This is a genomic window from Mycobacterium sp. IS-1556, from assembly GCF_001499985.1.
Lineage (GTDB): Bacteria > Actinomycetota > Actinomycetes > Mycobacteriales > Mycobacteriaceae > Mycobacterium.
Genome location: NZ_LQIM01000023.1, coordinates 57,672 through 114,265, shown reverse-complemented (window position 1 = coordinate 114,265; position 56,594 = coordinate 57,672). Strand labels below are relative to the sequence as shown.

Annotated in this window: 55 protein-coding genes, 1 tRNA gene and 1 pseudogene (2 of these 57 cut by a window edge); 30 read left to right on the top strand and 27 right to left on the bottom strand. The window is 65.6% G+C overall.

The window, feature by feature from the left end; all coding sequences use genetic code 11:
- Positions 1-136 carry the 3' portion of a hypothetical protein gene (locus tag AU187_RS25680; RefSeq protein WP_156425492.1) on the top strand. 11 nt of this gene lie to the left of the window's left edge, so 136 of the gene's 147 nt are visible here — the last part of the coding sequence; its start codon lies off the left edge, out of view; it ends in the stop codon at positions 134-136.
- Complete coding sequence (locus AU187_RS14185; protein WP_502687761.1) at positions 129-881, top strand: STAS domain-containing protein; 753 nt, start codon at positions 129-131, stop codon at positions 879-881. The genes AU187_RS25680 and AU187_RS14185 overlap by 8 nt, the downstream gene beginning before the upstream one ends.
- A 73-nt stretch (positions 882-954) precedes the next feature.
- On the opposite strand, the gene AU187_RS14180 is transcribed toward AU187_RS14185, so the two are convergent.
- On the bottom strand, positions 955-1,950 hold the full coding sequence (locus tag AU187_RS14180; RefSeq protein WP_059098140.1) for a helix-turn-helix transcriptional regulator: 996 nt from the start codon (positions 1,948-1,950) through the stop codon (positions 955-957).
- 91 nt (positions 1,951-2,041) lie between these two features.
- Positions 2,042-4,318, bottom strand: coding sequence for an ATP-dependent DNA ligase (locus AU187_RS14175; protein ID WP_059098141.1), 2,277 nt, complete (start codon positions 4,316-4,318; stop codon positions 2,042-2,044).
- A gap of 34 nt (positions 4,319-4,352) precedes the next feature.
- Here AU187_RS14175 and AU187_RS14170 point away from each other — a divergent pair, with 34 nt between their 5' ends.
- The 12 genes from AU187_RS14170 to AU187_RS14115 all read left to right on the top strand — a co-directional run bounded on the left by AU187_RS14170 (position 4,353) and on the right by AU187_RS14115 (position 13,593).
- The gene (locus AU187_RS14170) at positions 4,353-4,574 is read left to right on the top strand and encodes a hypothetical protein (RefSeq protein WP_059098142.1); all 222 of its coding nucleotides are present in this window, start codon (positions 4,353-4,355) and stop codon (positions 4,572-4,574) included.
- A 102-nt stretch (positions 4,575-4,676) separates the two neighbouring features.
- Positions 4,677-5,630, top strand: coding sequence for a carbohydrate kinase family protein (locus tag AU187_RS14165; protein ID WP_059098143.1), 954 nt, complete (start codon positions 4,677-4,679; stop codon positions 5,628-5,630).
- Positions 5,630-6,565, top strand: a complete 936-nt coding sequence (gene ku / locus AU187_RS14160; RefSeq protein ID WP_059098144.1) for a non-homologous end joining protein Ku — start codon at positions 5,630-5,632, stop codon at positions 6,563-6,565. The genes AU187_RS14165 and ku overlap by 1 nt, the downstream gene beginning before the upstream one ends.
- 126 nt (positions 6,566-6,691) lie before the next feature.
- A complete protein-coding gene (locus AU187_RS14155; protein WP_059098145.1) occupies positions 6,692-7,483 on the top strand; it encodes an SDR family oxidoreductase in 792 nt (263 codons plus the stop codon).
- A 10-nt stretch (positions 7,484-7,493) separates the two neighbouring features.
- Positions 7,494-8,582: an NAD(P)H-dependent amine dehydrogenase family protein gene (locus AU187_RS14150; RefSeq protein ID WP_059098146.1), complete on the top strand. Its 1,089-nt coding sequence runs from the start codon at positions 7,494-7,496 to the stop codon at positions 8,580-8,582.
- A 20-nt stretch (positions 8,583-8,602) separates the two neighbouring features.
- Positions 8,603-8,869: a hypothetical protein gene (locus tag AU187_RS14145; protein WP_059098147.1), complete on the top strand. Its 267-nt coding sequence runs from the start codon at positions 8,603-8,605 to the stop codon at positions 8,867-8,869.
- A 79-nt stretch (positions 8,870-8,948) separates the two neighbouring features.
- Positions 8,949-9,128, top strand: coding sequence for a hypothetical protein (locus tag AU187_RS14140; RefSeq protein ID WP_059098438.1), 180 nt, complete (start codon positions 8,949-8,951; stop codon positions 9,126-9,128).
- 76 nt (positions 9,129-9,204) lie between these two features.
- Positions 9,205-10,428: an Nramp family divalent metal transporter gene (locus AU187_RS14135; protein ID WP_059098439.1), complete on the top strand. Its 1,224-nt coding sequence runs from the start codon at positions 9,205-9,207 to the stop codon at positions 10,426-10,428.
- Positions 10,428-11,480: a poly-gamma-glutamate hydrolase family protein gene (locus AU187_RS14130; RefSeq protein WP_059098148.1), complete on the top strand. Its 1,053-nt coding sequence runs from the start codon at positions 10,428-10,430 to the stop codon at positions 11,478-11,480. The genes AU187_RS14135 and AU187_RS14130 overlap by 1 nt, the downstream gene beginning before the upstream one ends.
- A 48-nt stretch (positions 11,481-11,528) precedes the next feature.
- Entirely contained in the window at positions 11,529-12,296 is a 768-nt protein-coding gene (locus AU187_RS14125) for a DUF1365 domain-containing protein (RefSeq protein ID WP_231740229.1), read from the top strand.
- 2 nt (positions 12,297-12,298) lie between these two features.
- Positions 12,299-12,880 (top strand): sigma-70 family RNA polymerase sigma factor, encoded by a 582-nt coding sequence (locus tag AU187_RS14120; protein ID WP_059098150.1) that lies wholly within the window; start codon positions 12,299-12,301, stop codon positions 12,878-12,880.
- The gene (locus AU187_RS14115; protein WP_059098151.1) at positions 12,877-13,593 is read left to right on the top strand and encodes an anti-sigma factor; all 717 of its coding nucleotides are present in this window, start codon (positions 12,877-12,879) and stop codon (positions 13,591-13,593) included. The genes AU187_RS14120 and AU187_RS14115 overlap by 4 nt, the downstream gene beginning before the upstream one ends.
- A gap of 8 nt (positions 13,594-13,601) precedes the next feature.
- On the opposite strand, the gene AU187_RS14110 is transcribed toward AU187_RS14115, so the two are convergent.
- Positions 13,602-14,702 (bottom strand): glutamate--cysteine ligase 2, encoded by a 1,101-nt coding sequence (locus AU187_RS14110; RefSeq protein ID WP_059098152.1) that lies wholly within the window; start codon positions 14,700-14,702, stop codon positions 13,602-13,604.
- Between the two features lie 180 nt (positions 14,703-14,882).
- On the opposite strand from AU187_RS14110, the gene AU187_RS14105 reads away from it, so the two are divergent.
- A complete protein-coding gene (locus AU187_RS14105; protein ID WP_059098153.1) occupies positions 14,883-15,701 on the top strand; it encodes an LLM class F420-dependent oxidoreductase in 819 nt (272 codons plus the stop codon).
- Here the strand turns inward: AU187_RS14105 and AU187_RS14100 are convergent.
- Positions 15,698-17,656: a flavin-containing monooxygenase gene (locus tag AU187_RS14100; protein ID WP_059098154.1), complete on the bottom strand. Its 1,959-nt coding sequence runs from the start codon at positions 17,654-17,656 to the stop codon at positions 15,698-15,700. The two genes, AU187_RS14105 and AU187_RS14100, sit on opposite strands and share 4 nt — an antisense overlap.
- A gap of 136 nt (positions 17,657-17,792) precedes the next feature.
- Between AU187_RS14100 and AU187_RS14095 the strand changes: the two genes are divergently transcribed.
- Together AU187_RS14095 and AU187_RS25460 are read left to right on the top strand one after the other, a co-directional pair.
- A tRNA-Arg gene (locus tag AU187_RS14095) sits at positions 17,793-17,865 on the top strand.
- Between the two features lie 257 nt (positions 17,866-18,122).
- Entirely contained in the window at positions 18,123-19,151 is a 1,029-nt protein-coding gene (locus AU187_RS25460) for a DUF6414 family protein (RefSeq protein ID WP_502687760.1), read from the top strand.
- A 1,073-nt stretch (positions 19,152-20,224) separates the two neighbouring features.
- Here the strand turns inward: AU187_RS25460 and AU187_RS25455 are convergent.
- The 5 genes from AU187_RS25455 to AU187_RS14080 all read right to left on the bottom strand — a co-directional run bounded on the left by AU187_RS25455 (position 20,225) and on the right by AU187_RS14080 (position 26,054).
- Positions 20,225-20,854 (bottom strand): hypothetical protein, encoded by a 630-nt coding sequence (locus tag AU187_RS25455; protein WP_156425494.1) that lies wholly within the window; start codon positions 20,852-20,854, stop codon positions 20,225-20,227.
- Between the two features lie 107 nt (positions 20,855-20,961).
- Positions 20,962-22,281, bottom strand: coding sequence for a hypothetical protein (locus AU187_RS25450; protein WP_156442356.1), 1,320 nt, complete (start codon positions 22,279-22,281; stop codon positions 20,962-20,964).
- 799 nt (positions 22,282-23,080) lie between these two features.
- Entirely contained in the window at positions 23,081-23,404 is a 324-nt protein-coding gene (locus AU187_RS25085) for a helix-turn-helix domain-containing protein (RefSeq protein WP_082683856.1), read from the bottom strand.
- A 124-nt stretch (positions 23,405-23,528) separates the two neighbouring features.
- Entirely contained in the window at positions 23,529-24,638 is a 1,110-nt protein-coding gene (locus AU187_RS14085; RefSeq protein ID WP_059098156.1) for a tyrosine-type recombinase/integrase, read from the bottom strand.
- A 222-nt stretch (positions 24,639-24,860) separates the two neighbouring features.
- Positions 24,861-26,054, bottom strand: a complete 1,194-nt coding sequence (locus tag AU187_RS14080; protein ID WP_059098157.1) for an IS481 family transposase — start codon at positions 26,052-26,054, stop codon at positions 24,861-24,863.
- A gap of 200 nt (positions 26,055-26,254) precedes the next feature.
- Between AU187_RS14080 and AU187_RS25080 the strand changes: the two are divergent.
- Positions 26,255-26,416: pseudogene (locus tag AU187_RS25080) on the top strand (helix-turn-helix domain-containing protein); the annotation flags it as partial.
- A 4-nt stretch (positions 26,417-26,420) separates the two neighbouring features.
- Here AU187_RS25080 and AU187_RS25675 read toward each other — a convergent pair.
- Positions 26,421-26,738 (bottom strand): hypothetical protein, encoded by a 318-nt coding sequence (locus tag AU187_RS25675; protein WP_172800255.1) that lies wholly within the window; start codon positions 26,736-26,738, stop codon positions 26,421-26,423.
- Between the two features lie 242 nt (positions 26,739-26,980).
- Complete coding sequence (locus AU187_RS26215) at positions 26,981-27,541, bottom strand: Rv2240c family protein (RefSeq protein WP_502687765.1); 561 nt, start codon at positions 27,539-27,541, stop codon at positions 26,981-26,983.
- 368 nt (positions 27,542-27,909) lie between these two features.
- On the opposite strand from AU187_RS26215, the gene AU187_RS14065 reads away from it, so the two are divergent.
- The 3 genes from AU187_RS14065 to AU187_RS14055 all read left to right on the top strand — a co-directional run bounded on the left by AU187_RS14065 (position 27,910) and on the right by AU187_RS14055 (position 30,161).
- Complete coding sequence (locus tag AU187_RS14065) at positions 27,910-28,584, top strand: MspA family porin (RefSeq protein WP_059098159.1); 675 nt, start codon at positions 27,910-27,912, stop codon at positions 28,582-28,584.
- Between the two features lie 185 nt (positions 28,585-28,769).
- Positions 28,770-29,453, top strand: coding sequence for an MspA family porin (locus AU187_RS14060; RefSeq protein WP_059098160.1), 684 nt, complete (start codon positions 28,770-28,772; stop codon positions 29,451-29,453).
- Between the two features lie 81 nt (positions 29,454-29,534).
- A complete protein-coding gene (locus tag AU187_RS14055; RefSeq protein ID WP_059098161.1) occupies positions 29,535-30,161 on the top strand; it encodes a hypothetical protein in 627 nt (208 codons plus the stop codon).
- Positions 30,162-30,177: 16 nt separating this feature from the next.
- On the opposite strand, the gene AU187_RS14050 is transcribed toward AU187_RS14055, so the two are convergent.
- Positions 30,178-30,873: a GAF and ANTAR domain-containing protein gene (locus tag AU187_RS14050; RefSeq protein WP_059166874.1), complete on the bottom strand. Its 696-nt coding sequence runs from the start codon at positions 30,871-30,873 to the stop codon at positions 30,178-30,180.
- A gap of 446 nt (positions 30,874-31,319) precedes the next feature.
- On the opposite strand from AU187_RS14050, the gene AU187_RS14045 reads away from it, so the two are divergent.
- Positions 31,320-31,769: an Hsp20/alpha crystallin family protein gene (locus AU187_RS14045; RefSeq protein ID WP_059098163.1), complete on the top strand. Its 450-nt coding sequence runs from the start codon at positions 31,320-31,322 to the stop codon at positions 31,767-31,769.
- Between the two features lie 76 nt (positions 31,770-31,845).
- Here the strand turns inward: AU187_RS14045 and AU187_RS14040 are convergent, their stop codons facing one another.
- Positions 31,846-32,271 carry a hypothetical protein gene (locus AU187_RS14040; RefSeq protein ID WP_059098164.1) on the bottom strand — a complete coding sequence of 142 codons (426 nt, stop codon included), beginning with the start codon at positions 32,269-32,271 and terminating at the stop codon, positions 31,846-31,848.
- Between the two features lie 80 nt (positions 32,272-32,351).
- On the opposite strand from AU187_RS14040, the gene AU187_RS14035 reads away from it, so the two are divergent.
- A complete protein-coding gene (locus AU187_RS14035) occupies positions 32,352-32,798 on the top strand; it encodes a cupin domain-containing protein (RefSeq protein ID WP_059098165.1) in 447 nt (148 codons plus the stop codon).
- A gap of 106 nt (positions 32,799-32,904) precedes the next feature.
- Positions 32,905-33,483 (top strand): SDR family oxidoreductase, encoded by a 579-nt coding sequence (locus AU187_RS14030; RefSeq protein WP_059098166.1) that lies wholly within the window; start codon positions 32,905-32,907, stop codon positions 33,481-33,483.
- 3 nt (positions 33,484-33,486) lie between these two features.
- Here the strand turns inward: AU187_RS14030 and AU187_RS14025 are convergent, their stop codons facing one another.
- Both AU187_RS14025 and AU187_RS14020 read right to left on the bottom strand, forming a co-directional pair.
- A complete protein-coding gene (locus tag AU187_RS14025; protein WP_059098167.1) occupies positions 33,487-34,266 on the bottom strand; it encodes a VOC family protein in 780 nt (259 codons plus the stop codon).
- Positions 34,267-34,402: 136 nt separating this feature from the next.
- Positions 34,403-35,305: an amidohydrolase family protein gene (locus AU187_RS14020; RefSeq protein ID WP_059166873.1), complete on the bottom strand. Its 903-nt coding sequence runs from the start codon at positions 35,303-35,305 to the stop codon at positions 34,403-34,405.
- A 4-nt stretch (positions 35,306-35,309) separates the two neighbouring features.
- On the opposite strand from AU187_RS14020, the gene AU187_RS14015 reads away from it, so the two are divergent.
- A complete protein-coding gene (locus AU187_RS14015) occupies positions 35,310-35,630 on the top strand; it encodes a DUF1330 domain-containing protein (protein WP_172800260.1) in 321 nt (106 codons plus the stop codon).
- Between the two features lie 77 nt (positions 35,631-35,707).
- On the opposite strand, the gene AU187_RS14010 is transcribed toward AU187_RS14015, so the two are convergent.
- The 12 genes from AU187_RS14010 to AU187_RS13955 form a co-directional block, all read right to left on the bottom strand.
- Positions 35,708-37,144, bottom strand: a complete 1,437-nt coding sequence (locus AU187_RS14010; RefSeq protein ID WP_059098169.1) for an aldehyde dehydrogenase family protein — start codon at positions 37,142-37,144, stop codon at positions 35,708-35,710.
- Positions 37,145-37,170: 26 nt separating this feature from the next.
- Positions 37,171-38,883, bottom strand: a complete 1,713-nt coding sequence (locus AU187_RS14005) for a thiamine pyrophosphate-binding protein (protein ID WP_059098170.1) — start codon at positions 38,881-38,883, stop codon at positions 37,171-37,173.
- A gap of 19 nt (positions 38,884-38,902) precedes the next feature.
- Complete coding sequence (locus AU187_RS14000) at positions 38,903-39,859, bottom strand: acyl-CoA dehydrogenase family protein (RefSeq protein WP_059098171.1); 957 nt, start codon at positions 39,857-39,859, stop codon at positions 38,903-38,905.
- Entirely contained in the window at positions 39,859-41,088 is a 1,230-nt protein-coding gene (locus AU187_RS13995; RefSeq protein ID WP_059098172.1) for an acyl-CoA dehydrogenase family protein, read from the bottom strand. Before AU187_RS13995 ends, AU187_RS14000 begins: the two co-directional genes overlap by 1 nt.
- Before the next feature lie 20 nt (positions 41,089-41,108).
- Positions 41,109-42,029 (bottom strand): Gfo/Idh/MocA family protein, encoded by a 921-nt coding sequence (locus AU187_RS13990; RefSeq protein WP_059098173.1) that lies wholly within the window; start codon positions 42,027-42,029, stop codon positions 41,109-41,111.
- Complete coding sequence (locus AU187_RS13985) at positions 42,026-42,943, bottom strand: acyl-CoA dehydrogenase family protein (protein WP_059098442.1); 918 nt, start codon at positions 42,941-42,943, stop codon at positions 42,026-42,028. The genes AU187_RS13990 and AU187_RS13985 overlap by 4 nt, the downstream gene beginning before the upstream one ends.
- A gap of 5 nt (positions 42,944-42,948) precedes the next feature.
- Positions 42,949-44,115: an acyl-CoA dehydrogenase family protein gene (locus tag AU187_RS13980; RefSeq protein WP_059098174.1), complete on the bottom strand. Its 1,167-nt coding sequence runs from the start codon at positions 44,113-44,115 to the stop codon at positions 42,949-42,951.
- A 3-nt stretch (positions 44,116-44,118) separates the two neighbouring features.
- Positions 44,119-45,276, bottom strand: a complete 1,158-nt coding sequence (locus AU187_RS13975) for a CaiB/BaiF CoA transferase family protein (RefSeq protein ID WP_059098175.1) — start codon at positions 45,274-45,276, stop codon at positions 44,119-44,121.
- Positions 45,269-46,192, bottom strand: coding sequence for an SDR family NAD(P)-dependent oxidoreductase (locus AU187_RS13970; RefSeq protein ID WP_059098176.1), 924 nt, complete (start codon positions 46,190-46,192; stop codon positions 45,269-45,271). Before AU187_RS13970 ends, AU187_RS13975 begins: the two co-directional genes overlap by 8 nt.
- A gap of 75 nt (positions 46,193-46,267) precedes the next feature.
- Positions 46,268-48,112, bottom strand: a complete 1,845-nt coding sequence (locus AU187_RS13965) for a flavin-containing monooxygenase (RefSeq protein WP_059098177.1) — start codon at positions 48,110-48,112, stop codon at positions 46,268-46,270.
- 3 nt (positions 48,113-48,115) lie between these two features.
- Positions 48,116-49,432, bottom strand: coding sequence for an aromatic ring-hydroxylating oxygenase subunit alpha (locus AU187_RS13960; RefSeq protein ID WP_156425510.1), 1,317 nt, complete (start codon positions 49,430-49,432; stop codon positions 48,116-48,118).
- A gap of 76 nt (positions 49,433-49,508) precedes the next feature.
- Positions 49,509-50,354, bottom strand: coding sequence for an SDR family NAD(P)-dependent oxidoreductase (locus AU187_RS13955; protein WP_059098179.1), 846 nt, complete (start codon positions 50,352-50,354; stop codon positions 49,509-49,511).
- 138 nt (positions 50,355-50,492) lie between these two features.
- Here AU187_RS13955 and AU187_RS13950 point away from each other — a divergent pair, with 138 nt between their 5' ends.
- The 5 genes in view from AU187_RS13950 to AU187_RS13930 are tightly spaced (at most 20 nt apart) and all read left to right on the top strand, a layout consistent with a single transcriptional unit that may run on beyond the window.
- The gene (locus tag AU187_RS13950) at positions 50,493-52,100 is read left to right on the top strand and encodes a Vgb family protein (protein ID WP_059098180.1); all 1,608 of its coding nucleotides are present in this window, start codon (positions 50,493-50,495) and stop codon (positions 52,098-52,100) included.
- Positions 52,097-52,831 carry a GntR family transcriptional regulator gene (locus AU187_RS13945; RefSeq protein WP_059098181.1) on the top strand — a complete coding sequence of 245 codons (735 nt, stop codon included), beginning with the start codon at positions 52,097-52,099 and terminating at the stop codon, positions 52,829-52,831. The genes AU187_RS13950 and AU187_RS13945 overlap by 4 nt, the downstream gene beginning before the upstream one ends.
- A gap of 9 nt (positions 52,832-52,840) precedes the next feature.
- Complete coding sequence (locus tag AU187_RS13940) at positions 52,841-54,385, top strand: AMP-binding protein (protein ID WP_059098182.1); 1,545 nt, start codon at positions 52,841-52,843, stop codon at positions 54,383-54,385.
- Between the two features lie 20 nt (positions 54,386-54,405).
- Positions 54,406-55,182, top strand: coding sequence for an SDR family NAD(P)-dependent oxidoreductase (locus tag AU187_RS13935; protein WP_059098443.1), 777 nt, complete (start codon positions 54,406-54,408; stop codon positions 55,180-55,182).
- Positions 55,179-56,594 carry the 5' portion of an acyl-CoA synthetase gene (locus tag AU187_RS13930; protein ID WP_059098444.1) on the top strand. It continues 60 nt past the right edge of the window, so 1,416 of the gene's 1,476 nt are visible here — the first part of the coding sequence; its start codon is at positions 55,179-55,181; its stop codon lies beyond the right edge, outside the window. Before AU187_RS13935 ends, AU187_RS13930 begins: the two co-directional genes overlap by 4 nt.

Sequence of the window (56,594 nt, the reverse complement as noted above, 5' to 3'; positions counted from 1 at the left end):
GGGGGCGCTGCGAGGCGTCGTGGCGGTGGGCGCCTCCGCAGGAGGCGTGGAGGCACTCACACATTTCGCGTCGGGACGACCGCTGGGCAAGCGACCGTCGGAGGCGACTGCAGAGGAAGATGAGCGCGGTGCCTGACGACATCTGCGCGCTGTCCTCCGACGTCGATGGAATTCGCGGTACGACGGTGCTCACTCCCGACGGCGTGCTCGACAGCAGGACGTACCGTCCGCTTCGCGACGTGATCATCAAGGCCGCCCTTGACGAGCCGCGGGCGGTCATCGTCGATATCACCAAACTCGAGGTGCCTGCCGAGTCGGCATTGGCGGTGTTCACCAGTGCGCGCTGGCACGTCGACCGGTGGCCGGAGGTACCGATCATCCTCGTCTGTGAGCACGCCGACGGCCGGTCGGCGATCGTCCGCAATGGCATCAACCGCTGGGTCCCCGTCTATCCCACGATCCACGACGCGGTCGAGGCGCTCGGTCAACCCCCGCCGCTCAAGAGCCGACGTCGTGCCCGTGCGTATCTGCCGGGCGGTATGGCAAGTCTGCGGCGGACGCGGGAACTTGTGGACGAGTGGCTCACCGCATGGACACAGCCGGAGTTGATCCCGGTGGCAAAGGTCATCGCTACCGCCTTCGTGGAAAACGCTGTGGCACACGCGGCCAGCGACCCCAACCTGCGGCTGGAGAGCGATGGCTCAGCGGTGACGATTGCGGTGGAGGACGCCAGTCGCCTGCCCGCGGGCATCCGGGAATCCGGCGGCGGCCCGCCGACGGGACTGCGCATCGTGACGGCGCTGTGCCGCGCGTGGGGCAACGCGCCTACCCCGTCGGGCAAAACGGTGTGGGCGGTGGTCGGTCCGGAGAACCGGCTGTGATTGCGAGTATGTGTAGCTCTTCTGCCCGCTCGGCACGGTGGTCAGACAGGTAGCCGGGGTAACGGCATGGCCGTCATTCCCGCAGAGTCATATGCGGGGTGCACCCGTATGTCTCGCGGTAGGCCTCGGCGAACCGGCCGGTATGTGCGAAACCCCACCGGGCGGCGACGTCAGTCACCGTGGTGCGGGTCCGATCGGCGGCCTGCAGCTCCTGGTGGGCGTAGTGCAGCCGAAGTCGGCGTAGGTACTGCAGCGGGGTCGTCTCGAGGTGGCGACGAAACATGTACTGCACCGCGCGGGGCGTGACGTGGACGGCCTCGGCGACGTCGTCGAGCGCGATGTCGTTGGCGACATTGGATTCCATGAATTCCATCGCGCGACGAAGCAGCACGGGTTGGTGGTCGGTTCGGTCGTGGGTCGTGGGCGCCGCGGCGAGCGAGTTCGGGAACGTCGACATCGTGACGGCCGCAAGGAGTCGCGCCGCGTGACCGAGAACCAGCGGAGTGGCCAACGCGTCGTCGGTGAGGATGACGTCCTTGACGTAGGTGATCGTGTTCTTCAACAGCCGGGACGCTGCGCCATCGACGGGCTGCAGGCTGGTGAAGCAGATCGGAGCCTGGCCCGTCGGGAGCGCGGTGGCGACCCCGACCAGTATCGACGGGTCGAGCATCACCGAGGTCGCGTGCAGATCATGGGCGTGGGTCCGATGCGGCGCGTCCGGCTGGGAGACCAGCGCGAGCTCACCCGCGGCCACCTCGGTCACCTCGCGGCCGCACTCCCGGCCCAACCGCCCACTGGTCGGCCAAACCACCAAGACCTTGTGCAAGGGCTCGGTCGAGGCCTGCACGTCTCCGGCCAATCGAATGTCCTCGACAGCGAACGGTCCGACGGCGGTGCGTTCGTGGATGAGAAGTTTCGCCGACCGACGAGCGTTTTCATCGCGGTCCAGCCGCATCTTGGCGCCGTACGCATCCTCGAGAAATTCCTCGGCGCGAGCGAGTTCGGCGATCTCGACGTGAGACCGCTGGGGGCTATGCACATTGACGGCCGTGGTGGCGATGAGAATCACCCACTCAAACTGGAGCGAGTTGGGGCATGAGGCTCAACCCTTGGCTCCCACTACGGTACCCATCGAGCTGGGTTTCGAAGCACCGGCGGCGCTACTCCCACTTGACCTCGGCCGGGTCCTTGTCCGGGCGCAGCCCGCGCCAACTCGGCTGGCGCAGCCGGGCGTCGGAGGTTCGTTCGCTGTAGCGCACCTCGCCGACCAGTTCGGGGCGGACGTATGTGACGCCCTTGGCGTCCTGGCGGGGCAGTCGCTCGTTGAACGGGCTGTCGTCCGTTTCCAGCGGCTTGAGCGTCTTCTTGAGTTCGGCAAGGGCCTTGTCGGTGAAGCCGGTGCCGACGCGGCCGACGAACTGCAGTCCACCGTCTGACGGGATCCCGAGGAGCAGAGCGCCGATGCCGCTCGATCGGCCGCCCTCGCCCTGACGCCAGCCGCCGATCACGACTTCCTGGGTGTTCCACAGCTTGTCCTTGATCCACGACGACGACCGCCGCCCCGGTTGGTATGTCGAGTCGCGCTTCTTGGCGACGACGCCTTCCCAGCCCTTCTTGCGGGCATATTCGAGCGCTTCGGGGCCGTCGCCCGGCAACAGGTCCGGGACGATCAACCCGCCGCCTTCGGCGAGTGCCTCCAGTAGCCGCCGTCGGTCGGAATACTTGGCGCGCAACAGCGATCGGCCGTCGAGGTGCAAGATGTCGAACGCCCAGAATTCCACCCGGGTCGAGCGGGCGCGGTTCTGCATCTCGGTGAAGCTGGGCACCCCCGACTCGTCGAGCGCCACCGCCTCGCCGTCGAGGATCACATGGTGCTCGGCGAGATCGGCTGCGAGCGCTCCGAATTGGGGAAACTCCGCGGTCACGTCGCGGCCGCGTCGCGACCGGACGGTCAGCCTGCCGCGGTCCGCGTCGAGAATCACCCGGTAGCCGTCCCACTTGCCCTCGAACGCCCACTGGCCGGCCTTGAGCCGCGCGACCGATCCTTCCGTCGACAGCATCGGCGCGAGATCACCGGCTTGCGGCCGCTTCTGGTCCTTCATCCGGTGCGCGAGCCAATTCTTGCCGTCGGTCTGAATCAGGGCGTAGCGGCCGTCGATCTTCTTGCCCCGCAAATTGATGATGACCTCGCCGCCGTCGTTGGGACTGTCGGGCGGCACGTCGTTGAACTTCTCGGCCTCATACGTGCCGGTGTCCCAGACGATCATCTTGCCGCCGCCGTATTCCCCTTTCGGGATCTCGCCGTGAAAGGTCAGATACTCCAGCGGATGGTCCTCGGTGTGCACGGCCAGGTGGTTCACCGACGGGGTGTCGGGCAGGTTCTTGGGCACCGCCCAGCTCACCAGCACGCCGTCGCGTTCCAGTCGCAGGTCGTAGTGCAGCCGGCGGGCGTGGTGCTCCTGGATGACGAACTTGTCGTTGTTGCCAGTTTTCGGCGGCTTGTTCGGCACCGGTTCCGGGGTTTTCGACGCGTCGCGCATGCTGCGGTACGTGGTCAGCCGATCGGGCACCGGCACCGCCTCGTCGAGCGGCGCCAGCAGATCGCCCATCTCCTCGACGCGCTCGAGTACCTCGTCGAACCGCAGGTGCCGAAGCTTGCGGTCGCCGATCTCGTCCCATGTTCTGGGCGCGGCGACGGTCGGATGTTCGCGTCCGCGAAGGGAATACGGGGCGATGGTGGTCTTGGCGCCGTTGTTCTGGCTCCAGTCGACGAACACCTTTCCGGCGCGCAGGCTCTTCGTCATCGTCGCGGTTACCCGCTTGGGCATCGTCTTCTCCAGCTGCTGGGCGACCCGCCGGGCGAGCACCGATGCGCCCTGGGAACTGATCGGCTCCTGCAGCGGCACGTACAGGTGCAGACCCTTGCTGCCGCTGGTCAACGGGTAAGTGGTGAGCCCGATGTCGCCTATCAGATCCCGTACCTCGTGGGCGACCTCGCAGAGTTGCCGAAACGACACTCCCTCGCCGGGGTCGAGGTCGAAGACGATGCGGGTCGCCGGGCCGGGGGTCGGTGGGCCGTCGTCCCTGGCGACGAATCGCCATTGCGGCACATGGACTTCGAGCGCGGCCTGCTGCGCGATCCACGCCAGCCCCTCGGCGGTGTCGATGAGCGGATACGTCGTCGTCCCGGACCGGTGGGTTACCGACGCGCGGTCCAGCCATTCGGGCGCCGACGAGGCGAGCTGCTTCTCGAAGAACGACGGCTCTTCGACACCGTTCGGCCAGCGCTTGCGGGTGACGGCACGGCCCACGATATGCGGGATCATCGCCTCGGCGATGCCGACGTAGTAGTCGAACACCTCGGCCTTGGTGGTCCCCGTCGCCGGGTACAGCAACTTGTCCGGGTTGGTCAGCTTCACCCGGCCGAATCGATCCACAGTGTGAACGTATACCCGCTGTTACGTTGGATTCGTGACTCGACTTGCGGCGGCGGTGCTGGTCGCGACGGCGGCTCTGCTATCGGCGCCTCACGCGGCGGCCGATCCGCAAGACCTTGTCCCCTACTGCTCGGGCGACCAGACGCCGATGGACAACAACTGCCGGCCGATGGCGCATCAGGAGTTCACCCACGGGTCGGGGTTCGGACCGGACCTGCCGAATGGCTTGGACCCGTCGAACCAGCCGGTGACCTGAACGTCGAGTTCTGCACCAGGGTCGTCGCGCCGTTCACAGCGGTGGCGCCGAAATCCGCGGCAACGGCAGCGCGCCGGGTAGCGTGAAAAACGTGGTGACCGGATGAGTTCGGGCGACGGTAGGCAGCGAGCGCTGGTGATCGGCGAGGCTTTGATCGACATCGTCTCCCGTCCCGGCCAAGTCAGCGCTGAACACGTCGGCGGCAGCCCGCTCAATGTGGCGGTCGGGCTGGCCCGCCTCGATCGCGACGTCGAATTCCTCACCCACATCGGCGACGACGAACGGGGTTGGCGCATCGTCGAGTATGTCGAAGCGGCTGGGGTGCAACTGGTTACGGGAAGCACGAACGCGGCCCGCACTCCGACCGCGCTGGCCACTCTCGACGAGCACGGCTCGGCACAGTACGACTTCGACATCGAATGGCAACTGACGGGCACGCCGGAGGTCGGGCCGCCGCTCGTCGTGCACACCGGGTCAATCGCGACGGTGTTGGAGCCCGGGTGCCGCGCCACCGCGGCGCTGCTCGACACCTACCACCCGTCGGCGACCGTGACGTTCGACCCGAATGTGCGGCCGGTGCTGATCGAGGACGGCGACGCCGCACGCAACCGCATCGATCGGATCATCGAGCGAAGTGATGTCGTCAAGGTGAGCGACGAGGACATGCGCTGGATCGACCCGGACCGCTCTGCCGAGCAGATCGCCCACACGTGGCTGGCGATGGGCCCGTCCGTGGTAGCGGTGACCACGGGTGGGCAAGGGGCGTTCGCGCTGTGCGCACAGGGCACGGTGCGGGTGCCGGCGTTCCAGGTCGACGTCGTCGACACGGTCGGCGCGGGCGATGCGTTCATGACCGGCCTGATCGACGCCCTGTGGACGCTGGGCCTGCTGGGTGCCGAACGACGGGCTGACCTGGCTCGAATCGGCACCGAGGAGCTGACGAGCGTCGTGCGAACCGCCGCCCTGTCGTCGGCGTTGACGGTGTCCCGTGCCGGCGCCGATCTTCCTGATCGCAGCAGCCGCGATGCGGCGCAGAAATCAGCCATACTGGGTTGATGCGTTCCATATGGAAAGGCTCGATCGCGTTCGGCCTGGTGAACGTCCCGGTCAAGGTCTACAGCGCGACCCAGGACCACGACGTGAAGTTCCATCAGGTGCACGCGAAGGACAACGGACGCATTCGGTACAAGCGCGTCTGTGAACTCGACGGCGAGGAAGTCGAGTACCGCGACATCGCCCGGGCGTATGAATCCGACGACGGGCAGACGGTGATCATCACCGACGAGGACATTGCGACGCTTCCCGAGGAACGCAGTCGGGAGATCGAGGTGCTGGAGTTCGTTCCGGCCGGCGACATCGATCCGATGATGTATGACCGCAGTTATTTCCTTGAGCCCGAGGGCAAGTCGTCAAAGTCATATGTGCTGTTGACCAAGACGCTCAAGGAGACCGACCGCGTCGCGATCGTCCATTTCGCGTTGCGCAACAAGACCCGGCTCGCGGCGCTGCGGGTGCAGGACTTCAGCAAGCGCGACGTCATGGTGATCCAGACGCTGTTGTGGCCCGACGAGATCCGCGATCCCGATTTCCCGGTGCTGGACAAGGAAGTCGACATCAAATCGGCCGAGTTGAAGATGGCCACCCAGGTCGTGGACTCGATGACCGACGACTTCAATCCCGACCGCTACCACGACGACTATCAGGAGCAGCTGCACGAGCTGATCCAGGCGAAACTCGAAGGCGGCGAAGCCTTTACCACCGAGGAGCAGCCGCAGGAGCTCGACGAGACCGAGGATGTCTCCGACCTGCTGGCCAAGCTCGAGGCGAGCGTGAAGGCCCGGCGCGAAGGCCGCGGCAAGTCCGACGACGGGGACAAGCCGGCCAAGAAGGCGCCCGCGAAGAAGGCCGCCGCGAAGAAGGCCCCGGCCAAGAAGGCCGCCAAGAAGTCGCCTGCCAAAAAGGCCGCGAAGAAGACCGCTGCCAAGAAGTAAGCGCCCCGCGATCGCCGGTTGTGAATCTGGCGACGGTTTTCCCTGGATCTACGTCGTGAGGTTCACAATTGAGCGAACCTGCGACAAATTAGAACGTGTTTCAGTTCGGCCTGTTACCGTGACGCCGTGATTCTCGACAGATTTCGACTGGACGATCAGGTGGCCGTGGTCACCGGTGCGGGCCGCGGCCTCGGCGCCGCGATGGCGGTCGCATTCGCGGAAGCCGGTGCAGACGTGCTGATCGCGTCACGCACACAGTCGCAACTCGAGGAGGTCGCCGAGCAGATCGGCGCCGCCGGACGACGGGCCCACATCGTCGTCGCGGACCTCGCACACCCGGAGGACACCGCCAAGCTCGCGGACGCGGCGGTCGAGGCGTTCGGCAAACTAGACATCGTCGTCAACAACGTCGGCGGCACCATGCCGAACGCGCTCCTCAACACCTCCACGAAGGACCTGCGCGACGCCTTCACCTTCAACGTCTCGACCGCGCACGCGCTCACGGCAGCCGCCGTACCGCACATGCTCGAGCACTCCGGCGGCGGCAGCATCATCAACGTCACCTCCACCATGGGCCGGTTGGCCGGCCGCGGTTTCGCCGCCTACGGCACCGCGAAGGCCGCGCTCGCCCACTACACCCGGTTGGCCGCGCTCGACCTCTGCCCGCGGATCCGGGTCAACGCGATCGCACCGGGCTCGATCCTGACCTCGGCGCTCGACATCGTCGCCTCCAACGACGAGCTGCGGAAGCCGATGGAGCAGGCCACCCCGATGCGCCGCCTCGGTGAACCCGATGACATCGCCGCTGCCGCCGTGTATCTCGCCTCGCCCGCAGGCAGCTATCTGACCGGTAAGACGCTCGAGGTGGACGGCGGGTTGACGGTCCCGAATCTCGACCTGCCCATCCCGGATCTGTGAGAGGAAGCCCATGACCATCAAGGTGGCCGCGATCGGCACCGGCAACGTCGGACGGCACGCGCTGACCCAGCTGATCAACGACCCGCAGTACGAGCTCACCGCCGTGTGGGTGTCGTCGGACGCCAAAGCCGGTAAGGACGCGGGAGACCTTGCGGGGCTTGGGGTTTCGACAGGTATCACCGCGACGGCCGACATCGACGCGGTACTGGCCACCCAGCCCGACTGTGCCGTCTACACCGCGATGGCCGACAACCGCCTGCCCGACGCGCTCGAGGACTATCGCCGCATCCTGGCCGCCGGCGTCAACGTCGTGGGCAGCAGCGCCGTCTTCCTGCAGTACCCGTGGCAGGTGCTGCCCGACGACCTCGTCAAGCCGATCGAGGAGGCCACGCAACAAGGCAATTCGTCCCTGTTTGTCAACGGCATCGACCCCGGCTTCGCCAACGACCTGCTGCCGCTGGCACTGGCGGGCACCTGCCAGAGCGTCGAACAGATCCGCTGCATGGAGATCATCAACTACGACACCTACGACAGCGCCACGGTCATGTTCGACGTGATGGGCTTCGGCAAACCGCTCGACGAGATCCCGATGCTGCTGCAACCCGGGGTGCTCAGCCTCGCCTGGGGATCGGTGGTGCGCCAGCTCGCCGCGGGCCTGGGCATCGAGCTCGACAACGTGACCGAAACCTATGTGCGGGATCCGGCGCCCGAGGATTTCGACATCGCCGCAGGCCATATTGCCAAGGGCACCGCAGCGGCCTTGCGCTTCGAAGTGCAGGGCATCAAGGACGGCAAGGTCGCCGTCGTCCTCGAACACGTCACGCGGCTGCGCGACGACCTGCACCCGGACTGGCCGCAACCGGCGCAGGAGGGCGGCTCGTACCGCCTCGAGATCACCGGCGAGCCGTCCTACACGCTCGACCTGTGCCTCAGCAGCCCCAACGGCGACCACAATCACGCCGGGCTGGTCGCGACCGCCGCCCGCGTCGTCAACGCGATTCCCGCGGTCGTGGCCGCCCCGCCGGGCATCCGCACGACGCTCGACTTGCCGCTGATCACCGGAAAAGGGCTGTACGCTCTGCGCCAAGGCCAACGGTAGTTCAGACTGAGGACGTGCCCATGCGAACCACACTTCGTTATCTCGCTCCGGTGATCGCGGCCGGTGGCGTCGCAGCGGCGCTCGCCGGCGCACCGTTGGCCGGCGCCGAACCGGCCAATCCGACGCTGCCGCAGTGCGTCGACACCGGCGGCGCCCAGGCGATCGGCGGCTCCACGACGGAATGCGTGTCGCCAGGCAACGTTTCGATCAACGCCACGCCCGCCGAACAGGAGTATGTGGGTCCGTGGGGCAGCATGTGGGAAGGCGACGGGTTCTTCTTCCCGTGACCGTCCGGGCCTGCCCCTGCCGCGCAAGTCGTCGATAATGCGCTGTCTCGCAATGGTTTTTGCAGCGGCCGCGGTTGGCATGTGTACCCTCGTCGCACCCGCCGCCACCGCCGCGCCCGAATGCGTCGACATCGCCCCGAACACCACCCAGTGCGATACGAACGGCAGCTCTCAGATCGTCACGTCACCGTCGGTGCAGACCGGGCCGTACCGCGGCTGGGCCTGGGGCCCCGTGATCGTCGGTGGACGCGGTAGGTGACCCCGTAGCCGCACGGGGTTGAGGTTTCGGCTAACCTAACTTTTCTATTCGCTATTCCGGATAGAAGGTGGGCGAGGTGGTCCAGGACGAGGTGAAGCTGCGGCCGAGTTGGCTGTTGCTCGGGCCGGCATTCGTCGCCGCCATCGCCTACGTCGACCCCGGCAACGTCGCCGCCAACGTCAGCGCCGGCGCGCAGTTCGGGTTCTTGCTGGTCTGGGTCATCGTCGCGGCCAACGCCATGGCCTGCCTCGTGCAGTACCTCTCGGCGAAGCTGGGGCTCGTGACCGGGATGTCGCTACCGGAAGCGGTCGGTGGCCGGATGCGCCGCCGAACCCGGCTGACGTACTGGCTGCAAGCCGAATTAGTCGCGATGGCAACGGATCTCGCAGAGGTGGTGGGCGGCGCCATCGCGCTGTACCTGCTGTTCGACCTGCCGCTGCTGACCGGCGGCATCATCACCGGGGTCGTCTCGCTGCTGTTGTTGTTGGTGAAGGACCGCCAAGGTCAAAGCTCGTTCGAACGCGTCATCACCGGGCTGCTGTCGATCATCGCGGTGGGTTTTCTCGCCAGCCTGTTCGTCGCTCCCCCGCCCGTCGACGAGGCGGCGGCCGGGCTGGTCCCGATGTTCGCCGGAACCGAGAGCGTGCTGATCGCCGCGGCCATGCTGGGCGCGACCGTGATGCCGCACGCGGTGTACCTGCACTCCGGGTTGGCCCGGGACCGGCACGGCCACCCCGAGCCAGGCCCGATGCGACGGATGCTGCTGCGCGTCACCCGCTGGGACGTCGGCATTGCGATGGTCGTAGCGGGCGCGGTCAACCTGTCGATGGTGTTGGTCGCCGCCACCAATCTGCAGGGACAGGAGAACACCGACTCGATCGAGGGCGCACACGCCGCGGTCCGCGAGACCCTCGGCCCGACGATCGCGCTGCTGTTCGCCATCGGCCTGCTGGCCTCGGGGCTGGCGTCCTCTTCGGTCGGCGCCTACGCGGGCGCGATGATCATGCAGGGCCTGCTGAAGCGCTCCATTCCACTGGTGCTGCGCCGCCTCATCACCCTGCTGCCGGCACTGGCAATCCTCGCCATCGGTCTCGACCCCAGCCGGGCGCTGGTGTTGTCGCAGGTGGTGCTGTCCTTCGGGATCCCGTTCGCCCTGATTCCGCTGGTGCGGTTGACCAGCGACCGGAGCCTGATGGGCGACGACACCAACCACCGCGTGACGACGACTCTCGGCTGGGGCATCGCCGCCCTCATTAGTCTCTTGAATGTGGTGCTGATCTTCCTGACCGTGACGGGCTGATGCTCAACCACGCCTACTTCGCGTACGGATCGAACCTCAACGTCTCGCAGATGGCGTTGCGGTGCCCCGACGCGGCGAATCCCCGGCCGGCCAAGCTAGCCGACCACGACTGGCTGATCAACCAGCGTGGTGTCGCGACCGTCGAACCGTTCGACGGCTCCGAAGTACACGGAGTCGTGTGGCAACTCAACGATCACGACCTGGCCGTGCTGGACAGCGCCGAGGGCGTTCCGGTGCGCTACCGCCGCGACCGGCTCACCGTGCACACCGACGACGGGCCCGCCGAAGCCTGGGTGTACATCGACCATCGCGTCGAACCCGGGCCGCCGCGACCGGGATATCTGGAACGCATAGTCGACGGCGCCATGCACCACGGCCTGCCGCAGCGATGGGTCGACTTCCTCAGGCGGTGGGATCCCACACACTGGCCCAACCGAGCCTGTAACGCAGAAACCCCTGCGCCGCAATCATTTTCGGAGTTGTTGGCGCAGCCGGGCGTCACGGAGGACTGCACATTGCGGTCGCGCTTCGGCTTCCTGGCCATCCACGGCGGCGGGCTGGAGCAGATGACCGACGTCATCGCCGAACGGGCCGCCGACGCGGCGGGCGCCTCGGTGTATGTGGTGCGCCACCCCGATCACTACCCGCACCATCTGCCCTCGGCGCTGTACCGGGCGCAGGAGTCGGCTCGTCTCGCGGAGTTCCTCGACCACGTCGACGTCGCGGTGTCGTTGCACGGCTACGGCCGCATCGGACGCAGCACACAACTGCTTGCGGGCGGTCGCAACCGCGAACTCGCCGAACATCTCGCCCGCCATGTCGGGGTGCCCGGCTACCAGGTGATCACCGATCTCAACGCGATTCCCCGCGAACTGCGTGGGCTGCACCCCGACAATCCGGTCAACCGCGTGCGCCGCGGCGGAGCGCAACTCGAGCTGACACCTCGGGTGCGCGGCATCAGCCCCCGCAGCCAGCTACCGAGCGACGACGGCCTCACGCCCGCCACCTCCGCGTTGATCCAGGGACTCGTGGCGACCTCGCATTCTTGGTGACTCGGTCGCCACAGTCATCCGGCCTGCAGGTGGCTCCGAATACTCCATGTGGACGGCTCACACCTGTACCGGACCCGAACCGCGCATCTGCGGCGCGCACCGGTGTATCACCATTTCGAGCACCACGGATACAGCTGGTATGTCGACCTCGACCGGCTCCCCCGGCTTCCGTGGTGGCTCCGCCCCTTCGCCCGGTTCGACGCGCGCGACCACCTCGACGGCGCTGATCGGGACTCCCTGCGCCAGCGCGTCGACGCGTTCCTGCGGGACCGCGGCGTCGACCTGACCGGCGGTCGGGTCACCGCCCTGCTGCAGGCGCGGGTGCTCGGCTACGTCTTCAACCCGCTGACGCTGTACTGGTGCCACGACGCCGACGGGGTGCTGCGTCATGTCGTGATGGAGATGCACAACGGCGGCGGCGGGCGGCACGCCTATCTACTCCCGCCGGGTCCGGACGGCATGTCGATGACGCCGAAGAAGCTGCGGGTGTCGCCGTTCAACGGGGTCGACGGCCACTACCTGGTGCGCGCCCCGCAACCCGGCGCCCAACTGGATGTGACGGTGTCGCTGCACCGCGGCAACGAACCGGCGTTCATCGCGACGATGCGCGGCACCCGCAGGCCGGCGAGCATCGCCGAGTTGTTGCGGATGCAGCTCGTCGCCCCGCTGGCCCCGCTGATGACGGCGCTGGAGTACCGGATCCAGCACCTCACGTTGTGGCTGCGTCGCGTTCCCCTCGCACCGCATGCCGAACGAGTCGGCGAAACATGCGCTCCGGCAGGGGCTTTGGTCGCCCACGCGGCCAGATCGCAATAACGATGACGTTGCTGACGCCGGTGGCTAGGCTACCGCTGGTGACCACGGACCTCGACGAACTGCTTCGCCAGGTGGCCCAGAAGAATGTCGAGGCGTTCGCCACCTTCTACGACCGCACCCGTGCGCGAGTGTTCGGACTCGTCACCAGGGTGCTGCGCGACCCCGGCTACAGCGAGGAAACAACGCAGGACATCTATCTGCAGGTGTGGCGCACCGCTGACAGCTACGACCCCGCCGCGGGATCACCGCTCGCGTGGCTGATGACGCTCGCGCACCGCCGCGCCGTCGACCGGGTGCGTGCCGAACAGGCGGCGAGCCGACGCGAGGACCGTTACGGCGCGGCCACCGTCGACCCGCCCGCCGATCACGTCGCAGACTCGGTGATCCTGCGCGACGAACGTCGCCGCGTGGCCGACTGCCTGCGATCGCTGACCGATGTGCAACGTGAGTGCATCCAACTCGCGTACTACGACGGGTTGACCTACGCCCAGGTGTCGGAGCGGTTGTCGGCGAACCTTGCCACGATCAAGTCGCGGATGCGCGACGGCCTCCGCGGCCTACGCAAGTGCCTGGGGATGGCATGACCGAGCCCGTCGATTCCGACCTCGGCGCGCTCGCGGCGCCGTACGCACTCGACGCGATGTCCGACTCCGAACGGGCCGACGTCGACCGCCGGGTCGCGACCGCGCCACCTGCGGTCGCACGGGCCTTCGCCGACGAAGTGCGCGAGGTCCGCGAGGCCATGGCGGTGGTGTCGGCCGCCACCGCGGCCGAACCACCGGCGGAGTTGCGCGCGCGCCTGCTGGCCGAGGTCGGTGACGCCGCACGCGCACCCGTACAACAGCTCCGGCCGCGTCGCTGGCAGCGGATCGCGCTGGCCGCCGCGGCGGTACTCGTCGTCGGCCTCGGCGCACTCGGTGTCGGGCTGGCGCTGCGGCCGGCGCCCAGCCCGTCGACCGCCGAACAGGTCTTCGCCGCACCCGACGTGCGGACCGTGTCGGGTGACATCCCCGGCGGCGGCACGGCGACGGTGGTGTTCTCGCGCGAGAAGGACGCCGGGGTGCTGGTGATGAACAACGTCGCACCGCCGCAACCGGGCACCGTCTATCAGATGTGGCTGATCGACGCTGAGGGGCCGCACCCGGCGGGCACCATGGACCCGCAGGCCGTCGCACCCTCCACGACCGCCGTGCTGCCCGATCTCGGCGACTCGCGCGCGCTGGCGTTCACCGTCGAACCACCCGGCGGCTCAGCGCAGCCGACCAGCGCCCCGTTCGCCGAGCTGCCGTTGGCTTAGCTGGTGGCTCAGGTGCCCGCCAGCGTGGCATCGGCCGCTTCGGCGACGACATCGCCGACGTCGCGGCGACGCTGCCACGCCCGTCGCTGCCGGATCGCACCGTTGCCCTGCTCGGTGACGCGGTGCAACTCGTCGAACACGAGGTCGTAGTCGCCGACCGCTTCGAGTGCCGGGCGCACATGCTCGATCAGCCGGTCCAGCAGCGCTCGCGCGGGCACCCGCTCGTGGGTTTCCAACAGGTCGACGGCATCGCCGTCCAGACCGTCGCGTGCGGATTTCCAGTAGGCGGCCTTCAGCGCATGCGGCGCGAGCGGCGGACTCGGCTCGCCGCGCCGTTCGTCCTCCAGCGCGGTCATCACGGCGGCCCGGGTGAGCGCGGCCAACAGCACGGTTTCGGCCGCCGTCGCGGGCACGTCGGCGACGCGCACCTCGATCGTCGGGAAGTTCGCCGACGGGCGCACGTCCCAATAGACCATGCCGTCGTCGAGCATCGCGCCCGCCTGTTGCAGCATGCGTACGACGGCGTCGTACTCGTCGACGGAGTCGAAGTGCGGCGGTGGGCCGGCGCTGGGCCATCGCGCCCACAACACGCTGCGCCAACTGGCGTAACCGGTGTCGCTGTTGCGGTAGATCGCGGAGTTCGCGCTCAGGGCAAGCAGACTGGGCAGCCATGGCCGCAGCCGGTTGCTGACCCGGATGGCGGCTTCCCGGCTGGGCACCGCCACGTGCACGTGGCACCCGCAGATTCCCTGCTCGTGAGCGACCATGCCGAACTTGTCGCCGATCTCGCGGTATCGCGGCGTGTCGGTGACCGGGAAGTCCCGTGCGATGGTCGGCGGCAATCCGACCGCGAGCAGTTGCGCCCCGGCAGCCTGCGCGGCGTCGGCCGCCACGCGCCGGAGTCGCAGCAGTTGGTCACGCAGTTCGCGGGTGGAGCCGACCACCTCGCTGGTGGTCTCGACCTGGCAGGTGGTCAGTTCGAGTTGCAGCTTCACGCCGTGCTTGGCGGCCTCGTGGGCGACGGCTTCGTTGAGAGCGACCGGTTCGCCGGTCGCCGGGTCGGCGAGCAGGAACTCCTCTTCGACGCCAATTGTGGGGTGCGTGGCCATAGATATGGGAGTCGGAACATTGATCCGGCCCGTCGGAATGGTTCACGACGGGCCGGATCGGGGCAACAAGTCCTTCGGCTAGTGGACTTCGGTGATTCGAAGTCGGCGGCAGATGTATTGCCCCGGTCGTGTGCGAGCCAAACATTCTTTGCTGACCCGCGACCCCCATACGATCGATCCGTGACCAAACCGTTTCGTTTCGGTGTCGGCCTGCAGGCCGCGCGCCGTCAGAAGTCAGTGCAGGACTGGGCCCGCCGCGCCGAAGACATGGGCTACGACATCGTGCACGTCGCCGACCATCTCTATACGACCGCACCGTTTCCGATGATGACGGCGATGGCGATGGCGACCGAGCGACTGCGCGTCGGCACCTTCGTCCTCAATGCCGGCTTCTACCGGCCCGCGCTGCTCGCGCGAGAAGTGACCTCGCTGCGCGACCTGAGCGGCGGCCGCCTGGACCTCGGCCTCGGCGCCGGCTACGTCAAAGAGGAGTTCGAACAGGCCGAGCTGCCGTTCCCGTCGGCCGGCCAGCGGGTGAACTGGCTGCGCCACGTCACCGAGCACATCCGCGAGCACGCCCCCGATGTGCCGATCCTCATCGCGGGCAACGGCGACAAGCTCTTGACCCTGGCCGCCCAGCGCGCCGACATCATCGGGCTGACCGGCGGCGCGCCGATCACGTCGACGTCGGATCCGCTCGCCGATCGCATCGCGTTCGTCCGAGCGGCCGCCGGCGACCGGTTCGACGACCTCGAGCTCAACCTCGCCGTCACGGCGATGCCGACCGACGACTCCGGCCGGCCCGACCTGTCGATCACCCGCCGGTTCCTGCCCGAGCTGTCCGAGGACGAATTACTGAGCACCCCGGCGGTGTTGTCCGGGTCGGCCACGGAGATCGCCGACACCCTTCGCGGCTACCGCGAGACCTACGGCATCAGCTACATCACCGTCCAGCAGTTGCACGCCGAGGCGTTCGCCAAGGTGATCGCCGAGCTTTAGGATCGTTGTCCTGCTCGCTCCGCCGCGGTGTCGGCGGACCGCAGCACGAAGTCCGACCACTCGGGTTCGCGCACCGCGTCGTGGTACTCGTAGAGCTTCCACGGGCTGACGGTGTGGATCTCGCCGCGGGCATTCTTGAAGTACGAATGCTTGATCGACGGGTGCGACCAGACGGTCATCTTGATCGCCTCCTGCGATCGCCGACGCCACTCCTCGGTGGCCTCGGGCCTTGGCTCGATCGAGTGCAGCCCGTCGGCGAGTGCGTGCAGGCACTGGCCGATGTAGCGCATCTGCAACTCCGAGTTGAAGATCAGGCTGCCGCCGTGCGCCAGATGGGTGCCGGGGCCGTAGGTGAGGAAGAAGTTCGGGAACCCCGGCACCATGATTCCGCGGTACGCATACGGCCGGTCGCCCCAGACGTCGCGAAGCTCGACACCGTCGCGGCCGGTGATCCGTAGTGGCCACAGCACCTCGGTCGCGCGAAAGCCGGTGGCGTACACAATGATATCGGCGGGCCGCTCCCGCCCGTCGGCGGTCACCACGCCCGTCGGCGTGATCCGCTCGATCGGCGTGCGGACCAGTTCCACGTTGTCTCTGCGCAGGGTTCGCAGCCACGTCCCGTCATCCTGCAACGTCCGTTTACCGGTCGCGGGATAGTCGGGCAGCACCTTGGCGAGCAGTTGGTCGTCGCAGTCGACCTGGCTTTGAATCCAGTCGGTGAACATCATCCGCGCGGCGGCATTGATGTCGCTGACCGCGTAGTCGCCCTGCTCGTAGCCGGGGTCGACGCGGGCGGCGTCGAGGCCCTTGTCGGCGCCGGGCCACAGCAGCAGGAAGCGGTACCAGCGGCTGTAGAACGGCAGGTGCTCCATTGCCCAGCGGGTGCCGTCGTCAACTTCCTTGTGGTACATCGGGTTCGGGAACATCCATTGCGCGGTGCGCTGGAAGACGTCGAGATGCGCGACCCGCTCGGCGATCGCGGGTGCGATCTGAAACCCGCTGGCGCCGGCGCCGATCAGCGCGACCCGCCGCCCGGTGACATCTACGCGGCGATCCCACGCCGCGGAGTGAAACGACGGGCCGTCGAAGGTGTCGGCGCCCTCGATGTCGGGCACCTGCGGCCGATTGAGTTGGCCGACAGCGCTGATGATCGCGCGGGCGGTGACCCTCGATACCCGACCGTCCTTGGAACGCAGAGCGACGGTCCAGATCCCGGCGGCGTCGTCCCAATCGGCGGAGATCACTTCGGTCTGCCAGCGGACGTGTGCGCCGATGCCGTGCTTGTCCATCACGTCGACGAAGTAGTCGCGCAGTTCCGGTTGTTCGGCGAAGTAGTGGCTCCACTTGTTGCTGGGTTCGAAGCTGTAGCAGTAGAAGTGGTTGGCCACGTCGACCCGTGCGCCCGGATAGGTGTTCTCCCACCAGGTTCCGCCTGGGCCGGCGTTCTTTTCGACGACCGTGAACGGAAGCCCGGCCTGTTTGAGCCGAACGGCGGCGAGCAAGCCCGACTCGCCGCAACCGATGACGAGCACGGGAAGCCCGGCTGCGGCATCCGGGTCGACGGGTTCAGGCCTGCGCGGATCGACGCCGTCGAGGTCGAGTTCCTCGGTGAGCAGCGGCAGATACTCCTCGCCGACCGGTTCGCATGCGGCCCAGTCCATCATCTGCTTGACGACGGACGCGCTCAGCGGCGCGGGTTCGGGGCATCCGCGGTCGCGGTAGGCGGTGATGACCTCCAGCGCCTCGACCCTCGCGCGGGCCTTGTCCTCCTCGGACATGAAGCCCTGCACCTCGTTGAGGAAAAGCCCGGCCTGGGCGTAGTCGCGGATGAAGCGCAGATCGCCGGTGATGTGCACGAGGCTGAGCAACAGGGTCGGCACGCTGACGTCTTCAAGCGCCTGTCGGATCTCGGCGGTCGGCGTGCTGAATGGCGTGCCCGCGTAGCGACTGCGCACGACGTGTCCTCCCTGACCGCGAAGGTCCGCGCTCTAATTACGGAACTTAAAGTAGCGTAATGGACGGAGCCGCGTCGTGCGGACATTTGCGTGGTCCGCGTTGCTCGGTTGGAGCCGGTAAGCTTCCAGCGGTCCCGCCCTCGTAGCTCAGGGGATAGAGCACGGCTCTCCTAAAGCCGGTGTCGCAGGTTCGAATCCTGCCGGGGGCACTGTCTGACCAGTACAGATACACGGCTGCACAAGATTTGCGCTACTAGATCGTGACTGAAGCACTGGCGGGTCGATGCGTCACCGACGGCGAATCCCGAAATAGCTTCCGAAGCTGATACGCGGGTTCGATTCAGTCATCATCCCCTACCGCGAAAAGCGCTCGCGTGGGCCTAGCTGGCAAGTCGCGCATCTAGGCTGGCGGGCGGGGTCATGCCAATCGCTAGGGTTTCCCGGCTGGACGGCTACAGGGGGTGCTGTGTTTCTTCGCGAGTATCTGTATGTGGATCTGGACAAAGTCAGAGGCATCTTGTCTCAGATTGAAGAGGGCGTTCCCGAGACGGCTCAGCAAGTAGAACGCATGGAAAAAGACGCGGAAGCGAGAAACAGGATGTTCGGCGGCGTGGGCCGTAAGTCTGTGGCTGAGGAATCCATAGAGAAAAGCCTCGGTGACTCTCTGTTCAAGCTCCTAGAAGATGCACTGGACTCTCTGCAAGTATTATCCGATATTTCGCAGGAATTGCAGACAAATGAAGGCTTTGAGGCTGTTCGCAGCCAATTGACTCCGGGTGCCGTCGTCCGAGTAACGGCGCCGGCGAGGTTATTTCACCCCGGGCAGTTGTCGCACGCGATGGTCGGAATCGGAACGGCGGCGACCGGCATGTACGATCTGCAAAATAGTTTTACTACACCAGAGCCGACCCTGCCGACGCCGGGCAAGAATCGTCAACAATCAGGAAAGGGACCCCGTAAATCACGGGCTAAACCGCTCCCGGAAACCGGTGCACCGGAAGACATTTTGTTCGGTCTGCCAGATGATATCCCGATGGTTGGGCCTAGAGATTTCCTAGTCGGAATGATCAGGTTTGTTCGGGGAATTTTCAGTGATGGTGTGCACGTTCACTTTCACCCGTTGGGCGACAGCGGGCCGGTGATCACGACGCGGCTTGAAACCGGGAGACGGTTCTTGGATTCGACGCCGGAGATATTGTTTTCACGGTATGGATTTCGACCGCAGGAATGGACAGTTGTGGGGACGGTCGGCCATTTGGGTGAGCTCGACACCGATAAACCGGATTTTGGTTTTCTTAGCGATTTCAATCGGTCAAGCATTGTTCAACTTGTCGCCGCCCTACTCCAACAAGCTGGCAACAGCGGCCTAATCGACCTACCGTCGGGCCTTGGCTTCTCCGTGGTTCCACTTGCCGTTTACCGTGCGATTGGTTGGGGAGGCGAGACGCCCACAATGCCGAGCCAAGCGCCGTCAGCGATCGAACCGGCCCGATAATTATCAGCCGCGATCCAGTTGCGCGGATCGACCGGGCGGCTCATCGCTTCAAGCGTTTACGTGACCGTACCTGGAATCCGTGGCGTTTTTCTGCCGCCCATAGGATGATCTACACCACCCCGCCCGTTTCGTGGCTCTGTGACCTACTGCGGCCCGTTTTTTGTACCGCCTGGGGGTGGCGAGACCTCCGCCGACGCCAGAATGGGGGCAACCTCGGCTGCCGTGAACCCCGCACCGAACAATTCCTTGCGTTTCTGCGAGTCGAGCATCGCCCAGCACTGCCGCGCCCGTCTCTTGCGGATGCGTTCAATGATCGCCAACCACGCGGCATGTTCATCCTCGGCGGGCTCGACAAATCGTCATTCGGGTAGTACAGCCGTCTGACGTAAGCCCGCTGTTTGCACGAATTGGAGCAGTAAAGGGCGTCCAGTCGGCTTGTGGTGAATCTGCTGTGACAGTATTTGCAATTGACGGTTCTTTTAAGATTTAAACCCCTTGACCTGCGTTTTTGACGGGTTTACGTAAACGGAGCGGGAAGAGAAGCTACAGACGTGTCGGACTTTTTCCGCTGGGAACTTTGGCGGCTCGCCCCCTATCCCCTTGTGCCACAACACTTTTCGGAAGTGGACGCAGGCTGACGGGGAACGTACGGCCTGCGCCCTTCAGTTCCGCACCGATGAAGCACAGCCCCCCGGAAGTGCACTGTTGAGGGGAAGTACGGAAGTCCCGATGGCCGCTCGGACCTGGCAGATCACGCGACCACCGCGACCACCGGGAGGATGCTCCGCACCGATTGGGTGAGCTTACCCGCGAGCCGCCCCGCGACGGCGACTGCGCCAGCTACCCGAGGCGAACGGTTGCACGATCTCCGACATTCCTTCACGGGTGCTACAACTTTCGGCGGGCGTTCACTTCATGCAGGTATCAAAGTGGTTAGGGCCATACGAAGTTCACGCTAACTTTCAATACCTATGGCGATTACATCTCTAGTGTCGAGGGTGGGAAAGCCGCGCCATTGGCTAGGCCGGTTGCCGTCGAACGCAAACAGACTGCCGCTGACAACGTCGTGCCGATCATTCGGCAGGCAAATCGGTAAGTGGCTTAGCGCGTCCGTCTAGCCATTGTTGAGCGCGTTTGCCTACGTCTATAACCGCGTCGGACAGTTCTTCCAGCGAGATCGAGTCGTCTAAGACGTTGGCAGTCCTTGCGTCCGGGTCAAGCCGCCGCATAGCCACCGCGATTGTTTTGCCATCCCTTTCAATCAATCTATCGACTGGCCCAACATATCTGTCAACAATGAGCAAGTTGCTGCTGGCGAAAAAATCGTCAAGGCGCGCGTCGAAGTGCTCAAAACCATTGCGCACCTTGCGTTGTTGTAGAATCGCCGGTATTCCGCCTTTTCCGTAACCAAGAGCTTTTCGAAGTTCTTTGCACCGTTTTACCATTCGCTCGTGCTGTTCCTGTTCTTCAGCGTTTACTGGGCACCTGCAACCATCTGGTCGACGAATACCTTGCGAAGGGACCAGTATCTTGGATATCAATGCGCCAGTAGTGAGCATTGACTGAGCCGCCAGGAACATTAGGTCGTCTCTGTCTATAACTGGCGCGCTCTGTGCTTCATAAAGCTGGGTAGCGCTATGATGCATTGCCCACGATTGAGCTACCAATTCATACATGAAGACCCGTATTTCTACCTCCTGCATTCGAGTCCTCCTAGAGCGCCACAATTTGCGTATACGTCCCAAGCGCGCAAACCGGTTGCCGCGCTTGTTCCACCAACTCGCCAACGAAAGCACCTAAGATAAGCATTTCAATCGTCAATCCCTGAAACACCCCATAGCGCGCGTTTAATGCGCCGCTTTCGGCGCTCGCGTTTTTGTTGTGCAACAACCTGGAGGAAAACACGCTCGAAATTTTTTCTGCCCTCTGGTGTTTGGAGTGAGCCAATCCACTCATGCGCAGTCTGTTCGTATACGGTACTCTCGCACTCTGGCACCTTTTGAGCGCGCGGCCAATACTCCAACTCTACAAGCCCGATGTAGCGTTTCAGATCGATAATGAAAAGTTGCGCGGCATCACGTCTTGTGTGATAGACGCTGGATTGCTCTGAGGTAAAGATATTGCCATAGGTTAGCAAGTACTCGCCGAGATGAGCAGCATTGTCGAACCGGGTATACCACGCGAGCGTATCGAGGGCATTTGCCATTGTGTCAACGTTAAGCGTCATATTCGGCGTGTAGAGCCGTATCTCTATTGCGTCCAAGAGGTCTTGCAGCGGGTTGGTCTCGCGGCTCGCCCATCTTCTAAATCCCGCGTCGGGTGTTTTATCGAACCATTCAAGACCCTGTTCTAGGCGTTGCAAGCGAACGTATTGGTCTAGCACACGCCAAGCGCCAACTATCTGCGCCCACTCGTCGCGGGTCTCGAAAAAGTTGATGTTTTGTCGGAGCGCGTTAACTGCGATTCGGAAATTCGATTCGATTTCCCTTACCTGTTTCATGTTGTCGCTGAGCTTGACATCGTCGGAGGTTCCAAGTACCTGATTCGCTGATCTCATGTATTCATTTATGGCAGCTGTAGTTTCGTCGTAATACTGCTTAATATCGCGCGCCTGGTTGACGATTAGTTCGTATCTTTCGTTTGAAGCGAATTCGTTGACAAGAGAGCGAAATGAATCCCAAGCCAGCGCTGATAATCGATTGACTCGATCAAGAGCCCCTTGCTGTTCGCGTTCGGCTGTGAAGCTGGCAAGTATGACGAGTGCAAATGGCGCGCCGATACAGAATCCGGTAACACCAGCAAGGATATTTGGTATGTAAGCGTGGCTATTCAACCAATCGGCTTGCAACCAACGCACGCTACCTAAGTCAAGCGATCCCAGTTTGAAACCAAACGCACCCAGATCGATGGCCCATAACGAAGCCAATAGAAGGAGGCCGAGAACAAAGAGCATGAGTAGGAACTTTTGGGTGGCGGGACTAAAATCCAATGCTGTCTGAACAGGTGACCAATCTTTGATCTTTCCGCGCCGTCGCCACAATAGCCAAAGTGCTATGACACCTAATGTGACGGAGAATATAACTGCATAGGGGCTTATGTGCTGCTGCCAGAACGTGTCGGCCGGTAACACGCGTCAACGCTAGCCGACCATCCAAAGGCATGGTTGATGGCGCGCCGATTCAACTCGCCGGCACACCCAGCAAACACGCGCCAACAGCAGGCCAACAGCAGCCACCAGCACGCCCGAACTGTTTGCGAAGGCCACCCGCTGAACTGCGAGGATAGCCGCTAGCGCTCGCGCTCAGGTTTGCCCGAATCGTTGAAAGTTCCTGGATAGCAACGGCTCTAGGGGACAGAATGAATACCCAGACCGTTTGAGAAATATGCGCTGAATGGTTTGCTGACCGACGTACCGTCGGATCTAAAATCCGCCCAGTGTCGGTTCGAGTCCGACTGAGGGCACTGATATTCGTGCAGTTCAGAGCGTCTTCGGCTCGAACGCATGCGCGGTCGGTGCCTGCCGGAAGGGCCTGCGTCAGCAGCCCACCGGAAAAACGGGCACGCCACGTTTGTCCTCGCGCAGCGTTCCGTCGTTTTCGATTTGGCTCAGTATCAGGCGGGGCCTGCGCGTTCAAATTGCTTCGCGAATTCCATCGCGGCTTTACGGCGGGCACGGTATGTCCGCTGCCACTCATGGGTACACACCCGGCATTCCCCGTTGACGTACCAATCACAGTGACCCTTGTGGCATGCCCGCATGGTTCTCCTTAGGCATAGGTTTTTGTGATAAAAGAATGGTTTCGTCTCAACCCTTAGGACGTTTTCGTGACGCTCTCGATTTCGGCTGCGCTCGGCGTTGTGAGGCTTCACGCAAGCCTCAGCACCGCACTGCACTCGCGAACGTCCGGTGGGCCACGTCAATGCCCGTGTCAGACACCAGTTGCAATGGCACTGGAACGGCGGCGACCGCTCAATTTCGCAGACCTCATAGGCACGGTGACCCGGTTCAAACTCGCAGAACCACTCGCCGCAGCCGTTATACATCGGCAACCCGCCGGCCGCGCCAGCGCCAACAGCGAGGCACGGTCCACCCGAATGAGTCGCGGTCCCACGCGGACCGCGATCAGCGAACCGTCTTGAATGCGTCGGCGCACCGATCGCTCGCTGACGTTCAGATAGGTGGCGGCCTGTTCCAGCGACGGCCATGCCGGGAGGCTGTCCGGGTCTGGCGGCTTCTGTTTCGTCTTACGCACTCTTGCAAGCTATCGCCGGATGGGCGGGTCGCCTAGTACGAAATCTGCCACACCGCAACACTTCTCAAATACGTGCTTCTATGATCCCTTTGCGCAGGTAGAGGCGTTGCCGCGTCATATTTTGTTAGCTATGAGCTAAAGTGGCCTCGGTCACTAGCTTTGACAACCGTTCCGCGATCACGGCATCCCGGCCCTCGGCGGTGTGCTGATACTTGAGTGCCATGATCGCCGTGCTGTGTCCTAGCCGGTGCATGAGTTCCGCTACGGTAGCACCGGATTGGGCTGCGAGTACCGCGCCGGTATGCCTCAAATCGTGCACCCGTAGGTGTGGCTTGCCGATCGCTGCGCGTGCCTTCACCCAATTGAGCCGGTACTGATCGTCTCGCATATGCCCGCCATCCTCACCGGGGAACAGCAGCGAGTCACTGCCCTTGTCGACGTGATTCTTTAAGTGCGCCTTGAGGATTGGACGAATATGCGGGGGCGCCGCAACATCGCGGATACCGGCGGAGGTTTTCGGCTCCCCGACATAGAACTTGCCCCCGCGATAGGTGACCGCCCGATGCACATGCAGCACCGCGCAATCGGCGCTCACGTCGCCCCTGCGAAGCTCCGAGGTCTCTCCCCACCGCAGACCACACCACGCCGCGAGCAAAACGCTGGCGTGCAACTCAGGCGGCATTTTGGCGGCAAGCTTGTCGACCTCGGCGGGTGTCAGAATGTCGATCTCGCGACGGCGCTTGGTCTGCATGGCTGCCCGTATCCGGCAGGGGTTCGCGTCTAGTACCTCATCCAGCACCGCCGTGGCACAGATGGCGTGCAACAGCGCGTAGGCATGCGCATTGCGGGTCTTGTGCTCACTGCCCAGACCGCTATGCCACTCGCGGATCTTGGCGGGTGTGAGTGTGACGATTTTGCCGTCGCCTAGCTCGGGCAGGATCAATCGGTTCAGCAGTGCCTCGTAGTGCAGGCGGGTGCGATCGCGGAGCTGGCGTTGCTCCAGCCATCGTGTCGCGTAGGTCCGCAGTGTGATGCCGTCGCTGCGTTCCACAGCGCCCCAAGTTTGAAGATCAATCTTCCGGCGCTCGATCGCTAGCCAGCCTTCGGCCTCACACTCGCTGGCGTAGGTGCGGGGAGCGTGGTGGAGCCTGCCATCCGGGCCGATGTAGGCGGCACTCCACCGCTTGGAGCGTTCCTGCCGTATCCGTCCGAATCCTCGTCGTCGTCGTGCCATTGCCCCCGATTCTTGCACAAATCTTGCACAACATCCCTGCCGGATATGTCCGCCTATGGTGCATCCTGCCGGAGTAACGACAACACCGAAACCCACAGCTCAAGGACTATTTTCGCATGTCAGCAAACTAGCCACCCCGACATACTCAGTCAGGTTCGAATCCTGCCGGGGGCACTCATGTGATGTCTCGGGACATCGTTGACAGATGTCCCGAGACATCATTTACATCTGGAGCCTGTTTTCGGGTGAGTTTCCGCATTTGACGCCGCGTGGTTGGTAGTCGCGGGTGGGGTCGAGGGTCAGTTTGCGGATGAGTTGGCCGGTGTCGCGGTGCAGGACGCGGATGTCGCGGTCGTTGATGAGCACGGTGACTTTGGTGCCGCGTAGGTGTTTGGACAGACCGATGTGGTGTAGGCGGCTGTTGTAGCGGATGGTGATGACCCCGCCGGCGTCGATCCTGTCGTGGCGTACCCGGTAGTGCGGTGGGATCTGGTACCCGCTGGGGAAGGCCTTGGGTCGGTCGTTGAATGCCTCGAGGGGTGTGCGGCGTCCTAGCGCCCGGTGGGATCGGACGGTGTTGTAGTAGTCGAGGAAATCGTCGATCTGGTACTGCAGTTCGTCGATGGTGGCTGCCGGGGGCAGGGCCCGTAGGTGTTTTTTGAGGGTTTGGTGGAAGCGTTCGACCTTGCCGCAGGTCTGGGGGTGATAGGGGCGGGAGCGGCTGTATTTGATGCCGAGTTCACCGAGCATGATTTCCAGGGCAGTGCGTCCGGCGCCGCGTTGTTTGGCGGTGAAGATGGCGCCGTTGTCGGTGAGCGCGCCCGCTGGTGTGCCCCATTGGGTGATGGCCGCGGTGACGGTGTCGACGACGTCGGCGCCGGTGGTGACGGGGCGGGCGGTGCTGGCCAGGACCACACGGGAGTGGTCGTCGAGCATGTCGAGGATTTCCACCGCGGTGTCATCGGCCAGGCGCCAATGGGTGACATCGGCTTGCCATAACTGGTTGGGCTGTTCGGCGCAGAAGCGTTTCCACGACGAGCGGGGCCGTTTTTGGGGCTGCGGGGCGACGAACCCGCGGCGCGTCAGGATGCGCCAGATCGTCGATACTGCAGGCGCTTTGGTGACGGCGGGGTCGCGGGTGAGGTGTTCGGCGATGGTGGCCGCGCCGGCGTCGTAGCCCTGTTTGTCCAGGGTTTTGCGTAACCGCATGATCTTGTCTTCGACGGTGGCGTCGATGGCCTGGGGACTGTGGTGTGGGCGGCGCGAGTGCGGTTCGAACGCCGCGGCGCCTTCGGACTCGTAGCGTTTGACTAGTTGCTGGACCCAGGTGCGCGAGACGTCGTAGTCGCGGGCGACTTCGCTTTTGCTGCGTCCCTGCACTACGACGGCGGTGATGACGAGCTGCGCCTTTGACATGGCCGGCCTCCCACGACAGCTGAGATGCCAACTATGTCCCGAGACACCTGCCAACTATGTCGTGAAACCAGACACTGCCGGGGGCACTCATTTCCCTGTATTAGTGCGGTTGAGGCTTGACATTTCGGCTTCGGGTGATGGCTGACAGTGTTTCGGCTGATGGTTGACAGTTGCTTCGGCTGATCCTTGACACTCCCTAGATGAGGGAGTTAAGCGTGGCCGAGCAGCGGTATCAGGCCGTGTTGGCCGTGATCAGCGATGGTTTGTCGATCTCGCACGTGGCGCGGAAGGTTGGGGTGTCGCGGCAGACGCTGCACTCCTGGTTGGCCCGTTATGAGGCCGAGGGCCTCGATGGGCTGCTGGCCCTCAGGGCACCGTCGTGCCGGTGGCTCCGCCGGACTCGAATCCGGGCGTGTCGAGGATGTCCTGTTCAACGCAGCCTGCGCTTCCGCTGACACCGGTGCACTGGGGCAATTGTTGCCCGCCATTGGGCCCGCCAACCGACGGTGTGAGGAACGGAACGCAGGCTGAGGTGAACGCGTCCACATGTTCACCGGACGGGCAGGCCGCGGTCGTGAGGGGATCGGGACCGGAAAACGCGGCAACCATCGGGGTGATGGCAATCGCAGCGGCAACGCCGCCCGCGAGAATCAACCGACGCACCGGAAAATCGGCAATCGCCATTTCGCGCATCCTTTCTGTGCTGATGATCTTAGTGGAAAGCCTATGACGGACAGAGAGATTCGCACATATCACAAATTGCATCGCGTAGAGCAGCGCCTGGCACCCGCGCTAACAAGTACGCTGACCGAAGGGATGTGCGGCAGCGCCTCGCGTCATTTCGGTTGCGGCTGTAGGGAGTTGGGCGATCCGCCACCGTGCCGGTACAGGCGCCACTTCGTGGCGATACTGTCGCGGGGCGGGTATCACGAGTGGTTGCGGATCACCGGCAGGGCGCCGGCGTTCGCGCAGGCCATCTGAGTATTCTGGGCCTCCTTATTGAGCTCGGTTGCCGCATTATTCAGGGTGTCGCCGTTGCCGCGAACTCCCATGATCACCACCAGCTTCGCGGCGTGCAATGACCACGATCGCATCGGATCCGCGATCTCCGGCTGCAGACCAGGCGTCGACGACGCGCTCAACGCCTCACCGGCTGCTTTCCGCAGAGCAGTTCGACCGTCCACATTATCGCCGCGGACTGCCGGATCCCGGTAGTCCACCTGTGCACCGTCACCGGCGATCGAGTAAGCGAAATCGTTGTAATACTTGGAGGAGAACTGCAGGGCCCCGGCCCACTGCCGGCAGGCCGCGTTCGCCGGTACCGCGGCGCCCTCTCCGCCAGGCGCAACGACAGGTGCTGGCCTTGGCGCCGGCTCCGGAGCCGGCGGTTCGGGTTGTGCGGATGCAATCGTCGCGCCGCTCAGCGTGAGGCCAAACGCGATGAGTGATCCAGCCAGCGTTCGCCCACCGACATGTGATGCCGTCATGCAGTCCTCCGAGTCTGGTAGGGCCTGAGGTCCGGAAGGCCGCGTCAACATCGGGCTTTCACGGTCAGGTTCGCAAAGTCCTTGGCGCGTGTGATCGTCGGCTCGACGCATGACGGGATCGTGAACGGACGCCGAACACCGGATGCCTACAAGGCGGCCATTGGATTCCGAAGATGTTGAGCGGTAACTAAATTGGTGCATCAGAAGCCTGTCGGGTGACGACCACAGCGTTGTGGGGAGCCGAGCCGCCAGCTAGATGAGAACCCGGTAAGAAGTGTTGGCCGTCCGTTCACCGCTTGGATACCGGGCGCCTGAATGATTCCCCGCGACATCTCCACGGATGCCGATGACGAGAGGCTCAACCCACCATGGTGAATCGCTTTGCTGTCCTGACTGCCGCCTGCACGCTGATCGCGGTCGGCACGACGCCGTACGCTTCGGCGCAACCGGCGCCGCCGCCGGATCCCCGGGTACAGCCGGTCGCCAATCCCGTACCACCCCCGCCGCCGGGTGGCGCGGTACCGTCCGGGCCCACGGGAACCTTGGATACACCCGACGGCTGGCATGTCGAGGTATCTGCCCGTGACGAAACCCAACTCCCCGTCGCGCCGCTGACGACCGCAGTGTCGTCGCGTGAGTATCTGGTCGGCGGCACGTTCGTCGGGAAGGTCACAGGCTCTGGAGCGACCGAACTGAAGGGCGGGACGTTGGTGGCCGGGTATCAGATCGGCTGCGGGATCTTGGCGGATGAAATTGGAATCGAGCCCGAGGGCGCAATTGGCGTCGCCCTACCGGTGCCAGCCATTGACGCCGAGATCGGCCTCGGCGGAGCCATAGACCTTCTCCCGGGTGAAGTGACCGTCGTTGACGTCGCCGAGAAGGAGTTCGAAGGCACCGAAACACGAGTCACCATTACCGGTTTGCGCGTCAAGTTCGACCGATGCGCTGGACAGTCGTTCATACGGTCGTTCGCGACGCTGTCTGTCTCGACCGAAGACACCGAGGATGTCATCACGTACCTCGGTGTCACCAAGGTCGTTTGATGCCGGCGATTCACAGCGCTTCGTCATGGGTGACGACGCGTCAAGGTGAGCGCGCCGCGCGCCAGTAGCGGCCGAGGCGTGAGCGCACGAATTGTCTTCTGCCAGTGAACCGATTGGCCACCGAGGCCCCAAGATCCCACAGGAAAGCTGCCGTGATACTTCAATCGAGAGGCCCACAACACACCATGTTTCATCGTTTTGCCATCCTGGCTGCCATTTGCATGCTGTCCCCGATGGGGGCGGCGCCGCTTGCCGGGGCGCAACCCCTGCCGCCGCCGCCCGGGCCGGCGGGGCAGCCGCCGCCGGACACCGGGGCCGTCGCGTCCAGTCCCCCGGCCGTCGTGACGACCCCTGACGGCTGGACCTTGACGGTAACCGCGCAGAACGAGACCCAGCTGCCGGTGGCGCCACTGACGACCGCGACGTCGTCCCGCGAATACCTAGCGGCCGGCACGTTCACCGGGAAGATAGACGGTTCTGGTGGCACGGAGCTGGACGGCGGAAAGATGGTCGTCGGGTATCAGATCGGCTGCGGCATCAACCTGGACAAGGTCACGTTGGGTGGCGGCATCGGCCTAGGCGGGATCGACTTCTTTCCCACACCGGATATTTTCCAGGAAGAACCTGAGGTCGGCCTCGACATCGGCGGCTCGATAGAGGTTGTGCTCCTGCCCGGCGAGGTGGAAGACGTTGAGGTGGTCGAAAAGGAATTCAGCGGCACAACTACGCGCGTCACCCTCAAGGACGTCCACGTCACGATCGACGGCTGCGTCGGTCAGTCGTTCCTGCGCTCGTTCGCGGTATTGACGAGTTCGACCACGGACACCGACGACATCGTCGCTTACTACGGGGTCACGAAGGCCGTCTGAGATCAGTATCCAGTCGAGATCGTGGGTGGCATGCAGCCATTCGAACAAAAGGAGACGTCAGCCGTGAGTATCCACGCTCGTATGACCGTGACCAGAGACGTGGTCGCGAGCATCGCGGTAGCCGGCGCGCTCGCCGCGGCGGCGGTCGCTTCCCCGGCGACTGCCGGCGCGGAGCCTCCCCCCGCACCACCCGTCGGTCCGGCGGTTCCCGCACCGCCGCCCGCGCCTCCCGGCCCGCTGGCCCCCATGGTTGGCATGCCGTTGGCGCAGAACGGCTCCCTCATGCCCGCGTTACCCGCCGACCCGAGCCAATATCTGCTCGGCCAGAATCCGCTGCCCTCGGCGCCGGGAGGACCGCCCGCCACACCGCCGAACCTTCGCTTTCCCAACAACGCCTACTTGCTGCCGCAGTACATGGAGCCCTCCGCGCCCGGAGAGGGGACGATGTTCGACGTGGCGCCGGGCGCCGAGAATGCGAACATCTCCGACTTCGACTACATGAGGCGGCTCTGGCACCTCTACCAGGGCGGCTATCTGAAGGGCAGTCTGCTGGGCCAGATGCCACAGGATCAGCTGGGTGCGCCGCTGCCGGGTACGGCGCCACCTCCCGGGACCAATATTCCGCCGGGGCTTACGCTTTCGGGGCCTCAGGGGCCACCAGTGCCGCATGAAGCGGTACCGCCGGCGCCGCCTCCCCCGCTGCCGTAGCGCTACCGGCGGTGGCCTATTGCTCGGCGCCGTGACGGGTATCGATGACGCGCTGAGCGATGTCGGCCAGTTTGACGTTGCTGTCCTGCGAGAGCTGCTTGAGCATCTCGAACGCCCGCATCTCGTCGACGCCGTAGCGTTCCATGATGATGCCCTTGGCCTGACCGATGCGATCCCGCGTGGACATCGCGGACTTGAGCTGCTCCCCTTCCCGGCTGGCCAGTAACGCGGCGGCGGCATGCGCGGCGAGGATCGCGCCGATCGTCTCGTCGTCGGCGTCGAAGGCGCGTGGCTTGGTGCTGAACATGTTGAGCGCCCCGGCGGTGCGCTCGGCCGTGTAGAGCTTGACCGACAGACCACTGAATATGTTGCGCTCGACCGCGGCGGCGGCGTATCGCGGCCAGCGCTCTTCGGATCGGAAGTCGTCGGTGCGCAGGATCGACTCGTTGAGGGCCGCCTGCACGCACGGCCCCTCACCGAACTGCATCTGGAGTTCGTCGAGCTCGTGAGGCAAATCCGAGGTGCCCGCGAGCGATTCGAACTTGCCTCCGCGGGCGACGAGCAGCACGCCGACTGTGTCCGCACCCGGGATCAGTTCTTTCGCCGTCGCGGTGACGTCCTCCAGCACCTGGTCCACGGTGCGCGGCGGAGCAGAGGCCCGCGCCAACTCGGCCATCCGCTCGGCCAGTTCGTGGGTTCGGGGCTGCACCATATGTTGAAGTCTTCCCTTCCCCGTCCTGCCCTACACGAATGTTTGCCGTTTTGGGCAGTGGGCACGTCCTACCCAAGCATGTGTGACGGTCGACCGTTACCCGTGCTGAGGTCTCGTCGGTTCAGACAGGAGCCGGCGGGGCCGCCCTACGGCGCCAGCCCCACTGCCCGGTTCTCGGCGTCACGAGGATCGCCGACGATTCGACCTGAACCTTCCGCTGTCACAACGGATTCGATCTGAGCATCTGCCGTGGACGTGTCGGGGGTGAGCTGCAACCTCGGGTGACACCGGCACTGCGGCTCCGGCGCGCGCGCAGCCCCGAGGGACGAAAAACTTGGGCAAAAAATCTGGCACTCTCCGATGCCGAGTGCTAAACTCGCAGGTGCACAGTGATTTGGCTGCCCGCCAGGGTGGCGGGCTCTGGATGACATAGGAGGTGAATTGCTGTGCTTCGCTTTGATCCGTTCAGTGAACTAGATGCTCTGACCCGGGGCCTGCTGACCAACCAGACCGGATCAAATCGTTCGCCCCGGTTCATGCCGATGGATCTCTGCAAGATCGACGACCATTACCTGTTGACCGCCGATCTGCCCGGTATCGACCCCGGCTCGGTGGATGTCAGCGTCGACAACGGAACGCTGACCATCTCCGCGCATCGCACGGCACGGTCCGACGAGGGCGTGCAGTGGCTGGCCAACGAGAGGTTCTTCGGCACCTACCGCAGGCAACTGTCCCTCGGCGAAGGCATTGACGCATCGGCCATCTCGGCGACCTATGAGAACGGTGTGCTGAGCGTGACCATCCCGATGGCCGAACGCGCCAAGCCGCGCAAGATCGACGTCGCCCATGGCGGCGGGCAGAAGTCGATCGAGACCACGACCGTCGAAGCCGGGTAGGCCACCTCACCGAAACTGCGGGCAGGTCGCGATCTGTCCGCAGTTTCGGCATGCCTGCAGCCGGGCGCCAACCCAGTCACGCGGTTCGGGCGACCGGCGACCACGTGCTCACCATCGTCCACACCGAGAGGAACGCCGCGACAGCCGCGACGGCCACGCCGAGGTAGAGGCCGTAGCCCGCAGAGACCGGCGGATACACGTAGAGCCGGTAATACCACACCGTCAGCACCACCAGCAGGACCGAAATCGACAGCGCTGCAGTCGATGCCAGCCGAGCCGAGAACCCACGCGCCGACATGGCGCCGGCGACGATCAGCATCGAGGCCAGCAGCGCGATGAGCTGTCCGACGCCGAAACCGGGTGCCGGCCCGGGCAGCTCGCCGACGACCCCACCGATCGCGCTGATGCGCGCGCCGTTCGAGGTCAACCACGGTAGCCATGCGCTCACCGATACGATCGCCCCACACAGCGCGACCAGCCATCCGGGACGCAGGCGCGACATCCCTCGAGCCTATCGGGTGTGTCAGGGGCGATCCGATCTCTACTGTGGAGTGTCCGACCGCGAAAAGGCAGGTACTGGGGATGACCGATCTTCCGGACTGGGCACGCCGCCTCGACCTGGCCCCCCACCCGGAGGGCGGCTGGTTCAAAGAGACCTGGCGCAGCGACCTGACCGTGCCGCAATCCGCGCTTCCGCCGGACTACACCGGTCCGCGCAACGCGGGCACCGCGATCCTGTTCCTGCTCATGCCGGGCCAGCAATCGGCCTGGCACACGGTGCGCAGCGCCGAACTGTGGCTCTACCACTCGGGAAGCCCGTTGCTGTTGGAGGTCGGCGTCGAGCAACAGAGTGCGGCAACACATCTGCTCGGCGCCGACATCGTGGCCGGTGAGCAACCGCAGTTCGTCGTGCCGCCGGGGCACTGGCAGCGCGCCCGCCCCCGCGACGACGAGCCGAGCCTGGTCAGCTGCGTAGTGGTGCCGGGCTTCGATTTCGCCGACTTCGCCCTGGCCGCTCCCAGCGGCTGAGCACGCCGAGCGCTACCTTATTGTGACCTTATATAAGCCTTATTTTTCTTAGAAATGGGTGTACGGTGGGTCCACGCGTGCGCGGCAGCGACGGAAGGAGCCCGACATGGATCACGAACCCGAACGGATCGTCCTGGTCACCGGCGGCTCGAGGGGCCTCGGCGCGCGGGTCGCGCGGCAGCTCGGCAGCGCCGACACCCACGTCGTCGTGACCCGCGACATCTCCGATGAGTTCGAGTCCGCGGAGGTGATCGAGGCGGTCGCGGAACGCTTCGGCCGGTTGGACACCTTGATCCTCAACTCGTCGGATGCGCTGGACACGGGCGCCGACCCCGCTTGCGCGATGCGCCTCAACCGTGATGCACAACGGCGACTGGCCCTGGCGGCGCTGCCGCTGATGCCGGTTGGCGGACGGATTGTCTTCGTCACCAGCCATCAGGCCCACTTCTTCCCCGACAAGGCGGTTCCCAAGGGTTATACGGCCGTCGCTGCGAGCATGCGGGCCGGCGAAACCGCCTTGCTCACAAGGCGTTCAGAGTTCCGCCGGGCCGGCGTGCAGCTCACCGTGGTGTCGGGCGACATGAGCCATATGACCTTCGCCGACGCCGTCGTCGACGCGGCCACCACCCCGAACCCCGCAAGCATCGTGTTCGTGGGCAGGGCCGACTATCTCATGACCGCCTGACGGTCACTGAAGCGACGACAGGTTGAACGCGGCGCCCGTCGAATCCGTGACCGCGGCCAACCGGCCGTAGGGGGTGTCCTCGGCGTCGCGGATCACGCTGCCGCCGTTGTCGAGCACCAACTGCACGGTCTTGTCGACGTCATCGGTGCCCAGGAAGAAGTTCCAGTTCGACGGCTCGCCCTCGCACAGGAAGGCGGTGCCGTCCATCAGGCCGAGCAACGCTTCACCGCCGAAGACGGCTGTGCTGTAGCGGAATTCGTCGGTGTCGGACACCGTCTCGATCTGCCAGCCGAACACGTCGCGGTAGAACTGCTGCGACTTGGCGTAGTCACGGCCGGTCCACTGGAAGTAGACGGGTGCGCCGTGCTCGTTGACCAGCTCGAAGCCAAGGTGCCCGGTCGGCTGCCACAGCCCGAAGAACGCGCCGCTGGGGTCGGACAACATGCCCATCCAGCCCTTGTCCTTGACCTCCATCGGCTCGGCGGGCGCCCCGCACGTGATGGCGCCGGCGGCCATCGCCTTGTCGAGCGTCGCCTTGACGTCGGTGGTGTGGAAGTAGGTGCTCCAACCGTCCGGGCTGTTCCATTGCGGGTCGTTGGCCATCATGCCGGCGACCGGCCTGCCGTCTTTGGACGCGTTGATGTAGCCGCCGTATTCGGGGCCCGCCGACTCGAATGTCCAGCCGAACACCGCGGTGTAGAAAGCCTGCGAACGCTCGACGTCCGAGGACGCCAGGTCGATCCAGGTCGGCGCGCCCACAGGGGCGGAATTACGGACGGGCACAACGGTCTCCTTCAGTCGGTGGTGGGTCGTTCACCGATGCAGACCACCGCCGGCTGCAAAACTCATCGCCTGACCCGAGCAGACGCAAAGTGCCCGAAAAAGTGCCGAGAATTGAGCACTTCACGTCTTCTCGCGCTCAAGAAGTGACCCCGAGTACCCGCAGCGCATTGTCCTTGTAGACCAGCGGCACCACCGCCGAGTCGATGTCGAGGGTGTCGAAGTCGCGGCGCCACCGATCGATTCGGATGTACGGAAAGTCGGGGCCGAACAACACCTTCGTGCGCAGTTGCCTGCTCATCGCCCGCACCAGCTGCGGCGGGAAGTACTTCGGGCTCCAGCCGGACAGATCGATGTACACGTTGGCCTTGTGCGTGGCGATCGCGATCTGCGAGTCCACCCACGGCACCGCGGGGTGGGCCATCACGATCGTCAACTCCGAGAAGTCGGCGGCGACGTCGTCGAGCAGCATCGGGTCGGAGTAGCGCAGCTTGATGCGGTGCCCGCCGGGCAGCCCCGAGCCCATCCCGGTCTGGCCGGTGTGGAACAGCGCGGGCACACCGGCTTCGGTGATCGCCTCGTAGATCGGATAGAAGCGACGGTCGTTTGGCTCGAACGCCTGCATGCTCGGATGAAACTTGAAGCCCTTCACCCCGTAGTCGCGGACCAGCTCGTGTACGCGGTGCACCGCCCGGCGCTCGTGCCACGGGTCGACGCTGCCGAACGGGATCAGCACATCGTTGTTGCGCGCCGCACCAGCGACGAGGTCCTCGATCGAGTTCGGGGCATGGCGCATCGCGGTTCGCGCGTCGATGGTGAACACCACCGCGGCGGTGTTGTGCCGGCGATACAGGTCGGCGATCGCATCGACGCCGGCCATCGCGCCCGGCGGCATCTTGAAGTACTTCTCCGTCGCTTCGACGAGGTCGTCGACGTAGGCCTTGTGGCCGTGGCCGTCGATCTCGACGTGGGTGTGGATGTCGATCGCTGCGATGCGGTCGAAATCGACGCCGTATTCGTACTTCTGGCCGCGTACCGTCACCTACGTGACGATATATGCGCTGAACCTCTTCGACATCGCCGATCGCGACGAGTACCTCGCCTACTCGAAGCGCTCACCACAGGAGGTTGCCAAGCACGGCGGTCGCGTCGTCGCCCTCGGACAGTTCCGGGAGGCGGTCGTGGGTGACATCGAACCGCGCAAGGTGCTGATCCTCGTCGAATGGGACTCAAAGGACGCCTTCGACAGCTACCGCGACGATCCCGACCTGGCGGACCTGCACCCGCATCGCGAGGACGGGTCGTCGTCGTACGTCTGGCACCTGTTCGATCGCCTGGACGATCTGCGGCCGCTGCTCAAACCGTAACCACGCCGAATGTGCAGCTGGCGACGGAAATAGGCCGAAATCCGTCGCAGACCGCACAATCGGCGAAGGACCGCGTCTTATCCGGCCGCCGCCTCCGGCGCGTAACCCAATGCGGCCTTGACTTCCAGGAACTCGTCGAACCCGAAGTGGCCCCACTCGCGCCCGTTGCCGCTGCGCTTGTAGCCGCCGAACGGCGCGTTCATGTCGAACCCGTGGTTGATCGCCACCGACCCGGCGCGGATCCGGCGCGCCACCGTACGAGCCTTCTCCAGGTCGGCGCCCGAAACATAGCCGGCCAGACCGTATTCCGTGTCGTTGGCGATCTCGACCGCTTGGTCCAGGTCGTCGTAGCCGAGGATGCACAGCACCGGGCCGAAGATCTCCTCGCGGGCGATCGTCATGTCGTTGGTGACGTTGGCGAACACCGTCGGCTTGACGTAGTAGCCGTTCTCCAGCCCGTCGGGGCGTCCGCAGCCGCCGACGACGACGGTGGCGCCCTCGTCGATGCCCTTCTGGATCAGCCCCTGGATCTTGTCGAACTGCGCCTTGGACGCGACCGGCCCGATCGCGGTCTTGTCGTCCGGGTCGCCGACCTTCACCGCACTCGCGACCTCGCGGGCGATCGCCATCGCCTCCTCCATGCGGGAGTTCGGCACCAGCATCCGTGACGGCGCGTTACAGCTCTGGCCGCTGTTCATCATCATCACCGAGACGCCCGCGGTCACGCTCTTGGCGAAGTCGTCGTCGTCGAGCACGATGTTCGGGCTCTTGCCGCCGAGTTCCTGCGTCACCCGCTTCACCGTCAGCGCGGCGTTCTTCGCGACGTCGACACCTGCTCTAGTCGACCCGGTGAACGACACCATGTCGATGTCGGGGTGGCTCGACAGCGCCGCGCCCACACCCGGACCGTCGCCGTAGACCAGGTTGTACACGCCCGCGGGAACGCCTGCCGCGTCGATGATCTCGGTGAAGATCTGCGCGCTGTAGGGCGCCACCTCCGATGGCTTGAGCACCATCGTGCAGCCGGTGGCCAGCGCCGGGAAGACCTTGCACGCGATCTGGTTGATCGGCCAGTTCCAGGGCGTGATCAGGCCGCAGACACCGATCGGTTCCTTGACCACCAGCGTGGCGCCGTGCTGCTCCTCGAACTCGAAGTTCTTCAGCGCATCGATCGCGGTGGCCAGGTGGCCGAGTCCGAGGTTGACCTGAGGCCCGGCCGCCAATGAGGCCGGTGCACCCATCTCCTCGTTGACCGCGTCGGCGAGGTCGGCTGCCCGCTTCTGGTACTCGCCCATGATCGCCTGCAGCACGTCGAGGCGTTCCTCACGGCTGGTCTGCGACCACGTCCCGAACGCGCGGCGCGCCGCCTGCACCGCCACGTCGACGTCGGCCGAGGAACCGATCGCGATCTTGCCGGACACTTTTTCCGTGGTCGGGTTGTCGACCTCGAGGGTGTTGGGCCGAACCGGGTCGACCCATTGACCGTCGATGTAGAACTTCAGATATTCGCGCATGGCTTGAGCCTTCCCTACTTTCCGCGCTACTGGGTGCCTTCTGCATACCAGGTGCGGAATCGGTCGTATTTGGGCATCTCCTCGGAGTTCGCCGTCGGGTCGATGCACACATGCACCACACCGACTTTGCCGCTGGCGTAGGCACGGGCGATCGCCGGGCCGATCTCCTCCTCCTTCTCGACGTACTCGCCGTGGCAACCGAAGCCCTCGGCGATCTTGTCCATCCGGACGTCCTTGCTCCAGTGCACGCCGGGCTGAGGAGACGGCTGTTCGAACGTGCGCTTGTACACCCCCACCTCGAGCCCCCACTGGTGGTCGACGCCGACCACGCACACCAGCGGCAAGTTCTGCCGCGCCGCGGTCTCCAGCTCCGCGATGTGGAACAGGAACGCCGAGTCACTGGTCAGCAACATGACCGGACGCTTGCCGCCCTCGGCGACCGAGGCGCCGACGGCGTACGGCAGGCCGGTGCCGAGGTGGCCGAAATTCTGGTTCCAGATCACGTCGCGCGGCTTGGACTGCGAGTAGGTCCACTGGAAGATCACGGTCGCGCCGCCATCGCGCACCATGATGCCGTCGGAGAGTTCGGCGAACGCCTTGGTCGCCTCGACGACGTAGCGCGCCGGGTGCACCGGGGTGCGTCCGGTCGGCGCCTCCTCCGCCACCCGCGCCAGCTCGGCGGCGTCCGACTTGATCAGGGCTTCGAGGTTGGCCGACGGTGCGCGCGGGGTATCGCGCAACGCCTCGACGAGCTGAGGCACCACGCCGCGCAGGTCACCGACGAGCGCCACGTCGACGGGCCGGTTCACGCCGATGGCGGTCGGGTCCTGCTCGACGTACACCCACTTGCGGTTGGCATCGTTGCCGGCCCAATGCTGGGTCCGGCCGTAGTGCATCGGCTCGCCGAGTTCGGTACCCAGCGCGACGCACAGATCGGAACCCTCGACCGCCTCGTTGGCGGCCGGGGAGAACAAGTAGGGGAACGTGCGCTCGGCCAGTCCCGGGATGAACGACGTGCCACCGGACGTCTGGATCACGGGGCAGGCCATCAGCTCAGCCAGCTCCTTGACCTCCTGCTGCGTGCGGGAGGTGTGCACGCCGTGACCGACCAGCAGGATCGGGCTCTCGGCCTCGCGGATCAGCCTGGCGGCCTCGGCGACCTCACGCTCCCCCGCGCCCTGATTGACGAGGCGATACCTGTTCGGCGGCAAGACTTCCGGAAGGTCGAGCTCTTCGAGGATGACGTGCGACGGGAACTCGACGTAGGACGGGCCCGGCGTGCCTGACATCGCCCGGCGGATCGCCTCGTGGATGATCTCGTCGGTCTGATCGGCGTACTCGATGGAGCTGCTGTACTTCACGGACGGCGCGAACAAGCCCTCCTGTTGCACGAACTGGATCCGGCCGCGGCGCACCCGGCGCTCGGTGATGCGCGCCCGCTGTCCGCCCAGGAAGATCACCGGCGAGTTCTCCACCAGAGCGCACATCATGGCTCCGGCGATGTTGGCCACACCGGGTCCCAGCGTTCCGATGCACAGACCGGGCTTGCCCGTCATCCGCGACGCCGCCTCGGCCATGAAGCCGGCGCTCAGCTCGTGGTGCGGCGCCACGACCGACCAGCCCCGCGCTTCGGCCTCGGAGAACATGTGCACGAAGTTGGGATCCGGGATGCCGAACAGCGTGTTGACACCCTCGGCCTCGAAGAGGTCCAGAATGCGCTTGTATACGGGTAGGCCCACGTGAAACTCCTTGATTTCTCTACAGATAGCGTTGTGCTAGTCGTCTACGGTGTGCTGCCGGCGAGCCGAACAGCGAACGGTTGAGCGCGGCGCGCTTCAGGTACACGTGGATTCCGCTCTCCCACGTGTATCCGATGCCGCCGTGCAGTTGCATGGCCTTGCCGGCGATGTCGACGGCCGCCGCGCAGGCGTGCGCCTTGGCCATCGAGGCGGCTACGCCTGCGTCGGACCGGTTCTCGGCGATGGATTGCACGGCGGCGCCGACGAGTTGCCGGGACACCGCGACGGCGACCAGCATGTCGGCGCAGGCGTGCTTGACGGCCTGGAATGACCCGATGGCTCTGCCGAATTGGTGGCGCACCTTGGTGTAGCCGACGGTCGCGTCGAGCATGGCCTCGCTCAGACCGAGGCTGTCGCAGGCGATCGCGACGGCGGCGCGGTCGTGTAGCCGCTGCACTGCGGCATGGGGATCCCCGGCGAACGGCAGCAGATCGATGAGCTGTGCGTCCGGCGGCACCGCGGCCAGGCTGCGTGTCTCGTCGACCACTGGCCGCGGCGCGGCCGGTACGTCGGTCACGCCGACACCGCGGTCGGTCACCATCAGGATCCGGTCGGCGCCCTCGGCGTCGGGCACGAAGTCGTACGGGCCGAGCGCGACGGCCACCCTGGTGTCGCCATTGGCAATATCAATGAGCAGGCTGTCTCGGATATCGCTGGGCTGCAACGTGTTCAGGGTGCCGACGGCCAGCACCGCGCTACCGAGGTAGCTGGTTGCGCTCGCGGCACGGCCGATCTCCGCGCAGACGACGGCGGTTTCGGCGAACGATGCGCCGCCGCCACCGAACTGCTCGGGCACCTCGAGCCCGACCCAGCCCGCGTCCACCAATGTCGACCATGGCACGCGGCGGTCCTTGGCGAGCAGATCGCCCGCCACGGAGCGCAGTTCGTCGTGGAACTCGGCGAATTCGGAGGTCATCAGGCTCCAGCCGATTCTCGCGGTAACACAAGGTCCCGCTCGGGCATCGGTTCCCGGGGCAGGCCGAGGCCTCGCTCGCCGATGATCGTGCGCTGGATCTCGCTCGCACCGCCGGGGATGGTCCACTCCCAGGACCCGACGAAGTCGAGCACCCAGGCGCCTGACTCCCAACCGCTCGACATCGGCTTGGCCAATTCCGTGTGGGCGGCCAATCCGCCGATCTCCGCGCCGAAGTCGGTCATGCGTTGCAGCAGTTCGCTGTAGAACAGTTTGACGATCGACGCGTCCGCTGGTCCTGGTTCGCCGCGCTCTGGGTTTTCGGCGGACTCGACCAGCTTTCGGCACAGCCCGCGCAGGCCGGTGATCTCGATCTCGAACTGCGCGAGCCGGTCGGCCACCACGGGGTCGTCGACCGGCGCACTTTGCGCCAGCCATCGGAATCCCGCATTGCCGAGTCGCTCAGCGAGTTCGAGCATCGTCATGCCGCGTTCAGCGCCGAGCGTGGCCTGGGCGACCTGCCAGCCGGCGTTCTCCTCGCCGACCAGGTTGGCGGCCGGAATCGAGACGTCGTTGAGGAAGATCTCGCAGAAGTGCGAGTCGCCGACCGCGTTGCGGATGGGCCGAACCTCCACCCCCGGCGTGGTCATGTCGAGCAGGAAGTACGAGATGCCTTTGCGCTTGGGCGCATTCGGATCGGTGCGGGCCAGCAGCAGGCACCAATCGGCATGTTTGCCGCCACTGGCCCAGAGCTTCTGCCCGTTGATGACGTAGCAGTCGCCCTCCTTTCGGGCCGTGGTGCGCAGGCTCGCCAGGTCGGAGCCGGCCTCGGGTTCGGAGAAGCCCTGCACCCAGATCTCGCCGTCGAGGATCGCGGGAAGGTGCCGGCGCCGTTGCTCCTCGGTACCCGCGACCAGCAGCGTCGACGCGGCGTGATGAATGCCGACGAAAGCGAGGACCAGTCGCGGCGCGTCGTGCGCGGCCAACTCCTGATACAGCACCACCTGCTCGGCCACCGACATGCCTCCGCCCCACTCGGCCGGCCAGTGCGGCACCGCGAAGCCGGCGGCGTGCAGTTCGGCGAACCAGGCCTTCTGGAATGCGACGAACTCGTCGTCGGTCGCGCCGGTTTGGCTGGCACGCCAATCCTTGGGAACGTGGGTGACGCACCAGTCTCGCACCATCTGCCGAAACTGAGCTTGTGCAGCTGTTTTGGGCAGATTCTCGTGCATTTCTTCAGTTTCGGCGGGAGTCATGCGCGCACCGCCTTGGCCCGCAGCAGGTCCATGGCGCGTGCGACGGCGAGGCCGTCGTCGAAGGACGGGCCGATCTGAGTGCCGGTGCGCAACGCCTCGCCGACGCCGGCCAGGTATGCCGCCAGCGCGGGTGGTGGCGACCGCCGGGGTGGCGCCGCGAACTCGGCGGTCTCCGGATCGGCACCGGACCGCCGCAACACGAGCGTGGTGTCCGCGGTCAGCTCGATGGTGCCCTCGCTGCCGATCAGCGTGACCGTCGGTGGCGATGGCACGGCGGCCGCGAAACCCGTGTCGTGGGTTGCCGTGGCGCCGTTGGTCATTGCGAACCACGCCGAGTAGCTGTCCTCGGCGGTTGCGCCCTCGATGTCGATGCGGGTGAGGCCGCCGCAGTCGGCGATCTCGCTGCCGAACAACCAGCGGGTGAAGTCGATGAGATGTGAGCCGTAGGCTCCGATCCAGCCGCCGCCGAGATCGCGGTCGTTGATCCAGCCGTGCTTGCGGCCCCGCAGCCCGCTTCCGAAAAATGACCAGTGAAGGTGCCGGGGTGCTCCGATCGCTCCGCCGTCGGCCAATTCCTTGAGCCGCGCCCAGGACTCGTTGAACCGGAACTCGAAGTTGAGGAAGTGCAGCACACCGGCCTCGCGAGCCCTCGCGTGCATCAGCGCCGCCTCGTCGGCGTTACGCCCGAACGGCTTGTCGCACAACACCGCACGGCCCTGCTCGATCGCGCCGCTGACGTGCTCGAGGTGCAGGAACGGTGGCGAATGAACGGAGACCAGATCGACGCCGGAGGCGAGCGCGGCCTTGACCGCGGCTTCGTCGCGCGGGCTGACGACCTCGACATCGAATCCGAGACCGGCGTACGCGGGCGCCGCCGCGTGCTTGCCGAAGCCGGTGCCGATCACCGCAACCTTCATGCGTACAACCCCGTCAGGCCCGCGCTGCCCGCCCTGCGGGTCAGCTCGTCACGGGTGGCGGACAGGCCGAGCGGCAGCCGGCGCAACGGCTGGCTGTACCGCGACAGCCATGACAGCGTGGTCTCGTCACAGAAGCCGACCGCTCCGTGCAACTGGTGGCACACCCGGAACACGACTTCGGCGGCTTCGAGCGCCGACATCCGGAGGGCCAGAGCGTCGTTGAGCGCCTCTGGCCGTGCGGTACCGACGCTCCACAGCGCGTACTTGGCGAGGATGTCCAGGCCGCTGCGCTCGACGTCGGCATCGGTCAGCTGGAACTGCACACCTTGGAACGACGAGAGCGGCTGGCCGAACTGCTTGCGCAGGGTGACGTGTGCGATGGTCAATTCGATCGCCCTGTCGAGCATGCCGAGCAGCGTCCAACACGGCAACACCAGTGCAAGCGCGACGTCGGCGGCACCGTCGTCATCGATGTGGACGGTCTGTACTTCGGCGACGAAGCCTGCGCCAGTGGGGCCTAGCCCGGTCACGGCGCTGCGTACGCCGTCGAGAGTCACTGCGGTCCAGCGGCTTTCGAGACCCGCTATGGCTGCCGATGGTCGCCTGCCCGCCACGACGATCAGCCCGTCGGTGTCGAGATCGGTGGGGGCGGCCAAGCGCTCGGCGACCGGATAGGGCAGCGCCCAGTAGCCCGCACTGCGACACAACGCGGCGGCGGCTTCGAGGCCGTCGGCGTCGCTGCGCGCATCGAGTTCCCACGCACCGAGCCCGTTGAGGATCGCACCGACCAGCGAGTCACGCTCCCCCGGTTTGGCCTCGGCCTGCTGCACCAGCTGGTCGCCGCCGGCCGCCTCGAATGCCCGAAGCACCTCGTGCCCGAACTCTTTGGCGGCGTCGGACAGGTCGAGCATCATTTCGTTCATCTCGACGCCGCCAACAACGCGCGGGACAGCAGGATCCGCTGCATCTCGATGCTGCCCGACGAGACGGTCGAGGCCTGCGAGTACTTCCAGTGGTCCTCGACCTCGCCGAGGAACCACTTGGCGTGCGAATCGTCGTGCGACACTTCGGCCGCGATGTCCGTCAGCACTTCCGCGCTGTCCTGGTCCAGCTTGGTGACCGCAATTCGGTAGGCGGCGGCATCGCCCGGCTGGATGCGTCCGCTGCTCTGCAGCGAGACCACACGATAGGCCATCAACCGGGCGCGACGGCAGTGCGTCAGCATCCGGATCCACCGGCCGCGCAACTCGGCGGGCAGGTCGCTCCAGCGGTCGCCGAGCACGGTGGGCGCCGCGGCGAGCAGCCGTTCGCAGCGCGCGTATCGCGCGATGCCGACCCGTTCGAAGGCCATCACGTCCTGCACGATCGACCAGCCGGCATCGACGGTTCCGAGCACGTCAGCTTCCGTGACGCGCAGGTCGTCGAAGAACACCTCGTTGAGGTGATGCGGGCCCATCATGCAGCGGATCGGCCGGACCTGGATCGCCGGATCGTCCATCGGCACAAGGAAAATGGTCAGTCCCTGTTGCTTCTTTTGCGTTGCGCCTTCTCCCACCCGAGAGGTGCGCGCCAGCAGAAAGCACCACTGCGCCATCGTCGCGTACGACGTCCAGATCTTCTGCCCGCTGACCAGCCAACCGTCGCCATCGCGCCGGGCGCTGGTGCGCAGCGACGCCAGGTCGGAGCCCGCCTCGGGTTCGGAGAACCCCTGACACCAGATCACCTCACCGCGTGCGATCGGCGGAAGATGCTTGCGCTGCTGCTCTTCGGTGCCGTGGCGCATGATGATCGGGCCGACCCAGTTGACGCCCATGTATTGCGCGCCCCGCGGTTCGTGGTGCGCCCACATCTCCTCGCGCACCACGGTCTGCTCCCACACTGACGCGCCACCGCCGCCGAACTCCCTGGGCCAGGACAGGCACAGCAGTTCGCGTTCTGCGAGCATGCGGCAGAACCGTTGGGCGATCTCCAGATCGGCGGGGTCATCGGTGAACGCACCCAGATAATGCTCGGGGACATGCTCTTTCACCAGCCGGCGCAGTTCACGTCGCAACTCGGCGGCCTTGGGACCCATCTCGAAGTCCATGGCCTAGACCGATTCCACTGGTGCGTTGAGCCCGAGTTCGTCGAGCACGGCCTCGGTGTCGGCGCCCAAAGCCGGGGCGGGTCCGGCGACCCTGCCCGGCGTGCGGGAGAACCAGGTCGGCACGCCGGGGAACCGCACGGGACCCTGCGGAGTGTCGACGGTCTCGAACAGCCCCACCGCGTTGAGGTGGACGTTGTCGAACAGCGCGTCGGGCGTGTTCAGCGGCGCCGCGGGTATCTCGAGTTCACGGAACAGCGCCAGCCACTCGGCCGTCGTGCGTTCTTTCATCGTCTCGGCCAGTAGCCCGTAGACCACATCGATGTTGTGGGCCCGTCGTTCGAGCGTGGCGTAGGTGTCGTTGTTCCACGCGGGCTGCACCGCGTCGACGAACGCTCTCCAGTGTTTGTCGTTGTAGATCAGCGCGGCGATGTAGCCGTCGCTGGTGCGGTAGGGCCTGCGGTTGGGCGCCACCGTGCGGGGGTACACCGCGGGCCCGAGCGGGGGGTCGAACATGGCGCCGTTGGCATGCTCGACCAGCATGAAGGATGCCATCGTCTCGAACATGGCGACCTCGACCTCCTGCCCCTCTCCGGTGCGCTCGCGATGGAACAGCGCCATCGTCGTCGCATACAGGGCGGTCAGTCCGGCCACCTTATCGGCCATGATCGTGCCGACGAAGTCGGCCTCACCCGTCAATTGCCGCTGCACGGCGGGCAATCCGGCTTCGGCCTGGATGGTGTCGTCATAGGCGGGCCGATCTCGATCGGGTCCGCGGCGGCCGTAGCCGTAGCAGTTCGTGTAGACGATCGCCGGATTGATCGACGCGACCTCGTCATAGCCGAAGCCCAGCTTGGCGATCGCCTTGGCGCGCATCGAGTGGATGAACACGTCGGCCTGTTCGATCAGCGCGCGCATCGCGGCCTTGCCGCTCTCGGTCTGCAAGTCCAGCACCACGCTGCGCTTGCCGCGGTTGACGTTGACGAACACCCCGCTCATCCCGGGTGCGGGCCCCACCGAGATGAAGCGGGTGTTGTCCCCCTGCGGCGGTTCGACTTTGATCACGTCTGCGCCCATGTCGGCCATGATCTGCGTGCAGTACGGGCCCATCACCATCGCGGTGAGGTCCACGACGCGCACGCCGGCCAGCGGTCCGCTAGGCATGGATCGCTCCCCGCTGGGCCATCGCGAAGCTGTACCCGATGTGCTCGTTGTGCCCGTCGGGCACGACGGGGAACACCACGGGCTCAGACATGTCGCGGATGGCGGCGATGTGTTCGCCGACGTCCTCGATCGTCCACGACGGCCGATACACGCCCGGGCTTTCCACGACCGCAGCGCGCGCGATGCGGCCCGCCAGCGCGATCAGCATTTCTCCAGTGATCGAACAGGTTTCGTGCGCCAGCCAGCCCACCGCGGGGGCCACCAGGTCGGCACCCATCGGCGGATACGCCGAGGTGTCGATGCCCTCGGCCATCCTGGTGACCGCGGCGGGCACGATCACGTTGCTCCTGACGCCGTGCGCTGCGCCTTCCATGGCCGCGACGTTGGACAGCCCGAGCACGCCCGCCTTGGCGACCGCATAGTTCGCGACCTCGTGGTTGCCGTACAGGCCGCCGATCGAGGATGTCAGTACGATGCGGCCGTAGCCGGCGTCGCACATCGCCGGGAATGCGGCGCGCACGACGTGGAACGCCCCGCGCAGATGGACGTCGAGCACGGCTTCGAAGTCGTCGTAGCTCATCTCCGCCAGCGGGGCGCGACGGACGATGCCGGCGTTGTGGACCAGGATGTCGATGCGCCCGTAATGCTCGATGGCGGTGTCGATGATCGCCTTGCCACCCGCGGGAGTGGCCACCGAGTCGGTGCTGACGACGGCTTCCCCACCGGCAGCGGTGATCTCGGCGACAACGTCCGTGGCGGGGGTGGCATCGGAGCCGTCGCCGACGAGGCTCGCACCCGGATCGTTGACAACGACCTTGGCGCCCCGCGCCGCCAACAGCATGGCGTACTCGCGGCCCAGTCCCCTGCCGCCGCCCGTCACGACCGCAACGCGGCCGTCGAACCGAAGGTCACTCATTCGCCGACTGCACGCTTCTTGTACGGGAATCGCGAGAATATGTGCAACGACCGTGCACTCGGCGCGAGCGAGGGGTCACGTGCCCAACTCCAGGCCATCGAGATCACCCTTGTCGCGCCACTCCTTGAGCAAGTCGCCGAACGCGTAGAAACCGGGGCCGTAGGGCTCGCCGAGATGCGAACGGATGCCTTCGCCCCCGCCGCCGCCTTCGTTGTTGTAGTAGCCGGGCGTGCAGGACGCGTCGAAAGCCGAGTTGTCGACAGCGGATTCGCGGATGGTCTTGCACCAGTCGTCCTGCGCTTCGGGCGTCGGCTCCACGACCGTCGCTCCGCGCTTGAGCGCCTCGGCGATGATGTAAGCGATGTGCTCGCCCTGCAGTTCGTAATTGGCCGCGATGTTGGCCGAGATGCCGACCTGGGTGAAGCCGGTGAAGAACTGGTTGGGAAAGCCGCGGCTCGTCATGCCGTGCAGCGTCTTGTAGCCGTCGCGCCAGTAGTCATACAGCGACGCCCCCTCGCGTCCTTCGATCGCATCGATCGAGTAGCGCCTGCTGATCTCGGTGGTGATCTCGAAGCCGCTGGCGTAGATGATGCAGTCGACCTCGTACTCCTGACCGTTGGCGATCAGGCCCTTCTCGGTGATCCGTTCGACGCCCTTGGAATCGGAGACATCGACCAGCGTGACGTTGGGCCGGTTGAAGGTCGGCAGGTAGTCGTCGTTGGACAGCGGCCGCTTGCACAGGAACCGGTAGTAGGGCTTCAGCGACTCGGCAGTGTCGTCATCGTCGACGATCTCGGCGATCCGGCGGCGCAGCCGCTCCATGATCTTGTAGTCCTCTTCCTCACGGATCGCCATGAACTGTTCCGGCGTCAACGAGGCCGGGTCTTCGAGCGACAGGACGCGCGCGGCGGTGTTGCGGCCGAGCTCGGTCCAGAAGTCGCACACCAGGTCCGGCTGGCCGAGCGCCATCCCCTCGAACGTCCACGAGTGGAAGTTTCGCTGCCGCTCCTTCTGCCAGCCGGGCTGCAGCGTCTTGACCCACTCGGGGTCGGTCGGCGCGTTGTTGCGTGCATCGACCGTCGATGGCGTGCGCTGGAACACGTACAGGTGCTGGGCATCTCGGGCCAGGAACGGCACCACCTGAATGCTGGTGGCGCCGGTGCCGATGATCGCGACGCGTTTGTCGGCGAGCTTGTCCATGCCCCCGGTGAAGTCGCCGCCGGTGTAGTCGTAATCCCAGCGCGACGAGTGGAAGCTGTGCCCCTTGAAGTCCTTCATGCCCGGAATGCCCGGCAGCTTGGGGCGGTGGAACGGTCCCGACGCCAGCACGACGAACCGGGCCCGGATGTCGTCGCCGCGGTTGGTGGCGATACGCCAGCGCTTGACGTCCTCGTCCCAGCGCATGTCGCGCACCTGGGTGGAGAAGATCGCCGAGTCGTAGAGGCCGAAGTGCTTGCCGATGCGCCGGCAGTGCTCGTAGATCTCGGGGCCGTCGGCGAACTTCTTGCTCGGGATGTAGTCGAGCTCTTCCAGAAGCGGGATATAGCAGTAGGACTCGTTGTCGCACTGGATTCCTGGATAGCGGTTCCAGTACCAGACACCACCGAAGTCGCCGCCCAGCTCGATGATGCGGACGTCCTCGACACCGGCCTTCTTCAGATGCGCCGCCGACAGCAGCCCGCCGAAGCCGCCGCCGAGCACCGCGACATCGATGTCCTCGGTGATCGGATCACGCGGCGCGACGGGGGTGTAGGGATCCACCTCGTAGTAGCCGGCGAAGTCGTCGGACAACTCGACGTACTGCTTGGAGCCCTCGGGCCGAAGCCTTTTGGCCCGCTCTTGGGCGTACTTTTCCCGCAGCGCGTCGATGTCGATGTCGTCAGGCGTCTGCGTGGGGCCGCAGGTGTCGAACATTGTCATTGTCTAGAGCTCTCTCGGTTCGCCGGTGCCCATGTACTTGGACAGTTGGTAGTGAAGGTTCACGGTGCTGCGCTCACGGTAGGGGTTGGGTCTGGTGCCGGGGAAGCCGAGCGATTTCATGCCCTGTTGCACCGCGGCCATGTTCGAGAAGTCCTGGGGTAGCACCGATAGCCAGTTGGGGCTCTCCTTCGGGGTGTACTGCCACTCCGTCTGGGGCTCTTTGCCTTTCGGGTACAGCTCGTAGGTGGCGACCTCGAAGATGCACTTGTTCGGGTCGTAGCTCGGGTGCGGCCGGGCGCTGTAGCACAGCGCGCTGGTCAACCCCTGGCCGACCTGGAAGTTCGGGAAGATCTGCCACGCGGTACCGCTCTGGCCGAGGATGTCGGGCGGAATGGTGGGCCAGATGACGCCGCGGGCCTCGTCGTCGCGCCGCGCGGAGGCCAGCCAGTGCTGCAGCACCTCGTCGGCGGGCGTGCCCTCGGGCAGTTCGTCGACCAGTCGCTTCGCCGCGTTCACCAGTGTCTGGGTGGTGGTGGCGTTGGTCTCTTCCATTGTGTAGACCTGCATCTCGGCGGTGGAGATACGCGGGTCGCCGGTCCCGAGCCGGATCTTGGACTTGGTCTCGTCCAGGCCCTTGGGCGCGTCGTAGCCGATGTTGCTGTGCTTGCCCTGCGCCTTGGCCCAACCCTTGAACTCGCCGAACTTGTTGAACTCCGGATGCGTGGTGAAGACGTGGTAGGTCTCGTTGAAGGCCTCCATCGCGACTTTCCAGTTGCAGTCGAAATACAGCCACTTGCGCCACTTGTAGCGCATGTTCTCCAGGCCGAACGGGTCGAGGATCTTCGCGGCCGGGAAGAGGAAGTCCGCCAACGGCTCACAGTCGGGGTCCATGTTGATGAACAGCCAACCGCCCCAGGTGTCGACCTGGACGGGGACGAGATGGGTGTTGTCCGGCGTCAGCGCGCCCTTCCAGTCGTCCTGCTCACGAATGTGGGTGCACGCCCCGTCGAGACCGTATGTCCAGCCGTGGAATCCGCATACGAACGACTTGCGCGCCCGTCCGACAGCGTTCTTCGCGCCGTCAGGTGTGTCGACCAGGCGGCGGCCGCGGTGCATGCACACGTTGTGATGTGCCGCGAATTCATTGGCGCCCGTTCGTACGATGATGATCGAGTCGTCGAGGATGTCGTAGGTGAGGTAGCTGCCGACCTCGGGAATTTCCTCGACACGGCCGACCTGCTGCCACACCTTGCGCCACAGCTTGTCGCGCTCGGCGCGGGCGTAGTCCTCCGAGACGTAGGCGTCCACGCTGATGGTCATGGGTTCCGAAAGCTCTTCTGGCACTCCGACTTGCGCGTCGGTCGCGCGGGCATCTGTATGGGTCACGGTGAACTCCTTAGAACCGGCTGATCTCTGCGCGGAAGTTCTCGTCCTTGAGGAACAGCGAGGTGTTGTCGGCGCCGAGATGCGTCCATTTCAGGTTCAGACCGCCGTCGACGAGCAGCGTCTGACCGGTGATGTAGCTGGACAGATCGGACAGCAGGAACAGGATCGCGCCCGCCTGTTCCTCGGGCCGGCCGCGTCTGCCCATCGCGATCGCCCGGCGGTCGCGATCGGGGTCCGTGTCGACGTAGGTGGCCGACGCGGCGGTTTCGGTCACACCGGGCGCGACGGCGTTGATGCGGATGTTGTCGGACGCGAGCTCGGCGGCCATGGAGCGGGTCATGGCGACGATCGCAGCTTTGGCCGTTCCGTAGGCGATGTGGAATGGCGCGGTGTTCATCCCGCTGATCGAAGAAACCGAGACGATGGACCCCTTCAGGCCAAGGCTGCGCAGTTCCCGACTCACCGCCTGGCTCATGAAGAACGAGGTCTCGAGGTTCGCCGCGAACAGCGCGCGCCAGTCATCACGGGTCACGCGCGTCGAGGGCATCCAGGTCGCCGGCGCTGCCCCGCCCGCGATGTTCACCAACCCGTAGAGGTCGCCGTCGGTGTGACGGACGTGGTCGATCACGGTCGCGATGCCGTCGTCGGTGGACGCGTCGGCGGCCACGGGCACGACCGGCAAACCCTGCGCGGCCAGCGGCGCGACGTGTTCGTCGAGGTTCTCCTTCGACCGGCTCACGGCGACGACCGTGGCACCGGCCTCGGCCGCCATCCGAGTCACGGTGGTGCCGATGCCGCCGCCGCCCGCGCCCGAGACCACGACGATGCGCCCGTCCAGGCTCAGAAGGTCGCCCATGCTATTTGTCCGGACAATAAATGGTGCTCTCCATGTTGCAGAACACTATTCCCCAGCGTGAATCGGCTAGTCAAGGGTCGCCGAGCAGTTTGTCTTGCCTATTGTCTGGACTAGGCGAGCTTGCTAGCGTGCGAGGTCATGACACCATCCGCGACGAGCTCACAGCAGGACACCCGTTACTCGCCGGGCGCAGTTCCGGCCGCTGCCGCGGGCTGGCGGATCGATCGCGTGACCGCTCCCAGCCGGCTGTTCGGCGCGAACGGGCTGCGCACGGGTCCCGACGGGCGCGTCTACATCGCCCAGGTGACGGGCAGCCAGATCAGCGCACTCGACCTCGGCACCGGCGCGGTAGACACGGTCAGCGCCAAGGGCGGTGACATCGTCGCGCCGGACGACGTCGCGTTCGACTCCGACGGCAACCTGTATGCGACCGAGGTGATGGACGGGCGGGTCAGCGTCCGCGACACCGGCGGCCGCACCCGGGTGCTGCGTGACGACCTGCCGTGCGCCAACGGCATCACCGTGCATCAGGACCGGTTGTTCATCAACGAGTGCCGCGAAGGCGGTCGGCTGATGGAACTCGACCGCAGCAGCGGCGCCGAACGCATCCTGCTGGAGAACCTGCCGTCGCCGAACGCGATGGAGGTGGGTCCCGACGGGTTGCTGTACTACCCGTTGATGACGGCCAACGAGATCTGGCGCATCGATCCTGCGGGCGGTGAGCGGCAGCGGGTCGCCGCCGACCTCGGTGTCCCCGACGCGCTGAAGTTCGACTCCCAGGGCCGGATCGTCTCCACGCAGGTCGCCAGCGGTCAGGTGCTGCGCATCGATCCGCGCAACGGCGAGAAAACCGTCCTCGCACAGCTCAACCCGGGACTCGACAACCTCACCTTCGTCGGCGATCGGCTCTTCGCCTCGAACTTCACCGGTGAGATCACCGAAGTCCTCGGCGGCGGCGAAACCCGCACACTGCTTGCCGGCGGTCTGAACTGGCCGCTGGACCTCGCGGTGAGCGACGGCAACCTCTACGTCGCCGACGGCACCTACTTCTACCGCGTCGACGCCGACGGGTCACTGCAGACGGTCGGAATGCTGTTCTCCCCCGGCTATCCCGGCTTCCTCCGCGGGCTGGCTCCCGCCGGGGCGGGAGTCTTCGTCGTCGCCACGTCGGGCGGCCAGATTGCGCGGTACCGCCCCGCCGACGGCGAAACCGATTACCTGGCAGATGGTTTCGATCAGCTCTACGGTGTGGCCCTCGGGGCCGACGACACCATCGTGTTCGCCGAACTCGGCACCGGCCGTGTGCACGCGCTGCGTGCGGGCAACACCGAAGTGTTGGCCTCGGGATTGAAGGACCCGGTTGGTGTCGCGTTCGACCCGGCGGGCCGTCCGCTGGCCGCGGAGTCGGGCGCAGGTCGCGTGGTATCGGTTTCCGGCGCCGTCGAGACTGTGGTGGACGGGTTGCAGCGGCCGCAGGGCATCGCGGTCGCCGACGGCGTGCTCTACATCGTCGACGCCGGCGCCAAGGAGGTTGTCGCGGTCGACTTGAACACCCACGTGCGCACGACGATCGCCTCGGATCTGCCGGTGGGTCCGCCGCCGGGTGTGGAGCCCAAGCCGCTCAAGGGAATGCCGCCGTTCTCGGGACCGCAGGGGCCGTTCGCGGGTATCACCGTCGGAGGTGACGGCACACTGTACGTGTCGGCCGACGGCGAGGGCAGCGTGCTCGCGCTGCGACGGACATGACCGCCCCCACTGACCATCGCTATCTGCAGGTCGCACGCACGTTGCGCAAGGAGATCGTCGACGGCATCTACCCGGTGGGCTCGCAGTTGCCCACTGAACAGCAGTTATGCGAGCGGTTCGCGGTCAGCCGGTACACCATCCGCGAAGCGCTGCGGCGATTGCGCGAGGACAACCTCGTCGCGTCGCGGCCGCGGGCGGGAACGCTGGTGGTCCCCCGCCCGGCGTCCAATTCCTATGCCCAAGATGTGGTTTCGATCAATGACCTGCTGGCGTTCGCGGCGGGTGCGCAGCTCACGATCGAGTCCAACGCGATGGTCACCATCGACGACGAACTGGCCGCCCGCACCGGCCTGCAGGCCGGTTCGCAATGGCTCGCGGTGCGGGGGTGCCGGCAGGCCGAGGGCAGCGACGCACCGGTCTGCACGACGGAGTACTACATCAACCGCGCGTTCGCCGCGGTCGGGCGCCTGCTGCAACGGCATTCCGGCCCGATCTTCCCGCTGATCGAGGATTTGTTCGGGGTCAGCATCGTCGAAGTGCACCAGGAGATGGCGGCGGTGACGGTCACGCCGCAACTGGCCGACGCGCTCAAGGTCGACGCGGGCAGTGCCGCGCTGGAGATGCGCAGGACGTACAAGACCTCGGACGGCGAGGTCGCGCAGGTCACCCTCAACACTCACCCGTCGTCGCGGTACCGCCACTCGATGACGATGCGCCGGGTCAAGGGGTAGGCGGCAACCGTGAGGGTCGACGAGCACCGCACCGCCGATGCGTACCGGCGCGGGCTGTGGGTGCACGACACGCTGGCCGACTCGTTGCGCGACGCCGCCGCGTCGACGCCCGACCGGATCGTGTTGGTGGACGGCGACATCCGGCTCACCTGCAGGCAACTTCACGACCGGGCCGCCGCGTTGGCGCAGACGCTGATGTCGCGGATGCCCGCGGGCAGCGTGGTGTCATTCATGTTGCCGAACTGGCACGAAGCGGCCGTCATCTATCTCGGTGCCACGCTGGCCGGGATGGTGGTCAACCCGATCCTGCCCTCGCTGCGCGACCGGGAACTGTCGTTCATCCTGAGCGACGCCGACTCCCGGGCGATCTTCGTGCCGTCGACGTTCAACAAACACGACTATGTCGCGATGCTCGACCGGGTCACCGCCGCGATTGCCGCACCGCCGGAGGTGATCGTCGTGCGCGGCGATGCGGGCCGTCACACCTCGTACGGCGCCCTGTGCGGTGGCCCGGGCGCTGCCGTGCTGCCGGTGTTGAACGCCGACACGGTGCGGATGATCCTCTACACCTCCGGCACCACCGGTCGCCCGAAAGGCGTGCTGCACACCCACAACTCGCTTCATGCGCTGATCCGTCAGATCGGCGAACACTGGCACGTCGTGGATGGCGACACGTTCCTGGTGCCGTCACCGATCGCGCATATCGGCGGATCGATCTACGCGTTCGAGTGCCCGCTGCTACTGGGCAGCACCGCCGTGCTGATGGAACGCTGGGATCCGGATGCCGCGGTCGCGTTGATGCTCGCCGAGCGCGTCACCCACATGGCCGGCGCCACGCCGTTTCTCGACGGCTTGCTCTCGGCTACGCAGCGCGCCGACACCCGGTTGCCCGACCTGAGGGTGTTCATCTGCGGGGGCGCGTCGGTGCCCCCGTCGCTGATCCGCACGGCCACCGGATATTTCGAGACGGCGGCGGTGTCGCGCGTCTACGGTTCGACCGAGGTTCCGGTGACCACGGTCGGCTCGCTGGAAGACGCCGACCATGCCGCCGACACCGACGGCAGGCCGGGCATCGCGGATGTCAGGCTGGTCGACGGCGAGATCCGCGCGCGTGGCGCGCAGATGCTCGTCGGCTATCTGCACCTGGAGGACGAGACGGCCGCCTTCGACGACGAAGGCTATTTCCGCACAGGAGATCTCGGCCGCTGGGTCGACGACGGATATCTCGTCGTCACGGGCCGCGCCAAGGACATCATCATCCGCAACGGCGAGAACATCTCGCCCAAGGAGGTCGAGGACATCCTCATCGGCCATCCTGGGATCGCGGAGATCGCGATCGTCGGAGTGCCCGACGATCGCACCGGTGAGCGGGCCTGCGCCGTCGTCGTCGCAGGCGGTCAGGCGCCCCCCGATGTGGCGGCCATGCGGGCGCTTTTGGAGGACCATGGCGTCGCGCGGTTCAAAGCGCCTGAGCAGGTCGTGGTTTGGGACGCTTTGCCGAAGAACGACGCCGGGAAAGTGTTGAAGCACCAGATTCGAGCGGCACTGACATGACCGCGGACGCGAGGAGCGAAATGGTTCAGGTAGCGATCGTGACGGGCGCCAGCAGCGGTATCGGCTTCGGCTGCGCGACCAAGTTGGCCGAGGCCGGAATGGCGATCGTGGGCACCGGACGCGACGAGGATCGGCTGTCCGGACTGGAGAAGGCGATCGGCGACCGCGAACGCGTCGCCACCGTCGCGGTCGATCTCACCGCCGACGAGGCGCCGCACCGCATCGTGCAGACCGCGCTGGACCGGTGGGGCCGCATCGACTTCCTGATCAACAACGCCGGTGTCGGGAGCCCGAAACCGCTGCACGAGACCGACGACGAATCACTCGACTATTTCCTGGGTTTGATGCTGCGGGCGCCGTTCCGGATGGCACGCGAGGTGGTCGGCCACATGGAGCCCGGGTCGGCGATAATCAACATCACCTCTACCTTCTCGGTCGTGGGAGGTCTGCGGGGTGGCGCGTACTCGGCCGCCAAGGGCGGGCTGACTTCCCTGACCAGGCATATCGCGTGTCAGTATGGGCCGCAAGGCATCCGGTGCAACGCCGTCGCACCCGGGGTGACCCTGACGCCGATGGTCGCGACGCGTCTGGAGGATTCGCGGTTCCGCAAGATCAACACCGAGATGACACCGTATCCGAGGCTGGGCGAGGTCAACGACATCGCGAGCACGGTGGCGTTCCTGTGTTCGGAGGGCGCGAGCTTCATCAACGGACAGGAGATCGTCGTGGACGGCGGCTGGACGTCGACCAAATACCTGTCGGACTTCGCCCTCAACTCGGAATGGGTGAAGAGTTGAACCTGTTCTCGCTGCTCGATCAGTCGGCGAGCCGCTTCGGCGAGCGCGGCGCGGTGTATCACGGTGAGCGGCAACTTCAGACGTGGGCGCAGCTGCGGGAGCGGTCACTGCGCGTGGCCGCCTCGCTCGGCGCACCCGGCGCCCGCATCGCCGTCGCGAGCGAGAACCGGCCGCAGATCATCGAGCTGATGTTCGGGGTGTGGGCGGCCGAATGCGTCTACGTGCCCGTGAACTACAAACTGCATCCTCGCGAGATGGTGCAGATCTTGGACGATTCCGGCGCGACGCAGGTGTTCGCGTCACCGAAGATCGCCTCGGTGCTCGCACCGGAAACCGGAGTGCCGATCGACGTCATCGGCACCGACAGCTATGAAAGCCGTTTTACCGCAGAGCCGTTGACGCCGCCGCGTTCCACCGACCCGGAGTTGCTGGCGTGGTTGTTCTACACCAGCGGGACCACCGGTAAGTCCAAGGGCGCGATGCTGTCGCACCGCAACCTGATGGCCTTGACGGTGTCGCATCTGGCTGACTTCGACTCGCCCGACGAGAACTGCGCCCTGGTGCACGGTGCGCCGATGTCGCACGGTTCGGGACTGTACATCCCGCCGTACGTGCTGCGCGCGGCGCGCCAGGTGATACCGGAAACGGGGCTCTTCGAGCCGGATGAGTTTCTTGACCTGTGCGAACACCATCCCGGCTGCAGCGCGTTCCTGGCGCCCACCATGGTGCAACGCCTGGTGCAGACCGGGCGCGCCCGTCCACAAAACCTGCAGACGATCGTCTACGGCGGCGGCCCGATGTACGTCGAGAGCCTGAAGAAGGCGATGGCGGCGTTCGGTCCCATCTTCGTGCAGCTGTACGGCCAGGGCGAAGCGCCGATGACGATCACCGGACTGCGCCGGCGCGATCACCTCGCCGGTGACGGGTGGGCCGACGATGCGGTGCTGGGATCCGTCGGGTATGCGCGCTCCGGCGTGGACGTCGCGGTGCTGCGGGCCGACGGAACACCGGCCGCGGCCGGTGAGATCGGCGAGATCGTCTGTCGCGGTGACGTTGTCATGTCCGGCTATTGGAACAACCCGGCGGCGACGGCCACCACGCTGCAGGACGGCTGGCTGCGCACCGGCGACATGGGATCGTTCGACGACCGGGGCTTTCTTACGCTGCGTGACCGGTCGAAGGACGTCGTGATCAGCGGCGGTAGCAACATCTACCCGCGCGAGGTGGAGGAAGTGCTGCTCGAGCATCCGGGCGTCGTCGAGGCCGGCGTGGTCGGCGCGCCCGACGAGGAGTGGGGCGAGGTCGTCGTGGCGTTCATCGTCGGCGACGTGCCGGCCGACGAACTCGATGCGCACCTTCTCGAGCGGATCGCCCGGTTCAAACGCCCGAAGCGCTACGAGTTCATCGACGAA

What these genes read in the sequence shown, in the direction of transcription:
- AU187_RS14165 (WP_059098143.1), top strand. Translation starts at nt 4,677, where the DNA reads ATGAGTTCGGGCGACGGTAGGCAGCGAGCGCTGGTGATCGGCGAGGCT.
- ku (WP_059098144.1), top strand. Translation starts at nt 5,630, where the DNA reads ATGCGTTCCATATGGAAAGGCTCGATCGCGTTCGGCCTGGTGAACGTC.
- AU187_RS14150 (WP_059098146.1), top strand. Translation starts at nt 7,494, where the DNA reads ATGACCATCAAGGTGGCCGCGATCGGCACCGGCAACGTCGGACGGCAC.
- AU187_RS14145 (WP_059098147.1), top strand. Translation starts at nt 8,603, where the DNA reads ATGCGAACCACACTTCGTTATCTCGCTCCGGTGATCGCGGCCGGTGGC.
- AU187_RS14140 (WP_059098438.1), top strand. Translation starts at nt 8,949, where the DNA reads ATGTGTACCCTCGTCGCACCCGCCGCCACCGCCGCGCCCGAATGCGTC.
- AU187_RS14130 (WP_059098148.1), top strand. Translation starts at nt 10,428, where the DNA reads ATGCTCAACCACGCCTACTTCGCGTACGGATCGAACCTCAACGTCTCG.
- AU187_RS14120 (WP_059098150.1), top strand. Translation starts at nt 12,299, where the DNA reads ATGACGTTGCTGACGCCGGTGGCTAGGCTACCGCTGGTGACCACGGAC.
- AU187_RS14115 (WP_059098151.1), top strand. Translation starts at nt 12,877, where the DNA reads ATGACCGAGCCCGTCGATTCCGACCTCGGCGCGCTCGCGGCGCCGTAC.
- AU187_RS14110 (WP_059098152.1), bottom strand. Translation starts at nt 14,702, where the DNA reads ATGGCCACGCACCCCACAATTGGCGTCGAAGAGGAGTTCCTGCTCGCC.
- AU187_RS25455 (WP_156425494.1), bottom strand. Translation starts at nt 20,854, where the DNA reads ATGCAGGAGGTAGAAATACGGGTCTTCATGTATGAATTGGTAGCTCAA.
- AU187_RS14085 (WP_059098156.1), bottom strand. Translation starts at nt 24,638, where the DNA reads ATGGCACGACGACGACGAGGATTCGGACGGATACGGCAGGAACGCTCC.
- AU187_RS14080 (WP_059098157.1), bottom strand. Translation starts at nt 26,054, where the DNA reads ATGTCAAAGGCGCAGCTCGTCATCACCGCCGTCGTAGTGCAGGGACGC.
- AU187_RS25675 (WP_172800255.1), bottom strand. Translation starts at nt 26,738, where the DNA reads ATGGCGATTGCCGATTTTCCGGTGCGTCGGTTGATTCTCGCGGGCGGC.
- AU187_RS26215 (WP_502687765.1), bottom strand. Translation starts at nt 27,541, where the DNA reads ATGACGGCATCACATGTCGGTGGGCGAACGCTGGCTGGATCACTCATC.
- AU187_RS14065 (WP_059098159.1), top strand. Translation starts at nt 27,910, where the DNA reads ATGGTGAATCGCTTTGCTGTCCTGACTGCCGCCTGCACGCTGATCGCG.
- AU187_RS14060 (WP_059098160.1), top strand. Translation starts at nt 28,770, where the DNA reads ATGTTTCATCGTTTTGCCATCCTGGCTGCCATTTGCATGCTGTCCCCG.
- AU187_RS14055 (WP_059098161.1), top strand. Translation starts at nt 29,535, where the DNA reads ATGACCGTGACCAGAGACGTGGTCGCGAGCATCGCGGTAGCCGGCGCG.
- AU187_RS14050 (WP_059166874.1), bottom strand. Translation starts at nt 30,873, where the DNA reads ATGGTGCAGCCCCGAACCCACGAACTGGCCGAGCGGATGGCCGAGTTG.
- AU187_RS14040 (WP_059098164.1), bottom strand. Translation starts at nt 32,271, where the DNA reads ATGTCGCGCCTGCGTCCCGGATGGCTGGTCGCGCTGTGTGGGGCGATC.
- AU187_RS14035 (WP_059098165.1), top strand. Translation starts at nt 32,352, where the DNA reads ATGACCGATCTTCCGGACTGGGCACGCCGCCTCGACCTGGCCCCCCAC.
- AU187_RS14030 (WP_059098166.1), top strand. Translation starts at nt 32,905, where the DNA reads ATGGATCACGAACCCGAACGGATCGTCCTGGTCACCGGCGGCTCGAGG.
- AU187_RS14010 (WP_059098169.1), bottom strand. Translation starts at nt 37,144, where the DNA reads ATGCGCGAATATCTGAAGTTCTACATCGACGGTCAATGGGTCGACCCG.
- AU187_RS14000 (WP_059098171.1), bottom strand. Translation starts at nt 39,859, where the DNA reads ATGACCTCCGAATTCGCCGAGTTCCACGACGAACTGCGCTCCGTGGCG.
- AU187_RS13995 (WP_059098172.1), bottom strand. Translation starts at nt 41,088, where the DNA reads ATGCACGAGAATCTGCCCAAAACAGCTGCACAAGCTCAGTTTCGGCAG.
- AU187_RS13990 (WP_059098173.1), bottom strand. Translation starts at nt 42,029, where the DNA reads ATGAAGGTTGCGGTGATCGGCACCGGCTTCGGCAAGCACGCGGCGGCG.
- AU187_RS13985 (WP_059098442.1), bottom strand. Translation starts at nt 42,943, where the DNA reads ATGATGCTCGACCTGTCCGACGCCGCCAAAGAGTTCGGGCACGAGGTG.
- AU187_RS13980 (WP_059098174.1), bottom strand. Translation starts at nt 44,115, where the DNA reads ATGGACTTCGAGATGGGTCCCAAGGCCGCCGAGTTGCGACGTGAACTG.
- AU187_RS13975 (WP_059098175.1), bottom strand. Translation starts at nt 45,276, where the DNA reads ATGCCTAGCGGACCGCTGGCCGGCGTGCGCGTCGTGGACCTCACCGCG.
- AU187_RS13970 (WP_059098176.1), bottom strand. Translation starts at nt 46,192, where the DNA reads ATGAGTGACCTTCGGTTCGACGGCCGCGTTGCGGTCGTGACGGGCGGC.
- AU187_RS13965 (WP_059098177.1), bottom strand. Translation starts at nt 48,112, where the DNA reads ATGACAATGTTCGACACCTGCGGCCCCACGCAGACGCCTGACGACATC.
- AU187_RS13960 (WP_156425510.1), bottom strand. Translation starts at nt 49,432, where the DNA reads ATGACCATCAGCGTGGACGCCTACGTCTCGGAGGACTACGCCCGCGCC.
- AU187_RS13955 (WP_059098179.1), bottom strand. Translation starts at nt 50,354, where the DNA reads ATGGGCGACCTTCTGAGCCTGGACGGGCGCATCGTCGTGGTCTCGGGC.
- AU187_RS13950 (WP_059098180.1), top strand. Translation starts at nt 50,493, where the DNA reads ATGACACCATCCGCGACGAGCTCACAGCAGGACACCCGTTACTCGCCG.
- AU187_RS13945 (WP_059098181.1), top strand. Translation starts at nt 52,097, where the DNA reads ATGACCGCCCCCACTGACCATCGCTATCTGCAGGTCGCACGCACGTTG.
- AU187_RS13935 (WP_059098443.1), top strand. Translation starts at nt 54,406, where the DNA reads ATGGTTCAGGTAGCGATCGTGACGGGCGCCAGCAGCGGTATCGGCTTC.